This window comes from Polycladospora coralii, assembly GCF_014773435.2.
GTDB lineage: Bacteria > Bacillota > Bacilli > Thermoactinomycetales > Thermoactinomycetaceae > Polycladospora > Polycladospora coralii.
In genome coordinates, this window is the sequence record NZ_JACXAG020000001.1 from 115,344 (window position 1) to 173,014 (window position 57,671).

A 57,671-nucleotide genomic window follows, 5' to 3' on the forward strand; every position below is an offset into this window, starting at 1 on the left:
TGCTTGTGTGTTTTAATTACTACATCTATCCCATTCTTCTAGAACCAACTCCCTATTAATTTGAACACCTGCTTCATAACCGTCTGCCGCAGCTCCTAGTAATCCTGAAAAATACGCTTGTGCATCACCGATAATATACAATCCTTTGCATGTGGTTTGTCCATGTCTGTTGGTTTCATAACAACCCTTCTCATTTAAATGAACGCCTAACTGGGTAGGCAACAAACAAGCCTGTATGGCACCAGTATCTTGAATAAACCCTGCTGTTCGTGGTACAGATTGGTCACCTTCTACAATGACAGATGCTAATTTTCCGCCGATTTTAATTCGTAATTGTTTGATCGGTTTTTCAATCACCTTAATTCGCCTTTTTTCTAGAGCGGCCCATTCTATATCCGTCATACATGTAGGCCCATTGGTAAATACAATTAAATCTTTACTCCATTGATAAATCTGCTGTATATATCCATACATATGTTTCCCGTTAGCAAAAATCGCTAGCGGTTTCTCTTGTAATTCCCAACCATCACAATATGGACAAGGAAATATACTCTTCCCATAAGCTTCCTGCAATCCGGGTATAGGAGGTAACTGGTCCTTTAAGCCGCTAGCAAAAATAATCTTACGACTTCTTATTTTCTCATTTGAACGGGTTAAAGTTACAAATATATATTGATCACGTTGAACATGATCAACGTGACTGCGAATGCAAGACACATTTTTATATGCTTCTAACTGGGTATGATTCACCTTATAAAAAGCAGACTGTGTCATGCCATCCCTAGATAAGAAGCCATGTGATTGCTTTGCTACCTGGTTTCGAGGTTGTCCCTCATCAATAAGCGCAACTTTGCGTCTTGCTCTTCCTAATACTAATGCAGCGGTCAGTCCAGCTGGCCCACCTCCGACAATGACAACATCCCATAATGAATCAGACGCCATCTGTTTTCCTCCTATCTGAATCTGCCTCACTAGAATCAGTATCGACCGAAATCTTTTCTTCTACTCAGTAATCCGCTAAGTATGATACAATTTTCAGTGAAGTAAAACAGATAAATGATAAGGGGTGTGGTAAATGGAGCAGCGATCAGAATTCAACTCCAATAGACGCATAAAAGTATTGGATGAACTAATTCAACTGCTAATTCAACACTATGTATGCGCTCACAAAGCAAAAAAAATAGCGAATCATCTAACTACATATAGAGATACAGACCATTACCAGCAACTCACGACTGCAAACCAATTTTGCACACAACTCACACATGATTTACAGGAATGGAGTCAAGATTTACATCTTAAAGTATTTTACTCTTCTAAAAATGATGGTGATAAAAAAAGACGTATACAAGAAACGAATTATGGATTCTATGAAGTAAAGCTTCTAGCAGGTAACATTGGATATATGGATATACGTAGTTTCTCTGACCCTGAACATGCAGGTGACCTAGCTTGTTCAGCCATGCATTTTCTTACACATACGGAAGCCTTAATCATTGACTTACGCCATCATACCGGTGGTCATCCTGCGATGGTTCAATTATTATGCAGCTATTTTTTTCCTTCATTCCCCATCCTGCATCTAAATGATCAATATTTTCGTTCACAAAAACAAGTCGAAAGTTACTGGACTTTGCCATATGTACCAGGTAAACGTTACTTGAAAAAACCTGTTTATGTATTGATTAGTAAAGAAACTTTTTCGGGAGCAGAAGAATTTGCATACAATCTTAAACACTTAAATCGGGCTACATTGGTTGGCGAAACAACCAAAGGAGGAGCACATCCCTGTAAAATACACAAACTATCTGACTCTTTTAATGTGTTGATCCCACATGGGGAATCGATCAATCCAATTACGAAAACCAATTGGGAAGGAACAGGCGTAACACCCCATATTAAAACTCCATCCGAACGAGCATTCGATACAGCTTATCAACTTGCTGTCAAACATCTACAGCATCATTTAGAACACTTTTCCAATCACTTACAAACGGAACTCAAACAAATCTCATTAGGTAAATCAAGCTTATGATACGCAGTAAATCTTCAATGCGAAGATGAAATGTTAATGATAGATGGTGATAAAAACGATATTAATCCTGAAGCTTTTGCGAATTTTTTAGTCTAGGAAAAAAACATCTCATCTCAAAATATCGCAGAGTCATTTCCTATCTCACTGACCTTAAGTAGAGAAGAGCAAATGACTCGTTTTTTGTACATGATACAGATATCGCAGGGTTCTGGATCCTATTTTTTACATGTATCTGGAAGATATTTGGAAAAAATACTTTACGAACTATCTAATAAGGTTTATAATACAAACTAGTCTATATATAATAATTTATATAAAGAGGATGATGATTATGATCATGCCTTTTAAGGAAATGACACGCCTCAACAAGTTGATTCATGAACCGGCTAGACTAGCTGTAATGAATGCACTTTCAGCATGTACCGTTGCAGAATTTCTTTTTTTACAGGAATTAACGGGGCTTACTAAAGGGAATCTTTCCTCACATCTATCTAAGTTAGAAAAAGCAGGTTATATACATATTGATAAACAATTTGTCCGCAAGAAAATTCCACACACAACGATACAGATCACACCAAACGGACAATCTGCACTGTCAAATTATTGGCAACAATTTGATCACATACGTGAATTGACAAAGAAATGGCAAAAGAAAGCATGACCTCTCTTTTGCCATTTCTTTTTGAGGAACTTTGAATTCATGTTTGCTACCTTATAAAAGGAGACCGAATGGGTGTATCAACTAGTCGAACAAGTGCTTAATTCATATCGAGAGTTTGCTATTCTCTTAAGCATCCTAATCAATATAGGAATCAGTATTTCTGGTGTCATGCCAAGTGCTTTTATTACAGCTCTTAATATAAACCTTTTTGGTTTTGTTGGAGGGGTCGTCGTATCCATTATTGGAGAAGCATTAGGTGCCCTTGTTTCTTTCGGGCTATACAGACTGGGGTTCCAAAAATTCATTCAGAAGAAATCTATTAATCACCCTAATATACACCGTCTCTTGGAAGTTGAAGGAAGAGAAGCTTTTATTTTAATTTTTTCACTTCGCCTTCTTCCTTTCGTGCCCTCTGGTCTTGTTACGTTCTTTGCCTCATCGGGGAAAGTTTCATGGCTTGTTTTTGCTTCTGCGAGTACTTTAGGAAAAATACCCGCTCTTTTAATTGAGGCTTATTCTATATATGCCGTGTTAGAGTGGTCATTGCCTGGGAAAATCATACTCGTTGCATTAGCCATAGGTCTATTATTTAGTACTTGGAGACTGCAGCGAAAAAAGTGATTAAGATCGATATTGATCATGATTCGGTTTAAATAAGTCTTCTTCTGTGTTGCGTACAACCGCAAAATGATCCACGTTATAATGACCATGCAAGATTTCATTATGGTACGCGATCACTTTTTCAGGGGATAACGTGGTAGAGCCTAAGGTGGAGTGGCCATCACCAACCAGCGTTACATCAAACCCTGTAATCGTTGCCGTTCGCACTGCTGAGTCAATACAGTGTTGGGTCTCGCATCCCATTACAACTAGATGGCCAATCTCATGTTCAAAGAGATATGTTTTTAGTGGTGTGCCATAAAATGCATTTGTCGCTAACTTATCAAACACTTCTGCATCATTGGGCACATTTACTTTGGGGTGAATCTCAAAGCCAGGACCTTCACCGTTGGCCACATCTTTATCTCGTATAAAGATGATATCAGCCTTTGCTTCCTTTGCCTTTTGAATAACCTGATTGATATTTACTAATAATCGTTCTTTTTCGTATACATCCTCAACTAATTTTTGTTGAACATCAATAATTAATAATGCCTGTTTCAAAAAAACACCCCTTAAATTATAATTCAGCGAAAAAGCCTTGTTTCACTTGCCATGTATCTGTATGTACGACAGATAAATCAGGAAGTCCAATCGATTGCCAGTCCTTTCTACTTAAACGGCTTCCCAGAAGATAACTATACCAAGCGGTGAGGATTCGGCCATGGGAGACAATCGCCGCGGACACAATTTCACAAATGCTTTGATGAAATCGAGCGACTGCTTGGTCATAATCTTCAAAGTCAGGATCAGGGTATCCCTCTAAATAGTCCCCAACTCGTGCTATAAATTGATTGATCGGTAAGAATCCGATCCTTGCTTCTACTTCACGTAGACTTGTACGAACATACATTCGAACCCCTAATTCATTAGCAATTATTTTTGCTGTCTGCTGTGCTTTGATTTCTGGACTATGATATATAACATGGATATCCTCCCATCTCACAGAATCGATGAGCTCTAAAGTCAACTTCTTACCTACTTCAGAACACTTCCATTCCGCTGCAGGTTGATCTGGATCAACTTCTACAGGGGCATGCCGAATCACATATATCCCCTCCCAACAGAGTTCATTGATCATTATATAGAAGGATATGTTATAAGTCTATTCTTATTGATATAAATCATTTAAAATTTTAATATAGATAACGATACGCTCGACTTTCACTCCATCCATCCATCTATGCTATGAAAAGAAAATGAGTAGGGAGGGGATATCGAATCCCCCAACCTCTTACCACTATTTCTGATCGGTGAGAGTAGTTCCGCCATTATTTCTATAGCTCCTAAACAGCGCAACCGAAATGAGCAAACAAGCTAATAAGGTAATGAAGATATTACGGTATATGACTTCGTAAGCAAAGCTCAATTGCCAGTCAATTAGCATTCCAGATAAGGATACACCTAGAGCACCACCAAAAAATTGAACAAGTTGATACATCCCCATCCCAGTGCCGATTTCTTTCTCTGGTAAAATCCTTGATGTTTCATTTGCGATACTAGACGTTAAGGTAGAGAATCCGATACTCATAAATACATAAGCAACCATAATCCAATAGGGTGAAAGACTAGAGAATAATGCAAATAAGGTCGTAGATATGATGAGTAAGGTTTGTCCAGTCAAGATAATGGGAAGGTTTCCGAATCGGTCAATGACCCTACCAATAAATTGAGCTGCAACAGCAGATAATATGGCACCAGGAAAGATGATAAGTCCGATTACCGCCGCTTCTTTATTAAATACTTTTGCAAGCATTAGTGGCATCATAAATAAGGTAGAAAAATGCGTAATAAAAGCGACTTTACTAATCAATAATAATTTTATATAAGGACGCTTTTTCAAAATCGTAGGTTGAATAAACGGGATCGAAAACTTATGGATGTGCTTCCATAATATAGCCAAACTTATGATACTGATCACGAGATAATAGCTAGCAAATGTTGATAAAAATAGTAAGAAACAAGTAACGACAAGCATAGTTAACAATGCACCCATGAAATCAAAACGCACTTTATATGATTCCTCTTTTGGTAAAAGCTTATAGAAAACAGGCAGTAGAAGTACAGAGAAGCTTGTAACAATAAACAAGTAATTCCAACCGAACATCTGAGTAATGGCCCCCCCAACAACAGGACCTAATCCAAAACCAAGTGATGCTGCTGAAGACACAAATGACATTGCTTTTCCTCTTCTAGATACAGGGATATATCTACTTGCGAAAACCATTCCTAATCCCGGTATTGCTCCAGCACCCGCGGCTTGGAGTAATCTTGCCAATAACAGTACTGCGAATGAATCTGCAAACCAGCCAATAATGGAAGCTACACCAAGTAACAATAAGCCGATGAGCAGTAAACGAGAAATGGGCACAAAATCAGATAAGCGACTATAGGTTAGCGTGGCAATAGCAAATATGATCGAATACCCGGATATGATCCAAGACGCTGTCGATGAAGCTAGGGACAGATCTTGGAGTACAGCTGGTAATCCTACATTAAACATTGTGGTGTTCATCACAACAAGTATAATCGTCATGCTCAACAACAGGATGACTTTATTTTCATGTTCTATGGGACCTGCTTTTTTACTAACTGTATGCATAAGTTTCAATCAAACTCCTTGCTTCAAATTGATTGGTTTGGACCAGTAGAGTCACCGGACCAGCCGGTGATCTCATCGTTTAGGATACGCATACACCAATCATTTTTTTCAATATTTAACGCTTTTTCGGCATCTCCATGATAATAACCGAGATACACATGAAGTTCTGTAAGAACACCGTCATACATCAATTTTTTTGCGAAGTAAAGTCTCTCCCTCTTAGTTGTTCTCGTATATGCAGATCGTTTTCTTGTGTTAGATTCAAGTCCCCCATTACATCTCTGGATCATGACGATTCATCTTAATACAGTTTTAATAGATGTTTTGTAGAATCGTACGAAATGGGAGAAATATCATTCTTTATACGACTTAAATAATCTGGGTTTGCTAGCAATGGACGACCAATAGCTGCTAAATCAATCGTTCCTGCGATCAAAGCTTCTTCCGCTTTCGTCGGATTGAGCCCTCCCACACCTATAATTACTTTACTCCAGTACTTTCGTAAAAGCTGAAATATCGTTTTCCCATCTTCACGTACTTCTGAAAAATCTAAAGTAGAAAAATGGATCATTTCAACTCCGCTTTCATGAAATGCTTCAACAAAATCACGAATTGTGGCCTCAAGATCTTCCCACCTATAATGCGGTTGGTCTATTTTCCCTTCTGAAAAACGGATCACGACTCGATTAGCACCTACCACTTCAATGACAGCTCGTAAAACTTCTTTCATGAAAGTAAGACGTTGTTTTAAATTCCCACCATATTCATCCGATCGTTGATTTGAAAAATCTGAATTGAATTGGTCTATCAAGTAACCTCCTGCACCGTGTATCTCAACACCATCAAACCCTGCCTCTATAGCATTTTTAGCTGCTTGGGCATACTCCGAAATGACTTCTTTGATTTCTATTTTGCTCATTTCTTGAGGTAAATCATATGGTTTTCTGTATCTCGGCATAATGCCCTCCGCACGAATAGCTGATGCGGATTGTGGAGGAAGCCCTCCTGTTAATTCGTGATGGGAAAGTCGTCCAACGTGCCAAATTTGAGCAATAATCTTACCACCTTCCTGATGAACTGCATCAGTTACTTTTCTCCAAGCATTGATTTGTTCTTTCGTATATAGCCCTGGAACACCAGAATATCCTTTCCCGCGTGGACTAATAATCGTACCTTCCGTGATGATAAGACCGATTCCATCTGCCGCACGTTTACGATAGTACGCTACGATATCATCTCCTACTACTCCCGTTTCATCATCAGCAAAACACCGTGTCATAGGAGCCATTACAACCCGATTTTTTAGTTGCCAAGCACCAATTTCAACAGGCTCAAAAAATTTGTCTAATGTCGTTTTTGACTTCATTTCTATATTCTCCTTTTAACTGATCTCTGATCTGATCCATTCTTTTAGGTCTGCTACGTGTTGCTCCGAGCATATCCCAATTGCTTTTGTTAACATGTCCTCAAGTGATTCTTTGGCTAGTTCATCATTCCATGCTCGTTCTGCTCTTTCCATGAGACCCGTGAGTATGCACTGATCTGAATCGCATTGAATCACTCGTTGTCCAATCCCCTCTTCTTGAAAAAGAGACCCTCTTCCCTCAACTGCTTGAAACACATCTAACATCGAAATCTCAGAAGGTCGAAGAGCTAATGAAAAACCTCCATTTATCCCTGGAGTGGATTTAACAAGCCCTGCTGTAACAAGCTGTCTGATCTGCTTTTTAAAATAAGAAGTAGAAACATCTAATCGTTTACTTATCGCTTCTGCACTTAAACTCGAACGACTTGGTAACATCGAAAGAATGATGAGTGCGTATAAAGCATGCTCCATGCTAGGCTTCATTCGCATCAAATTCACCTCTCATACATATATATTAAAGATATTCATTATCCTCTTTAAACTTAATATGACAGGATCCATTTGTCAAGAGATACGCCCCCCTCAAATGAATTTTCATTTCCAAATTACATAACAGAGATCCCTTATATGTCAGGTTTCGGAACCACTTCCTTCACATCCCACAGGAATAGTTGCAATAGGTGTCCCATCTGGTGTAATGACGATGGCGGATAGTGACCCGCTATCAAGATGAATCGTGGCAGTTACGCATATCTGACATCGTGTCACGATCATCATTTTCCATTTAAACAAAAGACCTTTCATATTTGATTATAAAAAATGGTACGAATGAATCATGTTTTCGAAGTTTAAAACCCTTACATTCTAAATAAGAGCGAAATATACATAGAGATTCACCAGTTCATTTCATTCTATCCACAATTATTACGAATTTGCCCAACTTTATGAAACGGAGAATTTAGTCATGCAAAATATTGAAAATAGGAAAAAAAAACTGATCATGATGGCTCTGATGCTCGTATTGTTTTTCCAAACTTTCAACAGCACATTAATAGCCGCTGCAACGCCTAAAATTATTGCTGCCATCGGTGGATTTGAGCATTTAGAGTGGATTTTTACGATACGGATGTTTGTCGTAACCATTACGCTTCTGTTAGCCGGTAGTTTATCGGATCAATTCGGAAGACGACGATTATTGCTGATTGGAGTCATCATCTTTACGATTGGAACATTTTTATGTGGGCATGCGACAGGCCTATTTCAGTTTGTTCTTTTTAGGATCATTCAGGCAGTTGGATCGGGCATTCTTACATCGACCTATCTAACCACAATCGGTGATCTTTTCAATCCTAGAGAACGCGGTTTTTGGCAAGGTTTAATGCTTGGTATATTAGGTATTACAGGTTTATTCGGTCCTTTACTTGGAGGCTACATCGTTGATCACTATAGCTGGCAATGGACATTTTGGTTATTCTCACCATTCGGTATGATTGCTTTTGTCGTAATTCAAAAAGCATATCCCAAATGGGAAAACAAACATAAGCATAAAGCGATTGATTACGTAGGCGCATTATTACTAAGTTTATTTTTATTCCTTCTCTTACTCATTTTCACATTAGGTAAATCCACATATGCTTGGTCTTCACTACAAATGACTGTATTAACCTTAGTCGCCTTTGTTATTTTATTTCTGTTCATCAAGTGGGAAAATCAATTGAGCTTTCCGATTCTACCGCTCTATCTATTTAAAAATAGAAATTTTATAGTCGCTAATCTCACGGGGGTTTTGCTCACTGTGGGCATGGCAGGCGCACTCATTTATTCGCCTTTTTATATTCAAGGTGTATTAGGCTTATCTGCAATCCAAACCGGAATAGTAATGATGTATGCCACTTTGGCAATGGCACTATCTGGATTAATGAGTGGCTTTCTTCTATCAAAATCACTTAATTTCAAAATAATGGCGTTGATTGGGATATCCTTTATGGCGATTGGGATGTATTTACATGCCACGCTAACGCCATCTTCCTCTTATACCTATATTACAATACTCATGATTCTCATTGGATTTGGTATTGGGATGAACTATCCGGTCCTAACCATCGCTATCCAAAATTCAGTTGAACAACGATATTTGGGAGTAGCTACTGCTACGATGCAAACATTTCGTTCTCTTGGCAGCACGATTGGAGTGGCTATATTTGGAATTGTCATGAGTATATCGCTTAATAATCAACCAGCCGTTTCTTATCCAGAATTATCTGATCCGCAAATTTTATTAAAGAAGGATCAATTAGAATCCATACGAAATTCACTGTCAATTCAGCAAGTCAATGCGTTTGATACCCAAATCAATTCTCTAAAAATCACTTTCAACGACGCTTTATCCAACGTTTTTGGTCTTGGATTTATTCTCATCCTAATGGCTTTACTATGCGTCTTTCTATTACAACAAATGCCAATTGACTCTAGGAGTGGAAAACATGAAGCATAACCCTTTAACAATAGGTGTATATACCTATAATGGTATGGATTTACTAGATGCAACGGGTCCCATTGAAGTATTCACCTATGCTGCACATCAAACACCTCAAGGAAGAGAAAGAGGCATACAAATTGATACAATTGCTCATACGAAGGAGCCTATTCAAACTTACAGTGGTGTAACAATCGTCCCCACGACTTCTATCAAACATGCACCATTATATGACGTGCTTATCTTGCCTGGCGCTCCAGAATCTGAGCTCATACAGGCCGTTTCGAACAAACAAACACAAACATGGATCACGAAACAAGCACAAGGGAATCAATATACCACTTCTGTTTGTACAGGCGTTTATTTTCTGGCATATGCAGGATTACTTAATGGAAAAAAAGCAACGACACACCATAAAAGTTGTGACTTTTTAGCAACACACTTTCCAGCCATTCACGTTCAAACTCATACGCGTTTTGTTGTTGATCAAACAATCATCACCTCTGGTGGTGTCACGTCTGGAATCGATATGGCCCTCTATTTGGTGGAAACGTTCCTTGGACAAGCAGCTGCTGATCGTGTAAAAGATGGTATTGAATTCAATCCGTGAACTATTCATCCCCGAGATGGGAACTTCTCGTTTCATTGGGCGGCGCTTAGGCTCGAACCGAGCCTAAGCGCCGCCCAATCGTCACATAATAAAAGGTTTAAGGTTAATCGCCATAGGGATTACGGTCTGAGCTAAGTAAATATCCCGTCAGTGGAAGGGAGTTCCTAATAATCTCGCCAATTCATTTGTGTGCGTGTTCAATATTCAGTTACAGCCAGACTTTTTACATATATCTGCTTGATATTTGGAAGAAACACTAAATTAGATCTGCACTACAAACTAGTCTATATAAATAGCAGATCACCCATTAATAAAGCAGCTCCTATACTCATCTCTGCTTACACTAATTGGGGTGAAAAGGAACAAAAAAGGCTTCTTATCAAAGCCTTTTTGAAATTTAATCATTTTCTGCATCTGCTTTTGTTTGGTCTACAGTACCAAAAGGATGCTCAGGGGGGCCGTAAATTGCGTATAACTTCATTGGCTGATTACCCGTATTGACTACATTATGCCACGTACCTGCTGGCACCATGATCGCAAAGCCATCATAAGCTTCAGCCTTAAAATCTAATTGATCTTTTTGCTTACCCATTTGCACTAATCCTTGACCTTGTTCAATACGTAAGAATTGATCTGTGTCAGGGTGAACTTCTAGCCCAATGTCATCCCCTACATCAATACTCATCAAAGTCACTTGTAGATGTTCACCTGTCCAAATCGCAGTACGATAGGTTTGATTTTGTTTCGTTGCTTGATCAATATTGACGACATAAGGCTTTTTACCATAATCTTTTAACGCAACCTTTTCTTCTCTGTGGATCATTAATGGGTGAAATCGTTGAACATTACGTGCATGTTGATAACATGCACGTAGAAATAAATCTTGGATCGCTTTATTTTTCGTTCGCAAAAAACGATTTCGAGATTGTTCATAATCTTTTACCGCAGCTTGATACGCTTTTCGAATTCCCGCTTGATAATTTTGATCGGATAAATGACCCGCTTCATGTGTATGAGGTTCTTTCCCTATTAGTAGCGTATATATCTGTTTAAATTGATTCACTTGATCTTTTGCACCTTCTATCGCTTCACGAATTGCGTATTCGTGTTCTCCGTTAGGTGCGGACGCCGTTAAACCACGATATAAACGAAGTGCATTTTCTCCGCTTTGTATCTCTCCCGCTATCGCTTCCAGTATGTAATGATCTTCTGGTTCGTCTATATGGAAGTTTACTGGATAAGGATTCGGATTACCGTTATACATAGGATACACGCCGTACATCTCCCCCCTGTGATTTCAATGTATATTCCTATCATTTTTGTTGTACAAACCCTTTCTATCACACTTACATATTATGATCTTAAATGAAGTTCTGTAGGAGTGAGCATATGATAAAAAGCAAAAGAGGACTGCATATTAGGATTAACCAGCAAAATCTGTCATGCACAACTTACCGCGTCATTGTAGTAGATATAAATGAAAGATTATATATCCTTGAAGTAGAAACACAACAACGCTTTGTCTTAAGCGAGTCTGAAGACGAGTTACTCAGAGAACTTTTTAGCAGCTTCATCGGCACTGAGGATCAAAATTTTGCAAATGCAAACATGCTCTTGCTCGATATTTGTACTTACCAAAATCAAATCATTACCATCCTCAGGAGAGATCACTATCGGTTATTAGACGCTATCTCATCGGTGACAGCAAACCGATTTCTTTCAAATATACCGCAATGATCTTCACTAGGTGGAGTTTCTACTCCATCTAGTGCCCCTGCTTATCCGCTGTGAGCCGTACAATTTCTCTCTATATCTTCCCATTTCAAATAGAGGCGCTTAATATCTTCTTCTACAAGTTGATCACCAGATTGTACTTCAATAAATTCCAAATCTGTGCTTGCATATAAACCGTGCAAGGAGCCAACTGGTATATGCCGGATATCTGAAGGGGCAACATCATAAATCTTTCCATTAAATGCTAGCTTGCCCCTCCCTTTTGTTATGGTCCATACTTCTTCCCGATGATTATGCATCTGGTAGCTAATATTTTTACCTGCATAAAGAAATACACGTTTTACGAGTGTCTCGTGATCATGCTCAACTTGATGATCTAATACTTTATACCAACCCCACTGCCGTTCTTCATACATGGGTCGTGATAAGAAAGTGTCTTTAAAATGCTTGACATGGTTACTCATCGCTTTATCAGCTACCAATATCCCATCTTGACTTGCAGCAATGATACAATCATTCATTCCTAATGCAATAATAGGAATGTTGAGTTCGTTTACGAGATGCGTATTAATCGACTTTGAGTCAATCCTCCCTTTCCCATTTCGGTGAACGGGCATTTCTTCCGTAAGCGATTCCCAGGTTCCTAAATCCTTCCATAATCCGTGAAATGAAACTACTTTTTTATTGGGTTCATTTTCAATGATCTCATAGTCAAAACTTGTACAAGGTAATGTGTGATACGATTCAAGTAACTGATGATAAGTGTTGGGATAGCCCCCCTCATTTAATTTAGAGAGTAAATAGCCACATTTAAAAGCAAATACACCACTATTCCACATAGCACCTTCTTCGATTAGTTTTGACGCTGTAGTACGATCTGGTTTCTCAACAAACCGCTCAACAAGTCGTGCATCTTGGGTCTCTTCATTTTGAGGAACGATATATCCGTAACGCTCTGAAGGGGTATTCGCCTTAATCCCCATTAACGCGACATGAGTATCTTGAGATTGTATGATCGCATCAAGGTTGAGAAGTGATTCAAAAAAATGATCATCTACATAAAGATCTACAGGAATCACAATGATTGTCTCATCTGCTGTAACTTCTGAAAATAATTGTAAATAGGTTGTTGCTAAAGAAATGGCTGGAAAAGTATCTCGTTGAGCGGGTTCTATTACAAGTGGTACGGATGCTCCGATTTGCTGGGAAATCATACTTTTTTGCCCTTCATGGGTAGCTATGATCGCATTATCAGTCAATCCCAATTGTGTCAATTGCCGCCAGTTTCTTTGAATCATTGATTCCTTCAATCCTTGCTCATGATCTAATAGACGTAAAAACTGCTTCGAGCGAATCTGATTAGAAAGCGGCCATAATCGCTTACCCATTCCACCCGATAACAAAACGAGTCGCATAGTAAGCACCTCCTTTTTCATTTTATAAATTCTGAAAAGTTGTTTCGATTAAATTCTCCTTCGTGATTTGCAAAAGTAATTTTGCCGTACAATTTTCTGTTATCAAGATACTGTGGAATATTCTGTTTCCTTAAGCCATCACTAAAAATAACATATTCATGACGACCGCTTCCATCTAAGTACTGCACATACTCTAGTATGTCATTTCGTATAAAATACGTACAATGAACCACATCCACTTCATAAGTACCTTTGATCTTTTGATAAAAAAGTTGGTAGTATAGCTCATTCTCTTTAAAATAGCCATGCTCGTCTGTAGCAGCATGAAAGTTAGAATAAAGTAGATTAGGTTGATCAGCGTTTATCAAAAATGGAGCGATTACGGGTTTCCCAGTCTGATAAAGTTTTTCTAGTGTATCTGGCGCGATAAAATTATCACAATCGACAACGAAGTAATGGCTATCTCTTTGTAATGCCCATTTTATTGAATCTTGACGAAATCCCCCTAAAATTTTGAAGCGCAAGCCATTCCATTCATGGGGTGCAAACTTTTCGATGGGTTCTGCCACATCACTAGCATCGAAATAGATTTCACCATACCTGCCTTGTACACTTTCAATCCAATTTTCCAATGCGTGTGCCGTATGATCCGTATTATTATTAGTCCTTATGTAAAGATTGATTTGCTCAGATGGATAGGTTTGTTCTTCAATACACCGCAAGTAGTACGGTAATATATGTTCTTTATCTTTTGCTAAAATGGCGATTGTAACCTTCTCATTCATTTTATGAGACAATACGTAATCCTCCTTTCTAATCTATATATGAATATGGTCATACCCTATAAAATATGCAACCTACTACTCCCCAACAAATAAAGCGCCCTGCACTGTGCTGTTTCTCAAAGTGGGTACATAGGATGTAACATTTATATTTATGATTGCGATGGAGGGGTTTTGATGAATCAAGCTTATTTACATTGGTTAAACCACCCTAAAATAGATCAAAAAACACGACAAGAGTTAAATGAAATAACAGATATAAACGAGATTGAAGATCGATTCTATCAGTATCTACCGTTTGGTACTGGAGGTATTCGAGGTCTACTCGGTGCTGGCACCAATCGTTTAAATCAATATACCATTAGAAGAATTAGTGATGGTGTTGCAAGATATTTTCTTGATAAAAAAAAGGATCACCATAAAGATGCAATTGTAATTGCCTACGATTGTCGTCTTCATTCTCGTGATTTCGCACTTGAATCTGCCATGGTGTTCGCCCATTATGGTATTCCTGTTTATCTGTTTGCAGAATTACGTCCAACTCCATTACTCAGTTTCACAGTTCGTTATTTACGTGCCCTAGGTGGTATCGTGATCACGGCTAGTCACAATGCTGCTCCATATAATGGTTATAAGGTATACGGAGCAGATGGTGCTCAATTACTCCCAGAAGAAACCCAGCAAATTTCCCGTAAAATTGATGAAGTAAAGGATGAGATCGACCTTTCTGTCTATCCATTACAGGAGGTACACGCACAAGGGCAACTACATTGGCTCGGTAAAGAAATCGATGAACAATATTTATCTTATCTTTGTCGTGAAAATTTCGATCTCCAAAAAAACAGCCCTATTCGAGTCGTATTCACACCACTACACGGAACAGGAACCACACTTATTCCCAGCAGTTTAAAGAGATTAGGATTTCATAACCTCTATCTTGTTCCTGAGCAATCTTTTCCTGACCCTAATTTTTCTACAGTAGGCACACCCAATCCCGAAAAAGTTGAGTCGCTCAATATGGCCAAGAAGCTGGCACAAGAAGTTGGAGCTGATGTGGTTATTGGTAGTGATCCTGATGCAGATCGGGTAGGTGTGATGATTAGGTGTAATCAAGAAATTCATTCCCTCACGGGGAATCAGATAGGCGTACTATTATTATATTATCGTCTTTATCTAGCGAAGATACAGGGAACACTACCTGATGATGGTATCGCTTTGAAAACAATCGTCACCTCTGATATGGGAGAAAAAATTGCCTCTCACTATGGAGTTAAAATGATGAATGTGTTAACTGGATTTAAGTACATTGCGGCAAAAATAGAGGAAATCGAACAAGAAAATATGGGAACATTCATGATGGCCTATGAGGAGAGTTGTGGTTATCTGATGGGTAATTGGGTGCGTGATAAAGATGCCATTCAAGCATCAGCTTGGATTTGTAATATGGCTGCCCATTTTCATAGCATTGGACTTACTTTAAAACAAGTACTCCATCAATTATTTGAGCGATTTGGTTACTATCATGAAGCGCAATACGTACTACATTATCCTGGAAAAGAAGGAAAAAGACAGATGATGCAGTTCATGGCGTACCTTCGTAATCATCCACCTATTGATTTAGGCAATAAAAAAGTAATTCGTATGGAAGATTATCAATCCGGATTCAATTCATTGCCTCCTTCCAATGTCTTGAAAATTCATTTAGAAGATCAAAGCTGGGTTGCGATTCGACCTTCTGGAACAGAACCGAAATTAAAATTTTACTTGAGTGTAGTCGATGATTCACACGAACTTGCGGAGAAAAAGATGATTGAGATAAAAAAGGGAATCGAGGATATTGTTTGTATTACAAACTAGTATGCATTTTTCTACTTTTTTCACAAATAAAAAGTCTAATTTCTCAATATTACACGAGAGAAGTTAGACTTTTTTAACCTTATTCAGTCAAGCAGCTCACTTGATGCAATAAGAATCAATTCTTTGTAGTTCATTTTTATCATTGAAAGTATAGACATCACTGGCTGATACAAAAGATAACCGTTCACCATTGCGAATAAATTCAGCTGTTCCATTTACTGCTACGCAATTTTTTTCAGAAATGACATTCAATGTGGTAAATTTAGTGGTGATCGTTTCGAAATAATTTGAAACTTGCTTGCATTCTTCTATCACAGCTTCTCTACCTACTAAGGTTTTGTCCCCAACGATATTCCATTCTAGTGTTTTTGCTAGAAATGGAAATGTAGTCTCAAAATTACCATTAGAAAAAGACTCTGCTATTTGTTTTTGTGTAAGGACAGGGTCTACTGAAGTCATCGTTCAATCCCCCCTCAAAAATGAGATATATTTCATTATATAATATAAACGTACAAATGTCTTGCAGAATATGGCTATCTTTCACCTCGTTTGTCACTGTCGATCGAACACCTACGCACATCGACCGAGTGCATAGAGCTCCTTCTGAAGCGTCCATCATCTCTTTATGTTTATGCAGATGGACGCTTTGGTTGATATTGTTTGCGATACAAACTGGTATGTTTTAACCTTTTTATAACATAAGATTAGCTACTATCATTTCGATACAAATAATCAAAACCGTCCCCAATCCTATCCATCCAATTTTATTTAGTAATTCATTTTGTTTTTCTGGAATTTCACCAATCGATGCCGTGAGTAAGATCCGGGATGGATTCGCCATAATTAAGTGGGACGAGCTTGTATTTTGGGCAAATGCAACCCAATTTGGAGATAATCCCAATTGATTGGCTGTTTGTACCTGCAGATTAATAAACATCGAATTTGATCCGGTATTACTCCCAGCTAAAAACCCTCCTAATCCTCCGATAAGCGGAGAAATATAGAAAAACATACCTCCGAATAATAAAGCTGCATTTACAGAAAGAATATGAATCATGCCTGATACGGACATCACTTCAGCCATGATGACAAAAAACAAGGTCGAGATAATAACAGGTGTCCATTGCCTAAAAGTTTTATGTAAACTGATTTTAATATGATTACCTTCTATATTAAAAATGACAATCGTAAAGATACAGGCCAGAAAAAGAAAAAAACCTGGATTAAAGATAATCGGTAGTGTGTGCTGATACTCAGGTAACGCAATGACCAGATTATTAGTCGAAAAATTCTTATACCATGGGATAATACGTGAAGAGAGCAACAAAACGACAAGAAAGAGATAAGGGCTTAGCGCTTTAAATGGATGATGTGTAGCGCCGTCTCTCGTTACTGCTACTTGGCTTACAGATAACGGTTTTTTTTGGAAGAGTTGAATAAGAACAAGTTCTACTCCTAGTGCCACCATAGATCCAAATACACCAGCTAGCTCTACACTGATAAAATGTGAAAACGCCCATACAGATCCCCCTAAAGTGAGGGCGATAAAGAGAATTTCAAAAAATCTCCTTTTAATTCCCACCCATCCATCAGCAATAAAAGCAATGATGTACGAAAAATAGATAAAGGTTGGAATTGAAAGCAAAGCAGTACCTGCGCCCAATTCTTGTGCAGAAAGCCCCGCCAAATTAGCACCAATCACAGTTCCAGTTGCAAGTGAGCCCCACGGTACTGCACTTAAACTGACTAATGATATAAGAACAGCTTTATAAGGCTTGAATCCCAATGCGATTAGGATGGGCGCAATTACAATTGCAGCCAATCCAAATCCACTGGAAGACTCGATCAGTGGGGACAGAGCTACTGCCAAGATGAGTACTTGTCGTACTGGATCTTCAGTCGATTTTGCTACAAGTGCAGCAAAAGAGCGAATCACCCCTTCTTCATTCATGAGATTGAATAATAGAATACCAAATAGTAACACGTACGCAACAATTGAAGTAGTAAGTAACCCCTTAATCACTGGGTAAGGAATGTCTATTAATAATAACTCGAATTCAGGTAAAATGAACGCTATGATGATACTGGCTACACAACCTACGATACCTGCACGTACTACCGATTGCTTCAAAACAAACAGCATAAGTAACACGATTAAAATGGGTGAAATGGCTAGTATGACTTCCAAATATTTGCTCCCCCTTTTTTGGATAATCAAAAACACTGAAAAACCTTTATAACTTATCAACTTACAAGGATTAATGCTTTTTTAAAAGAATATACTTTTTTATCAAAAACTACAATACTTTTTTGATAAAAAAGTATATTCAGTGTTGACTAAATAGACAATAGATAATATATTCAATATTGAGTATACAACTAAGGGGGTTTAGCTATGTTGCTTGAATGGTATATGGAGAAAGCGCTGTTAAAAGGGGTGAAAAACAAATTAGGAAGAAAAACCGCTGAAGTCGTTAGTAGAGAGTATAAAAACATTGTGACAGAGAGCCAACATTGGGTTGTGGATCGTCCTACCCAATTTAATTTAGTATTTGTAGCCATGAGCCTAGCGCTCTACCGTGTAGTCCGTCTTCAGGAGACAAAAGAAGCGTTTGAAGACATACTCCGCTATGTCCTTTACCAACGTACACAACGCAAAAATCAAAAATGGATGCGTCTTTTCCTGAAAATAGACCCAAATCCCTTTAAGCGCATTGTCCTCATCTCCAAAAGCAAGCATGATAAGCATTATGGAAACAAACACTTTACACATGAAGTTACGGAGGATAATGCTCATTTTTTTATCCACCATGTAAAAAAATGTTTTTATTATAATTTTTTTACAGCCCATCACACCCCAGAATTAACAGCTATTTTTTGTGAAATGGACAATGTATGGGGAACGCTTATTGAAAATCACCCTAAAGTTCGATTTTCACGTCCACAGACGATTGCACAAGGAGATTCACACTGTGTTTTTATTCACGAAAATCTGACTATTTCAAAGAAACGTGCATGAAAGTGATTTTAAATGTAAAATATATCATATTAACCTTTGAAGTGGATTACAACCAGGTGGAGAAGCTGCTCCATCTGGTTCACGATATAAGAGCGAGGTGATCATTTGACGAAATTAATGGTATTAGGCTTCTTAATTCGCAATGCCATGTCGGGCTATGAAATCCAACAAATTGCTAACCATAGCGGGATGGAGAACTGGGCAAATGTCCTACCTGGTTCGATTTATCACGCCTTAAAAAAATTAGAGCAAGAGGGATTGATTCAGATCAAAGCTCATGAGCAAGTGGGCAACCGTTCCAAAGCCATTTATCAGATTACAGATAAAGGGAAAGAAACTTACCATCAACTCCTCTTGCAGACTGCATCTGAAGTAAATGTTCTCTTTTCCAGTACATTTTACACGGCCTTGCTTTTTCTAAACGATTTGCCTGACGAAGATGCGCGTGTTGCGATCTCTACACAACAAAAGCGTTTAGAAAAAAGCCTAGAAGAATTTTATCACATCCGCAAACAAAAAGAACGTCACTTACCCCCTAGAGGAGAAGCGACATTCGCACATATGGAAGCTCAACTTTTGAGCTACCAAAAATTGCTCCAACAAGTTCGTGACAGTTTAGAACAGAATAGCTAAGTTCGCTATTCTGTTCTTATTCACGAAGACAAGTGAGTACTACGCAACGAAATATATTTCGTTTCAACAAAGGCGTCTAATCCAATGCGCCCGCCTTCTCTACCTATTCCTGACTCCTTATATCCTCCAAAAGGAGCCTGGGCAGCTGAAGGGGCGCCATCATTAATGCCTACAATTCCATATTCTAATGAATCGGATACACGAATCGCACGCCCAATATCATTTGTATATAAATAAGCAGCTAATCCAAATGGTGTATCATTTGCTTTTTGAACCGCTTCCTCATCCGAAGCGATCGTCTGAATCGAAACCACAGGTCCAAATGTTTCTTCATGTTGAATAAGCATGTCATCCGTTACATTTGTGAGAACGGTAGGTTCATAAAATAGTTCCCCCAGAGAACTACGCTTCCCACCAATGGTTAAGCTAGCTCCTTTCTCACAAGCATCTTCAATATGTTTTTCCACTTTAAGCACGGCGTCTTTATTGATGAGCGGTCCAATGTCTACACCTTGATCTAAACCATTCCCTAATTTAAGTTGTGCTACTTTCTCTGTAAAAATCCTTATGAAATCAGTCGCTACTTTCTTTTGTACATAGATCCGATTCGTACAAATACAAGTTTGTCCAGCATTTCGAAACTTGTTATGTACGACCTGCTCAGCTGCATCCGCTAAATCTGCATCATCCAATATGATCGAAGGTGCATGTCCGCCCAGTTCCAGACTTAAATTCTTCATGGTATGAGAAGCTTTATTCATAATCTCTTTTCCGACTTCAGTTGATCCAGTAAATGTCACTTTTCTTATCCGTGGATCTGATAGCATCACATCACCAATACTTTTAGATTCCGTTGTGGTTACAAGGTTTATTACGCCCTTAGGAACACCTGCATCTGCAAACAGTTCCACAATGCGACAAGCTGTGAGCGGGGTTAATGCTGCTGGTTTTATGATAACGGTACATCCCACCGCTAGTGCTGGCGCAATTTTACGGGTGATCATCGCAGCCGGGAAGTTCCAAGGTGTAATAGATGCTACGACACCAACGGGTTCTTTACGGACTAAGATGCGTTTGTCGATATGAGAGGCTGGTATAGTCTCTCCATAGACGCGATAAGCTTCCTCACTATACCAACGCACAAAGTCAGCTGCATATTGGATTTCGCCACGTGCTTCTTGTAAGGATTTACCCTGTTCTTGCGTCATAATTTGAGCCAATTCATCTTTGGCAGCGATCATCTTATCATATACATTTCTTAACAGCTCAGCTCGCTCTGACGCTACTTTTTTAGACCACATCGGAAAAGCTTCATAGGCAGCTTGAATCGCTTTATGAGTATCCGCTTCATCGGCATCTGCTACTTCTGCCAAACCGTCTTGTGTAGCTGGATTATATACGGTAAAATATTTTCCACTTTCTGCTGATATCCATTCTCCATTAATATACAAGTCCTTTTTCATTTCTATTCCTTCCCTTCGATTTGGTATTGAACCGGACAATCAATTAAAACCGGCTTCTTCATCTTTATCGCTTGAAGTAACATAGGCTTTAAATCTAAGGCTTTATCAATTCTGAGTGCCTCTAACCCATATGCATGAGCTAAGTCTATGAGATCAGGGTTTTGAAAAGAAATATGATGTGCATGATGATGTTTCGTATACTGTTCCCACTCTATTAAGCCGTAACCTCCATCTCTCCATACCATGATGATAATCGGAAGTTGTAGCCGAACTGCCGTTTCCAACTCTTGCACATTCATCTGAAATCCGCCATCTCCACAAACTGCAACGATCGGTCTCGATGGATGAACCAACTGAGCGCCAATCGCTTGTGGCAATGCAGTCCCCATCGTTGCCAGTCCATTAGAAATAAAACAGGTATGCGGTTGGTGGACTGGAAACATGCGTCCAAGCCATAATTTATGAGCACCTACATCTGAAATGACAATCCCGTCTTCGGGTAAGGCATCTCGAAGCTCATATAAGATTTTGGAGGGAGTGAGTGGATATGATTGATTATGTTGAGCTTGCTCCCATTCACTACGAATTGCTTGTCGTGTTTGTTTGAATGTTTCGTCTATATTTTTTTTATTTTGATCAGTGATCAACCCGATACGCTTTAAATTTTGTTTTAGACTTCCCGTAATCGTTGCTACAACAGGATAATGCTTATCGATCGCTGGTGAGTCATGATGAATATGGACAATGGGTGTAGCCTTTTTATTCCATTTAGCAGGCGGATATTCAATGTAATCATATCCAACTGTGACAATCAAATCTGCATGTAGGAGTGCTTGATCTACGATATCTTCTCCTTTCATTCCCACACTCATGACATGTAGTGGATGTGACCACGGTACAGCTCCTTTACCCATAAATGTTTCCACAACAGGTGCCTGAAAAGCTTCTGCAAATGTAATCATTTCCTGATGTGCATGATCTCGAATTACGCCATTGCCCACAAGCACAAGCGGACGTTCCGCCTTATTTATCTGTTCTACCACGCTTTGGATTGTATGATCATCTGCTTGTACCGTTGCTTGAATGGGTGGCCTATCTTCTGCCATACGCGTCACTTCCAATTCAGCTACATTTTCTGGTAATTCAAGAAATACCGCTCCTGGTTTTTCGGCTTTTGCCGTTTGTATAGCAGATTGTACAATCTCTTGTGCGGTTTCTGGTTCTCTAATCGTTTCACTCTTCTTCGTGACCGGCTTAAAAAGTGAAACTAAGTCAATATATTGATGTGCCTCTTGGTGCATTTTATTTGTATGTGTTTGCCCACTTATCGCAATTAAAGGAAAGGCATCGGCAGTTGCATTTGCAACCCCAGTCAACATATTGGTTGCTCCTGGCCCTAAAGTGGATAGACAAACTCCTACGGTGCCTGATAATTTCCCTACCATACCAGCCATCATAGCAGCTGTTTGTTCATGCTTGGCGACGATAAATTCAATACTAGAGCGCTCTACTGCTTCTAAAAAATCAATATTTTCTTCACCTGGAACTCCAAAGATCCAGCGAACGCCCTCTTTCTCTAATTGTGAAATGATGACATCAGATACATTCATATGATTACCCCTTTTTACAATTACGTTAGTTTATTTTTACCCCACTCCAATCGAGTTAAACTTCTGATACCATCACAGGACATGCAGTTATTATTTATTATAATATTTTTTATATTCATACATACAAATTTACGAGGAGGTGATATGATGCCGATTATACTATTTCAGATCGCATTAATTATCATTATTATTCATGCTGGCTATGTAGCATTTAAAAGCATTGAAAGTAAAGATTGGGTAACGTTTGCCTATCAAATTGCGGTCGGATTCGCTGCTATATGGTTCTTTTTATATAACACCTAACACAAGCAAGAGCCTCCTTCGATTTAGAGGAGGCTCTTGCTTGTTATAGATCACCAAAATCGAGTGAGCTCGCTTTGGTATAGTTGGTTACTTTTTGTTCAAAAAAATCGGTTTTAGTCGCATTTAAGTTTGAAAATGACTCTACCCATTTCATAGGATGTGTCGTTACTTCAGGATATAAGATCTCTAATCCCAAACGACTTAATCGCTCATTTGCAATAAATTTAATATACTTCTCCAAAATTTCATTAGTAATACCTTGAATTTGGTTGTTTGTAATGTATTGTCCCCATTCGATCTCATGTTCCACTGCCGTGCGTGTCATTTCACGCAATTCTTCGGTCATTTCCGCAGTAAACATGGCGGGATTTTCATTTCTTAACTCTTTAATCATATTTTGGAAAAGCACAACATGCGTCAATTCATCTCTTTGAATATATTTAATGATCGTTGCAGTTGCCGTCATTTTTCCTAAGCGCGCAAGCGCATAAAAGAAAGAGAAACCACTATAAAAATAAAGAGACTCTAATAAGAAGTTAGCCATACACGATTTCACAAAGTTCACATCGTTTGGCTCATCCACAAACTGTTGATACAGATCTGCAATAAATCGATTACGCTTTAAAAGGTGTGTATCATGACGCCATTCATCATAGATATTTTCCCTAGTTTCGGGGGAACAAACACTATCTAAAATGTAACTGTACGACTGCGCATGGATTTCCTCTTGAAAAGTTTGGATGTTTAGTAAAGAATTCACCTCAGGTGCAGTCACATACTCATTGATATTAGGCAAATTTTCACCTTGTATGGAGTCAAGAAAATTTAAAAATGAGATCGTTTTATCAAATGCTCGTCTCTCTTCTGCAGACAGATTTTGAAATTCCTTGGCATCGGATGCCAATGGAATTTCTTCTGGAATCCAAAAGTTATTTAACATGGTTCGATAAAGCTTATGGGCCCAATCATACTTAATACGATTCCATTCACGCAAATTAGTCGTGTTCCCATTAATTAAACGTTGTGTTCCACGTTGTCCATGTTCATTAAAAATCTTTTTTCTCTCTAGCTTAGCCATGTTAGATCTCCTTTAGCAAAAATTAAGATGAACAACTAGCACAGTCTTCTACATCTACAGATTGATTTCTTACGTAATACAATGTTTTCAATCCGTTTTCCCATGATTCTATATATAAATCCAAAAATTCACGTGCACTGGTCTCTGGTGTAATGTACAGATTGAGAGATTGCGCTTGATCGATGTGATGCTGCCTTCTACCTCCTGCACGAATGCTGTAGCTTTGGTCAATTAGATGCGCTTCTTTATAGTACCATGTGGTCTCTTGATTGAGATTGGGTGCAGTTTGTGGGATAACAGCTGAACGTTTTTCTTCCACAAAATACTTGGCATACACAGGATCAATTCCTGCTGTAGAACCTGCAATGAGCGAAGTAGATCCTGTAGGAGCAACCGCAAACACCCATGCGTTTCGCATACCATTTTGAGCCACGTCCATTTGTAGTTCGTTCCAGCGCTCACTGGTATAACCGCGAGACTCAAAATATGCGCCAGTTTGCCATTCACTTCCTTCAAATACTTTGTAGCTTCCCTTCTCTTTTGCAATTTGCATGGATGCACGAATCGTGTGATACGCAATTTCCTCATACAAACGGTCTGCTTCTATAATGTGTTCTTCTGATTCCCACATAATCTTATTTTGTGCTAGATATTGATGATATCCGCTTGTTCCAAGACCAATTGCACGATATTTTTTATTTGTGATTTCAGCTTGACGTACAGGATAGATATTCAAATCAATTACGTTATCTAACATTCTTACTTGAGTCGAAACAATGCGTTTGATATCTTCATACGATTGTATACGACCCAAATTGATGGAAGAAAGGTTACACACAACAAAATCTCCTGGTTTTGTCTTCGTCACAATCACACCATCTTCAATTTCTTCTTGCAGAAGCTGTGTTGGAGACATGTTCTGGCAGATCTCCGTACACAAGTTAGAAGAGTAAATCATCCCCTCATGCTTGTTCGGATTAGCGCGATTTACAGTATCACGAAAGAATACAAAAGGAGTGCCCGTTTCAAATGCACTTACCATAATCCGCTTCATGATATCAATTGCCGCAATCTCAGTTTTATGAATCCCAGGATGGGCCACACATTCGTGATAGCGCTTTTCAAACGCTTCGCCCCAGTAATCTTCTATGGAATAACCCATCACTTCACGAACTTCGTGTGGATCAAATAAATACCACGTACCTCTCTCTTTTACTGTTTCCATAAATAGATCTGGAATACAAACACCTGGAAAAATATCATGTGCTTTTAAACGGTCATCACCATTGTTTGTTTTTAAGTTTAAGAAATCAAGAATATCATTGTGCCAAATATCTAGATAGATGGCAAATGCGCCACGACGCACGCCGAGTTGATCTACAGCCACTGCTGTATTGTTATAATTACGAATCCATGGTATTACGCCACCTGAAGCTCCTTTATGACCCCGTATTTTGGAACCTTTAGAGCGTACTTTTCCGAGATAAATTCCGACGCCACCGCCATGCTTAGAAACTTGTGCCGTTGAGGTATTCGTATTGTAGATTGACCATAACGAATCATCAACGGTATCAATAAAGCAAGATGATAGTTGATGCAGTGGTTTACCCGCGTTAGATAAAGTAGGTGTCGCAACAGTCATTTCTAATTTAGATAAGACATCATAAAATTGTTTAGCCCACCTTACTTTTTCTTTTTCGTTTTGTGCTAAATGCATGGCGATGACCATAAACCGTTCTTGGGGTAATTCCATCACCTTTGCTTCAAAATCCCGTACAAGATACCGATCTGCTAACACTTTTAACCCAATGTAATTAAATAATAAATCCCGTTCTGGACTGATGTATGCTTGTAATTCGTTGATATCCTCACGTGTGTAGTGTTCAAGCAAATATGCACCGTATAAACCTTGTTCAGTTAATTTATGTAGCAAGGTATACAGATTACCATACTTATCATCTACTTTATAATTGCGGTTTGTTGCCGCTTCGCGATATAATTGAAAGGTTAAAAACTGAGAAGCAACAAACTGCCAATCAGGTTCCTCTACACTCGTCTTTTCAACCGCAGTTTGGATAATGGTTGCAAGAACTTCTTCGTCGTCCATCGTTTCCTTTAATTGTAAAGTCACTTCATCTATCATAACTTCTTTGCTGAGATGATCAAACCTTGTAAATACCGTATCGATCATTTGAGTAAAAGGAGTAAGTTTCTCATTCATTACTGCACTTAGCATCTTCCATCACATCCGATCCCCATATATAGTAACTATTGTAGTATAACGAATACTAGATGTTGTGTAAACTGAAAATATGAGGGAAATTCAACCTCTCATTAGTCAATAATTAGCTGGCTATCATTTCGTCATTTTTTCTCTCTTATACGAACTGCTCTAGTAGTTGACGACTACAAAAACAATAGTATACCAGATTATGAATATCATTTTCATTAGGATCACAAGAAAGTTTATAATCATACACAGGAAAATGATGTAAAATTATAGGAGGGTAAATATGAAAATTCGGAAAACAGCACGTATCCTGCTACTTAATGAGCAAAATCAGTTGCTTCTATTCCATATGATAAATGGGATCAATCAAAGTGGAACCGTCTGGTTTTCTCCAGGTGGAGGCGTGGAGGATAACGAAACCTACGAAGAGGCCGCCCAGCGTGAGCTAAAAGAAGAAACAGGTATTACCACTCAGGTAGAATGGGGGCCAGTCGTCTGGATTCGGGAAATCGATTTGATATGGAAAGGGACCAAGAACCGCTTTATTGAACACTATTACCTCGCCTATGTGCGTCACATCTCCATCAGCTTAGCACACATGACCACGCTTGAAAAAGAAAACTACCTCTCACATCATTGGTGGACCTTACAAGAGTTAGAAGAAACAGCAGAAAATATCTTTCCCATCCATATCGCCACACATCTACGTCCGATCATAAATGGGCATATTCCAAAAAAACCTATTTCTATTTTGTGAAATCGGACGCCCTTATAGAGACGTCCGATTCCTCTCTGCTAATTTAATCTTCTATTTTAAATGACGAAGAAGCACCTTGATAATTTTTCATTTTGCCGTTTACTTTTTTATAGGTTCCCTCATGTACAATCCGGTACGTGCCCTTCTTTACATTCTCCGGAATATTCCAAGTGATGGTCACATATGAAGTTGCTGCCAGAGTAGACTGGCGCGTCCATTTAAATTGCGTCTCCCAATCCCCATCATCAGCTACTGTGACCCAATCTCCATTTTTATAGTTCTGTATTTTTAAATAGGTAGACGCTGTCTTGAAGTTATTATTGGGATGCCCTGACCAAAACTTAACTTTTACCTGATCACCTGCTTGATATGATTTTTTTACATTCTCTTTCACGTCCCCAAAATCTTTAAAAAGAGGAGCAGCATCAAAAACAACTCCTGGCAATAGGTATAGTTGTTCCTCACTTAAGTCTTTAGGTAATCGCCCTGGATCTATATCACGATGGGTAATAATCGCATCGGTTAACGCATCGAACTTCTGTAAATAGGCACCTAATGTCCATTTGCCAAAGTGTGTCGATGCACCTTCATAGTGTTGGGCATGATATTCTTCTGGCGTCGTTACATAGCCACTATAGGAATTAGCTAAACCAGCAATCACAACAGTTTGTTCTTTCCCTCCCTGGGTTTGAAATTGTTGTTGTATTTGCTCTTTCAAACGTCTCCCTGCCATAGAAGTGAATTCTGCTGGTACTGATGCGATGGAAAACTGCCCAATATTGACAAGTTGGAGCGGAATTTCTTGTGGTGTCCATGCATCAGGCTTCACCTTGGAAGGAGCAAATAAAATGGGCTTTGGATAGTGCTGTTCCCATAATTCAGGATATTGTGATCCGCTCATTTCACCTACTTGCGGCACTATTCTTATTATTTTTTGTAGATAGGGAATAATGTTGTCATAATCATCAATGTCATATTCTGGCTGCGTCATACCTTCATAGAAGAAATCTAGCGGACCTTTTCCATCTTCTGCACCAGCAGCAAATGAATGACCAAGTGCACCCGGGTATGTGCGTCGATCTTGACCATCTGCAAACTGTTTATCTACTTTGATGTTTGAGAAATCGATAAACTGATGCTTGTAAGCGATACCTCCTTGTATACGTTCTGAAGCATTGTGACTGAGTGATTTAGCAGCCAGATACTGAATCTCCCCAGCTTTTTCGGTGTTTTCATAATCGTTCTCACCAAGCCCTTCCCCATTCCCCCGCACATTTGGTGTGATGTCACCTTCATTGGATTGCGCGAATGCTGCCACAAATGAGCTCCCGAATTCCTTTTCATATCGATAGGCGGCATATCCTTTATTATCTCCTGAAATGAGATGGTTTTCTTTCCCCATAGATACCCCATGAACTGGGAACCAGTTGATAATACCACGCAAATGGCCTTTTTCATCGCGTAAATTTAATTGTGTCATCGTTTCATCTACAGTTGATGCATACTGGGATCGTTCACTTTGTGGATTTAAATCATATGCATCTAGTGATCGATTGGCACTCACTCCACTAATATTTGTTTTGGCCATGTCTATATATCCCGGTGCTAAGCTCTGATGTGCTTTTACAATGGATTGATATATACCCTCTACAATCGTTTTATAGTTTTGCTTATGAAAACCATAGGTAGAAAAGTTATATAAGCCATCATGTGCATATCCACCTGGACCACTGTGCGTATGTGTCGCACTCATCACCACATTTTCATATCGGTATAAATGACCTAGTCCATTTTCTGATAATTTATCCATAACACCTTGTTTAACAGAGTGAAAGATCTGACCTAAGTCAGCACTTACAAATACGACACGATCATCTGAATTTTTTTCTTGGATCACAAATGCACGTGATTGTAAACGCATATGAATACCTTCAGTCTTTTGATTAGAGTCTGCATATCCCATCATGACAACTTCTGCGGGGGGACCCGTAATATCATATTTCCCAGTACCAATATAATAATCAAATGCATTTCCATTCACATTGTAAGCGCTTACAGAAAAGAGCGGTAAAAAAATGAGGGTACACATAAATAAGAATAATATCATTTGTCGAATGGATATTTTAAAGTTCATTAAATCCTCTCCTTTTTATTGTTGAAATATTATATATACTAGTATAGCATTTAGCACAATACGATGCGCTACAATTGTTTTCACATATTTGTATCTTCATCTTAAAGCGATCATTTCTTAATCGAATGACATAAACTAATACATAAAGGAGGCTAACTGTTGAAAATACTTAATCAACTGCAAATTGGCGACTTCGATCTTCATTTGCATACAACGGCTTCCGATGGTATATACAGCCCAACAGAAGTTGTTCAAAAGGCATATGACGCAGGTTTATCAACGATTGCGATTACAGATCATGATACACTCGCAGGACTCCCTGAAGCGCAAAAAGCGACCGATCATTACAATATGCATCTCATTCCAGGTGTTGAATTGAGTACCAAATGGCGAAAACAGGCTGTCGATATATTAGGATATAATATACAACATGTAGATCAGTTACATGAACAATTAGCAGTGTTTCGTGACTATCGTTACAAAAGAGCAGAAACGATCATTCGTCTTTTAAACCAGATGAATATTACCATTTCAATGGAAGATGTACGACAAATTAGTGGAGAAGCATCCATCGCACGACCGCACATTGCACAAGCTGTTGTTTCTAAAGGATATTTCGCTACGACACAAGAAGTATTTGATCGTCTTCTGGCAGATGGGAAACCGGCATCGATCGAAAAAAAAGTGCTATCTGTTACTGAAGGCATTCAAATGATTCGACAAGCTGGCGGCATAGCTGTACTTGCCCATCCTGTTTATATTGGACACCTGAATAAAGTGAATGAACTATTGCAGTTGGGATTTGATGGGATTGAAGTGTGGCATCGTAATCATCAAGCGAGCGATACGAAACACTTTATCCGTTTCGCTCAGAAGTATCAACTTATCCTAACCGGTGGTTCAGACTTTCATCATGATCAACATCAAATTGGGTCATTTATGTAAAAAAGAGAAGGTGCCATTTTAAAACGGTACCTTCTCCTATTAGATTATTGTTCAATGTGTTCCTTGTATAAGTTACATACTTGTCGGTGAAATGCCTCCTGATCACAATAACCAGCTCTTTCTTCTGCCATTAAACATAACTGATAAGTTTCTTTGACATAAGTGGGTACATCTTCATCATTTATTAAGTTCTCACTGTCTACTTTAAAATGGCGCAGATTAGGCTCTGTAAAATCAACAATTGATTGTTCTATTTCTGATAAATTTAGAGGTTCGGTAAATGGAAGTCCCTCATAAATTTTACGAGCATATAAAAGGGGGTCTTCTAAAAATCGATCATAGGAGAGGATAACCCTTTGTTTTTGATATGTATGCATAAAAGCAGACAAGACATAGTTGGCCCACATCTTGATTACCTCTGGTTTAGGAACACGATACTGTCGTGTTACGGATTGCGCAACCGCCAGCGGATTTCGAAATGGATGTACAAAAGCACAATTCATCTTTAATTCCTGCATCAATTCTTCCCAAAATGGGTATGTAAGGCAAAATCTTGGATCTTTACAAACCCATACTTCTTTGTTTAAAAAATGATTTTTGATGATATTCATGCCATTTTCTTTAAGAGCAGAAACGTTTTCTCGTTGTGTCCAATTTTCTGGAAGTGATGAAGTCATTCTCCAATCTACATTCAAACGTCCCAAAATACCATCATTTAAATGCATAATTTCAATTTGCTCCCAATACCCTTTCTGATTAGCTGTATAAGGAGCTAATAATTTTTGTTTGTTGCCAATGTCTGCTCCTAAAATATTGATCACGCGCGTGGTCATTGATGTACCACTACGATGCATACCTAATACAAAAATAGCTAGCAAATTTTCTCCCCCCATTCCATGCCATCATGAAACCCGTATTACCATGCTATTCTTAGACTACTTATCCTATAACCACATCATTTTATACACAAAAAAACAAGTAACTCCTATCATCATATAGGAGTTACTTGACTTTTTGCTTTTTAGCTAAGACAAAGCGTTCCAAACAATTCGTTAATTGATGAAGACGCACTAAATAGGTATGAGCTGATAACGTTTTTCGATACGCATGCATCGCCATTTCTTCTCTTTCCTGTTGATTATTTAAATAGTATTTGATCTTTTCTTTTAACCCTTTTAAAGTTTGAAAGGCTGCAATTTCTTGACCTACCTGATAAAAACGATGTAAATCTTGACGCCAGGTCGTGAGTTGAAAGGATTTACACGCAGAAATTTCAAATGTTCGATTATTAGGTGTGTGTGCAGGAATCATGTAGGGATTGTCATCACGATCATTTTTCGTGCGATGGATGTTTAGCACGATCTTAGCTCCATTGTAATACTTGGTCACTTCATTAGGTGGGATGGGTTCGTTATAAATCATATGCTTTAATTTATCATAATGTTTTAAGCGCCCCCACCATTGACCGATAATAATCGTTCGGTGTTGTAAGAGAAGGGGTGCTAAAGCATCAAAGTAATGTACGCGAATCGGAAAAGCACTGCCAATAAAACAAATATCCGACTTGTACTTGGGTGGTACCCTGACCGGTTTGTATTTTTGTGGATTTGAAGCTAAAGGCATGTGAAAACTCATTTTGCCACGTTTTCGATAAAAAGAAACGCTATTACTATCTTGAGTCACTACAAAGTGATATGGTTTTACAAGTGCTTCATGTGTTTTTAATCGATAAGGATCATCCACAACCCAAATCCCGATGGGCACTCGAAATTGAGAACGCAATTTATATACAATAGGAGAGGGTAGACTAAATCCACGAAAGGATAATATGACATCAGGGCGGAATGCTTTTATTTTTCTGAACAATTGACTTTGTGCTTCTCTTTTAAGTAGAAACTTATCAAAAGCGAAATTCGGCTTGGTGTTTGCCATTTGTTGAAATGCTTCTAAGATATTCTGGTCTTCATCAGAAAGGTTATTCTGAAAAGAAAAGCCACCTCCTGAAGAAATGTAAAAAAGGCGCATCTCTTCTTCGATCCCTTCTCTATGATCTTTGATGCGGGTTGATACCCCCGAGCATTAATGAGGTAGAGACGCTACTCCACCTGATTCCCCTATGTTTCAGCCTTGACTGAAACGAGTTCACTCTGATTCATTCTAATCTATACTATTGAGGGATCATCATTCTGTTCATACACGTACCAAAAATGAGTAAGCGTCTATATCGACACCTAATAGAGCCTAAGCTCATATGCTAATGTAGGTTTTTGAACTAGCGTAAGGTAGGTGAAATCGTGAAAATCATTTTTATCGCAATTGATACCCTTCGTACCGATCGACTCCATTGTTATGGTGCACCACAGAAAACCATTAGTCCCAATATTGATGCATTAGCTGAAAACGGCGTTCTTTTTGAAAACATGTTTGCAGATAATAATGTCACTCAATTTACATGCAATCCATATCCGTATATAAAAAAACGAGGGTTGCCCTCGTTTTAGCATTCGTCTGCACGTTTTAAGCCTTTATCAATCGCATCTTGTTCTGTTCGGTGATAAACACGTTCCTCTGCTTTAATCTCATTCACTTTGGCACAACCAACTGAGTAGTATACATCCCCATCTTTTTGAGAAACCACTTTTTCCTGTGTTGCAGCAATCTCCTCTTTGTTTTCAGGTTGCGCTTCTTTCATAGTAGCAGCATCTCCTTCCGAACTTGAACTGCATCCCGTAAATAGCAGGGTAATGGATAGTAGTGTAGCCCCTATAGCAAATAATTTTTTCATTAGATGTTCCCTCCTGTCGTTTTGTATTAGACCCGTATTGTACTAAAAATGTTGCAGACAAATAGACATTTTTCATTATGACATAAATAATTATGCAATTGCAAAATATTACATCTCATAAGTGAAGTGTATCTTTCGTATAAATACTGCAAACCCATCATGATTTCCGTGATGTCTCTTCTTGACTGATCGTCAAAATAAACCTTTTCAGTTCTTGTAATCGTTTCTCTCGTTCTTTCTCTGACAAGTCGGGCTCAATCACATAGATTTTGGTTTTACCCATTAAAATTTCTTTTGTATACGTCTCTTGCTTCATTTATTCACCTCCTCAAAATGAAAGATATGCAGCCTACACAAAAGAATGGAGGAAATGAAATGCAAAATGTAGCCATGTATTTAAGAAAATCACGTGCAGATATCGAGTCAGAAAAACGTGGTGAAGGAGAAACACTTGCGAAGCACTACCAAATATTAAGTCAAGTTGCCCATAATCAATCTCTAAACATCACCAAAGTAAGACGCGAAATTGCATCAGGTGAAAATTTATTTAATCGTTATCAAATGATGAAACTACTGAAAGAAATAGAAAAGAATGATTATGACGCGATCCTGGTGATGGATCTAGACCGTCTCGGACGGGGTACAATGCAAGAACAAGGACTGATCCTAGAGACACTCCAAAAAACAAACACCCATATTATCACGCCCCGAAAAACCTATAACCTAAATGATGAGTTTGATGAAGAATATAGTGCGTTTGAAGCTTTTATGGCACGAAAAGAATTAAAGATGATTACGCGCCGCTTGCAAAGTGGGATTAGAAGAGCAGTTGAAGATGGAAATTACTTAGGATCTAAGCCGCCTTATGGTTATCTGATTCATAAAGAAAATATGAATCGGACCCTCATTCCCCACCCTGAACAAATGCAGGTCGTAAAAAAGATATTTGAATGGTACACACACCCGTTGGAACATTACCGTCTAGGCACCACAAAAATCGCACATGAACTTAATCGCTTAGAAATAAGAAACTACCATAATAAGAAATGGAAAGCAGCGTCTGTTCTGGCTATTCTTAAAAATGAGATTTATACGGGTCATATTGTGTGGGGGAAAGTGCAACGACGTAAAGCCAATCAGATCTTACAGACTTATCGCGTCAAAAAAAGACCCTTAAACGAACAGATGAAAGTAGTAGGCAAGCATCCCCCTCTCATATCAAAAGATCTCTTTCAAGCTGCGCAGCAAATTTTACGGACCCGTGCCCATTCTATTCCTTCCACATCAATTGTAAATCCGTTGGCAGGGTTAATACGATGCCATCTTTGTCGATCGATTATGATGCGACAACCTGGTTATCGGGGCGCGCGCTCACAATTAAAATGCATCACAGATGACTGTTCTTGCAAAAGTGTTATCTTAGAAATCATCGAACAGCGCATCCTAACTTTCTTGCGTGCACGTTTACATTTCCTTTCCACTGAGATGTCGATAGAAGAGGAACAGCTAAAACGAGAAAACAAGCATTCCTCTTTCAATACCACACTACAACGTCGTTTACAGATGGCTCAACAACAAAAGCAGCGATTATACGATCACATCGAACAAAAAAAAGAGCCTGCACGCCGCTTACAAAAACAACTTGATCTTTGTAATAAGCAGATACAGACTCTGCAAGCACAACTACATGTTACACGCCCTCCGCAACAGGAGTTGACGAATCGTACAAATTTAAATCCAATTAACCTATATGAAAAACTACCCGATCCGAGTAAAAAAAATGAAATGCTCAAATATATGATTAAAGTTTGCTTTTATGAAAAGCGTCCGATCCAAAAAGCAGATGATTTTCAACTTTATATTTATCCAAAGCTATAAAGCCCAAAATCATGGAAATTGATCGCCCTGGAGCTGTACAAATGTTTCCGTACAGCTATTCCTTTTTTAACTGTAAAAGGATCCAACGCTCATATCCCCGTACTTCGCGATAAATTTCATTATAATTAAACACACGGCTTAGATCATGTAAAATATCATAATCGTCAAAGTGATGGATTAAAATAAGCATTTCTTTACTCGCATATTGATACAAGAGAGGAAAAGCAAGTGAACGCCCATTGCCATAGGGGCCCGCCAAAATCAATACATCCACCTTTTCTTCATCAGGAAGACTTTGCTTTAGGTCAGCATAAAAAGCATTGCGGATGGTGTACAGGGCATAATCACTCGGGGCTACATCTTTTCCTAACTGATTAAATAAATCCCAGGTATCCACTTGCGATGCATGAGTGAACAGCTTCTCCCACTCTTGATCATCAATTTGTTTCAGCTTGCTACATCGCAACTCAATCCCTTCTACTCCCTTAAGTTGCTTTTGAAAAGCGGCTACTGCATGTTGATCATGATGAACAGAAATCAATTGAATCGGAAGTATTTCCCGCTGTATGATCGTTTGCCAACAAGGTGTTGTGGCCCCAGTTCCAAGTTCCAAGATATGATATGGCTTATCACGTGGTTCTAATCGACGCATCAAATGGACAAAAGCAGCAATATCCATCTGCATGCGATTTGCTTTCCATTTTTCTATTTCATCCAAAGTTAAAAAGGGTTCAATCTCTTTGATTAACATATTAGAGGCTCCTTTGCATCAGCATATTAAGACATTCCCGCTTTTCAATAATTTCATCATTTTGCGGATGGTAAGCAAACGCTTCATCATAGTGATACTTTGCTTTTGTATACTCTTTCAAATGCTCATAACACTCACCCAGCTTCAGGTGTGGATACCAAGTGCATAAACTAATTTCCACGTTACCATAGTGATGCTCCGGTTTCTCTAATGTTAAAACAAGCTCAAACCAATAAATCGCTTCTTGGTATTTTTGATTGGCAAAAAAGTAAAATCCGATGCGACTACACGCTTCTGCTCGCGGTGTATCATAATGCAGACTTTTTAATGCACTAGCCAATGCTTTTTCGGGTTCTTGCATTTTAAAATACCCTTCAGCCATTCTAAGACAAGCATATACACAATTTTCAGGGTCTCCCTGCTTACTATTAATGTACTTCTCATAATGAATAATAGCCTCTTCAAACCGTTTATGATCTCGCAACTCATTCGCATAAAAAAATAAATCACGCAGTTCTAATTCTTCACCCCGATCAAGATGATTTTGATAAATTTTCAGATTTCTCCCCGGAGTCGATTTTATCTTTCTGTGCTTTACACGGATATCAGTATGCAAAATATGTCCAGCTACTTCAAGATTTTCATGCAAGTATCCATGCCATTTAAAATTACGAGATCTTCTTACCATGCGATTCCTACGTATGAGGGCTAGTGGTGATTCCGTATCATCTGATGCCACTTCGTACTCCATACTTACAGCATCATAAGCACGATTAAAGGTTGCTTTTATCGTACGCAACTTATCCAAATCCGTTTTTGATAGGACATCATCCGCATCGAGCCAAAATAAATATTCTTTCGTAGCTTGTTGAAAAGCGTAATTGCGTGCTGCTGCAAAATCATCAATCCACTTAAAATCATACAAACGACTTGTAAATTTTTTAGCGATTTCTTTTGTTTGATCAACTGAACCCGTATCAACGATAACGATTTCATCTACAATATCTGCTAAAGGTGATAAGCAACGCTCTAGAACTGCTTCTTCATCCCGTACAATCATACATAAGCTAATTGTAACCGGTTGCTGAGAAGCCATTTGATCCCTACATCTTTTCTTAAATGTTTGGACCCCTGGAAGGTCAGCCACTTCTAAAATAGGATAGACCTCTAAATTTGTATCGACATACATCATATGATCATGACAGAGAAATTCTTGATCTTTTATACTTGATGGCATGATATCCGATTCTAATGCTGTCTTTGATAGAAGTATACAACTACTGATAGCACGAACTTGATAAACCCCTGCCCTTTTTAATTGTTCATTAAACTTAATATCATTTAGCTTTAATCCATGTCCCATTACATTTGGTTGTTTTGGCTCCAATTTGTTTTTCCATATAATAGGTCCGATGGCGTCTTTTCCAACACGCATCAATTGTTTTAAGGTAGTGGGATGAAAGGTCAGATTTGGCTCCACTAAAAATAGTTGATCATATTTTTTTTCTCGTGCATATTGCAAAATTTGTTCATGAAGTTGTTGTCTACGTTTATCACTCACATCATATTTCATAATATAAACATTTTTCAATGTATGATAAATACTTCCTAATAAACGATCGATTTGTATATCTTGAGCCTCATTGATAAATAAATATTCAATTTCTATGCCCTCAGTCTCTAATTCGATCAAGGATAGAATCGATTCTTTAATTAATTCAAGGTGTCCTTTTATCACACTCGCTATTAGTAGACGTGGCTTTTTCACCCAATCTCCTCCTTGCTTAAAATCATCTGTTATTGCTATGGGTATGTATGGACCAGAAAATGTAGTACAGAAAACAGATAGGATATTCATGTGATTCAAAGCTCATTTGTAACGATGATGACGGGTAAACACCCTTACCATCATGGTATTGTAAATATGAAGCCCCTTAAGATCCCAAATAAACTTATCCCCTTGCCCCTCTATTTGCAAAAGACCGGTTATAAAACAGCTGCTGTTGATTGTAATCATCGGATCACTGGAAAATATAATCCTTGGTTTAAAAGAGGCTATGATACCTACCTTGATCCTTCTGAAAAGAAAAAAACACATCTCAATTTAACTGCACAAGAAATCAATCAATGTGCAATACCTTGGATCAGAAAACATCGAAATGAAAAAAACACTTTCTTATTTCTCCATTATTGGGATCCTCACTTTCCATATATAACAGAAGAAGAATTCACTAAATGGTCTGAACAGAACGCCTTACCAACAAATAACCATGAAGAAGACATTCCGATGAAAGTTGTGTCACGGGAACCCTTGTACAGTTTTATCAAAAAATATAATGGAGATAAGCATTCACCGCAAAAAATTAGACAAAATTACGACGGCACAGTAAAGCAAGTTGATCAAGCAATTGGTGAATTGGTCAATACGTTAAAAGAAACAAACCAGTACGAAGATACCTTGATCCTATTGGTATCCGACCATGGTGAGAGCTTAGGTGAACATAAGATCTACTTTGATCATCACGGTCTATATGATCAAACCTTGCACGTTCCCTTTATTCTTTCCTGTCCAGCAAAACTACCCAAGAAAAAAAGAATCACTGAAATTTGCCAACACGAAGATATTTTTCCTACCATCTGTCAGCTCGCCAATGTAAAATCGATACCCCAGCTTGGTAAAATAGATGGAAAGTCCATGATGTCCATCATCGAAGGGAAACAAAAAAAGTTTCGTTCATTTGCAGTGTCTTGTGAGGCAAATTGGCAATTAAAACGTTCGATCAGGACGAAAAATTGGAAATTAATACAATCTCTTGAACAAGATGTCTATGGTAATCCCAAATGGGAACTCTACAATCTCCAACAAGATCCAAAAGAAACAAAAAATGTTGTGAATAACCATCCTAAGATTTTTGCCTCTCTTAAGCGCACCCTATTAAAGTGGGTGCAACACAATCTCAGTCAATACAAATTGCGGGATCCCCTTCGGATAGGCATAAAAGTTCGGTTACATCGTGCAACCGTCGCTGAAGAAGAAAAAGTTAAAAAGCGGCTTAGTGAATTAGGGTACTAAAAGTAAACGTGTGATGTGCATGCTTATATAAAAAAAAGAGAGCCGCTTTACGGCCCTCTTTTTTTTATGCGTGCATATAAAGATGGTTCATTAAATATATTAACACCTCTCATTTTTTTCCTTTTCCCAATTTTAAATAAGCTTAGAAGTGTAGGCGCCATATCCATCAAATGTAAACGCCCTATATCTGCGTCTTTCGCATAAACAGGTCGAGTATTAGAAATGAAAATCCCATGATAGTCATGATTAGCACCATCTGGCCCGGTATCGTTTTCGTACACATACATCGTATTGTTTCCAACTGACCCAACAGAGCGCCAATACAAATCACCAAAGTATACGATTAAATCAGGGGGTATTCTTTTCACATCTTTATATCTTTTTTGTGGTTTAAACACTTTCGTTTCTAAAAGATTGCCTTGTTCATCCTTGATTTGCTTCAGCTTTGATATTAATTCATTGCGAATACTTTCAAAATGTCGTTTAGGTATAATCCCTTTTGGTTCTCTCCCTTTCACATTTAGACACAACCGTCCATAGTAACCGCCAAATCCCCATGCCATGGTCTTATTCCAGTCGATCATATCTGATGTCAGGGGGACTGGCTCATCCACCTTATTTTTCAACTTCAAATAACCCTCACGCATTAACCATTCATTAATACATAATCCGCCATCCATTCTTTTTGCACCGTGATCAGAAACAATAAATATATGTGCATCTTCAGGAATACATGCAAGTAATTCCCCAATTCTGCCATCTACATATTGATAATATTTACGAATTGCTTCTTTATAAGTAGAATCTGTATATAATACATGTTTTTCATCCATATAGTGCCAAAATGCATGGTGAATACGATCGATCCCCATCTCCACCATCATAAAGAAATCCCATGGTTTATGTTGTAGCAAATACTCAGCTGTCTCAAACCGTATCTGCGTCATTTGGTAGATATCATCCAACAATTCATTTACTTGTTCAGTTCGAAAATTTTTGACATCAAATTGATATGTGCCCACACGGTCCGTTATTTCCTCTTTTAACTCCGGTGGATGGGTGTAGGAAACGGAATGATCAGGCGTTAAAAAGCAAGAAATCAAATTTCCTTTTATGGGTTTAGGAGGATAGGAAGGCGGTACCCCCAAGATAATCGACTGATATCCCCGCTTTCCTAATATATCCCATACAGTAGGTTCTACTAGTGATGTACTATCTGTTAAGCGCATATCTTCATAATCATAACTATTTCGATTGCGAAAACCATAAAAGCCTAACTGTCCGGGGTCCTTTCCAGTCATCATGGAAGCCCATGCAGGTACTGTTATCGGTGGATCACTACTCCTCATCCGACCATAAGATCCCGTATCCATGATTTTTTTGATATGTGGCAGTTCATCGATCCATTCCTCAAAAACTAGTGTAGGTTCTGCACAATCAAGTCCGATCACCACAACTTTCGCCTGATTAGACACGAGCATCAGCCTTTCTTAAGAAATATAGCCTTGTTTTCGAATGAATTGAAATAGTTTTTCTGCACTTACTTCAGGAACTTCAGTTGCGGTTTCAATCATCATATCGGGTTGAAGCGGTGTTTCATAGGGATCACTAATTCCAGTAAATTGTGTGATTTCACCATCAATTGCTTTCTTGTATAATCCCTTCACATCACGTTCAATACATGCTTCGAGTGGACATTTCACATAAATCTCGTGGAACTGATCAATACGTTGTCGACAGTAATCCCTCATAAAACGATAAGGCGTAATAAAAGAGCAAAGCACCAGTACACCTTGTTTCATCAATAATTGCGCGATAAATGCACCTCTTTGAATCTGCTTAAATCGGTCTTCTTTCGTAAACCCCAAGTCCGAATTAATCACATCTCGTAAAATATCTCCATCCAACAGCTGAACGCGAACATCCGGAAGTTCATTCAGTTTTTCTTCCACAAGCTTCGCGATCGTAGTCTTCCCTGCACCCGACAATCCAGTCAACCAAAAAACAGCACCTTTATTCAATCTGTCCTCACCTCCAGTATAGAGGTAATATATGTGTGATTAACCCGTTTGGAAACACCATCTGCCTACTTGTCATCACTTACCTGTTCGCCATACTAGCAATCACCTAACACGCTCTCATTACAAATTTCATAATATACAGCAAGCTCTTCACATAAAAAATGCGAGGTGAGTTACTTGTACCCTATTAACCTCGGAAAATTAACCTACGTCGTAGGTGGAAAATTAGTACGTGGTAATCCTCATCAAACCATACATGGCGCCACCTATCTAGGCACCAGAGAAATTAAACCGGGAACTGTTTTGTTTGCACCAACGAAATATATGGGAAAAGGATTTACTTTTTCCATATTAAGAACACGTAGCAGCTCTGGTGTCATTACAACGAAAACGTATGCCAACAGTATCCCTAAACATCATCCATTAATTATTGTCCCTCATGCAGAAATGGCTTTATGGCGACTCGCTTATTACCAACGTGCATTATCTAAAGCTATTTTTATCGGCATTACAGGCAGCTCTGGTAAAACGACAACCAAAGAAATGTTAGCGTCCATATTGATGAAAAAATATTACACGTACAAATCATATTCAAATAGTAATGTGGCTGGTTATACGCCTTTTCACATGTGTAGACTCCACCAAAAGATACAGGTTGCTGTGCTTGAGATGGGGATGTCTAACTTAGGAAATATCGCTAAACAATGTCAGTGTGCAAAACCAAACATTGGAATTGTAACCAACGTAGCAGAAGCACATTGCGGAAGCTTAAGAGACTCGATTCACAACGTTGCGAGGGCCAAACAAGAATTAATCGACGGACTTACTCCAGGGGGGCTATTAGTTTTAAATGCAGATGATCCTGGTAGTAAAAATTTAAATATAGCGCGCTATCAGGGAAAAATCTTAAGAGTAAGTACCCAATCACCTAGCTCTTTCCAAGCAAAACAGATCGAATATACCAAATATGGTATGAAATTTGTTTGCAATCAAATCCCATTTCACTTTAATACGTGGGGAAAACACAACGTCTCAAATGCACTTGCAGCGATCGCTGTAGCAAGATATTTAAATGTATCTTGGTCTGCTATTCAACAAGGCTTAGCTCATTATCAAACACCGAATAGCCGCCTACAACCTGTATCTGGCACTAATGGCCATTTACTCATTAACGATTCTTATAACGCAAACCCATCTTCAATGATTGAAGGTTTAAAAGTCTTAAAAAAAGTAGCTCAAGGTAGAACAGCCGTAGCCATTTTAGGTGATATGAGTGAGCTAGGTTCCTATAGTCAAATTGGTCATCAAAAAGTAGGTACGTTTTTAGGACAACAAACTAAACCACACTTTTTAATAACAATTGGACGACTGGCTACCCTTATTGCAAGTAGTGCAATCAAAAGTGGTATGAAGCCAAAGAGTGTCCACTCTTTCCCTAATCAACATAAAGCGATTCGTTTCATACGACGTCATATCCCTCTAAACGCCGTCCTATATTTTAAAGCTTCTCACAATATGTACTTCGGAAGAATCGTCAAAAAATTACGTTCATAATTTTGATTTATTCTGCTCTGCTACGGGCAGCTGATTCCATTTGCAAATATAATATTTGCGATTTTGCTCCAAGATCCACTTAAATTCGCGATATCCTCGCTTACGAAAACTCCTACTTCCAAAGTGATGAAGATAGGTATCTCCCGCAATGATACAATCGTAACCCGCTTCTATAACGCGATAACAATAATCGTCATCTTCATATGTCCCTAATCCAAAACGTTCATCCAGAAATCCTACTCTTTCAAACACTTCTCTAGTTAAAGCGATGCAAAACCCTGATAAACGCCTACTTTTCTTCCATTTATTCGGATTGGACTGATTAAAGTGTTGACTAAATCGATGGATTTGCGAGACACTTTGCATATTGATCTTAATTTTTTGCTCAGGAATAACGCAATTGGAAAGCGGCCCTACAAGTCCTGCTTTCGGTCTCGTGTTAAGCACTTTAATCAGTTGCTCCAACCAGCGATGAGAGGGAAGTGTATCATTATTTAACCAAACTAGAAATTCTCCGCGTGCACTTGCTAAGCCTTGATTCATCGCCCCTGCGAACCCTTTATTCCAATCATTTTGAATTAGTGTCAAATCGTTGATCTCTCTCAAACGCGCTGGCATACGTTCAGTTGATCCATTGTCGATCAAGATGATTTCATAAGGATGATCGGTATAAGTTCGTATCGAACGAATACAAAGCTGCGTAAATTTCCATCCATTGTGTGCTGGAATAATAATACTTGTAAGTTGCTTCTCATTCATGTTACTCCCCCCACATTATGTTTAAATACAGCTGTTTTCAACTGAGACGTATTTTGCTTCAGTTGCTGCCTAAAAGAGCGATTTTGTATAAATTGTGGGATAAATCGTAACATGCCTTCTTTTTCACAGCTTGTTTTTAACACGATGCCATTATAGAGATGTCTTACCCATTCATCATGATCACCACCGCGACTCGTCAAAATTGGAATTTGGTGCTCCAACAAATTGACATGCAATGCACTATATGAATGGCGTAAATTTCCAAACGTGATGAATAAATCTGCGGCGATCCAACTCTTCTTGAGCGCTACTTTTTGTAAACGCTCCACTTTCACCTGTGACATCGTGCTTGGTAAGGTATCGCTAACCCAACTGACTCGTAAACGTTTATGATTTCGCTTTAGCGTAGGTACCGTTTCATGAAGAAGCGTTTGTTGTTTAGGTGTAAGAAAACGATCATCAATCCATAGTAAGCTATCTTCATCATCTATATCATGTTGTTTTCGGTAGTCCGTGCGTATCAGTTTACTCTTTTCTTCGCGAATCGGAACGGGTAGTTGAACTTGCGCTTCAATCCCACGCTTACGCATTTGATAACGAAAAGCCAGAGAAGGCACCTTCACCGGAAGCTTTTTTATAAATTCTGTCCCTGTACGTGTAGGCAAGCGATCATAATAAAGCATTGTGTTTGTAAAAATATGAAGCTCGCTTAGGATAACGGATGGTGGATTAATGAGTACGAGCGCATCATTTCGTAACGGCTCTAATTCACGCATGATCTCTTCTTTTGTTAGGTTTTTAGAAATGATTATATTAGAAGTGCATTCCTGATTAAATCGTTTGGCCTGCATCCCATTCACTTGCCAACCTGGAAATTGTACGAACACAAATCCATTTCCATCCATATCGATTCACCCTAACGAAATTTAGTTTCCCATTGAAAGGCAATTTGCGGATCATCATAAGGAATTCGATATTCATCTGGTTCCTCAGGTTGATACGATCGCGTCGTAAAATATACAATCATAGCCGATTTTTCACCCAACACCCGATAACCATGTGCTACTCTTTTAGGGATTAACAATGTTGAGGGATTTTCTTCTCCCATATAGTAGACATTGGTTTCCTGAAAGGTAGGCGATTCTTCTCTTAAATCATACAATACGACTTGAGCATTACCATAAGGAAAATACCACACATCATCTTGCTCCTTATGATAATGAAAAGCTTTAATTACACCTGGATAAGTCATTGATGCTGAAGCCTGCCCAAAATGTGTTAATATTTCCTCATCATCACGTACAATCTCCATAAACGTTCCGCGATCATCACAAAATTTCTTCAGTTGCTTGTAAATTACACCTTCAATCATGATTTACACCCTCTCGTATCACATCAAAGTATGCTTCTACACCTATTTTCCAATGGGGTAACAAAGGTAAATTAGCATTTAGTGAACGCTTCGGTATTAAAATAGAATAAGCGGGTCGCTTTGCTGCACGTGTAAGGTCATCTGAGGTTATCGCGTGGATACGTACATCTAAATTTGCTTGTTCTAAAATATATGTGGCAAATTGAAACCATGAACAAGAACCCTCTCCCGCTGTATGAAAAACGCCTTTCTCTTCTGTCTTTAGTAAATCGCTTATTTTTTCAGCTAAATGGACCGTATAGGTAGGACTACCAACTTGATCATCAACAACGGATAAGGGTTCACCCATTTTGGCTTTCTGTAAGATTGCTCGCACAAAATGATTTCCTTGATTGCCATATAACCATGAAGTTCGTAAGATTAGAAAGTGAGGACAAATTCGCTCTACATACTCCTCTCCCATCCTTTTACTCAATCCATAGCAATTAATTGGATTTACTTCATCATATTCTGTATATCCTGTAGCCTTTTTTCCATCAAATACATAATCCGTACTTATATAGACAAGTCGAATATCGTAATCTGCACAAAGGCTCGCGAGCATCTTGGTTGCTTCACTATTTATCTGGCATGCAAGTTCAAAATCTTGTTCTGCTTGATCTACTTTGGTATACGCTGCGCAATGAATAATCACATCGGGATTAGATTGCTTTACGATGTCGGTCGTTCGTATCGGATCCGTCACATCCCACTGTAGTCGATCAAACCCGATTACATCATGAGTCTGTTCCCGTCCCAACACCTTTAATACATCTCTGCCTAACATGCCCTTTGCACCTGTGACCAAGATTTTCATCCTACTTCTCCTCCACCTGATAAGGATTTCGGACTGTATCCCACCAATCTTCATGTTCCAAATACCAGTACACTGTATCTTTTAGCCCTTCGGCAAAAGAAATAGAAGGTTGAAACTGAAGTTCTTTACGAATTTTTTGGGTATCTAATGCATAGCGAACGTCATGCCCCAGTCGATCTTGGACATGGTCAATCAGTGTATTTGGTTTATCCATGATGTCCAGTAATTTAAGTGCAATTTCAAGATTTGTTACTGTATTTTCAGCACCGATATGATAGATTTCACCCTCTCTACCACCTTGTCTGATCAAATCTAAACCACGGCAGTGGTCGTACACATGAATCCAATCACGTTGTTGTTTTCCATCGCCATAAATTGGAATGGGTTTATCGCATAGTAAATTTTTAATACTAAAAGGAATTAATTTCTCTGGATACTGATTTGGCCCATAATTATTGGTACAACGAGAGATTACAACAGGCATTCCGTACGTATGCTGATAAGATAAACAAAGTAAATCTGAAGAAGCTTTACTGGCAGAATACGGATTTTTAGGTGCTAGTAAGGTATCTTCAACTGCCATCCCAACGGGAAAGCTCCCATACACTTCATCTGTAGAAACATGAACAAATTTTTGTACATCTGCTTTTAAGCTCGCCTCTAACAAATGAAAGGTTCCTTTTATATTTGTTTCGATAAAAGGGGTTGCACCATAGATGCTACGATCCACATGAGATTCGGCAGCAAAGTGGACCACTTCGTCAATTTTCTGGTGCTCAAATAAAGCTGAAACATCTTCCTGTTTACACAAATTAGCATGAATAAAATGATAGCGCTCATCTTTCTCCACATCTTTTAGGTTGTAAAGATTACCAGAATACGTTAATGCATCCAAATTCCATATTTCAATATCTGGGTATTGACGTAATAAATAACGAATGTAGTGACTCCCAATAAACCCCGCTCCACCCGTTACTAAAATAGATTTACTCATAAAGACTCTCCTTGTAACATATTCTCAAATTCTGTGTGAACCGCATATTGATTCGCTCGCATCAGCGATGCGATCGTTCCAGCATCTGTCCACCATCCTTTTAAGGTATTAAATGACATTTCTTTATTTTTTATATACATATTATTTACATCTGTAATCTCATACTCACCACGTACAGAGGGAGCAAGTTGATTAATAAAAGAGAATACTTTGGAATCAAACATATATATTCCTGTTACACATAAGGAACTTCGAGGAAACTTAGGTTTTTCTTCAATAGATACAATTTGATTCCCACTTACTTCAGCAACACCAAACCGCTCAGGATTATCCACACTTTTCAATAAAATCTTTGCCCCTTCTCCTTGTTGGATAAATTCATTCACATATTGATTGAGGGAATCTTCAAAAATATTATCTCCTAATAATACAATGGATAAATCGTCTTGCACATAACTTTCAGCCAGTGATAGCGCTTGGGCAATTCCACCTGGTTTATCTTGCACTTTATATGTAAAATTCGCTGAAAATTCCTGACCACTCCCTAATAAGCGAACAACATCTCCCATATGCTCGACGCCAGTTACGATTAATATATCGTGAATACCGCATTCAACAAGTTTATTGATCGGATGATAAATCATCGGATATTTTCCAATCGGCAATAGATGTTTATTGGTAATTTTCGTTAATGGATATAAACGCGAGCCTGTTCCACCTGCTAAGATCACACCTTTCATAACCACAATCCCCCTAATCACATTTCTTTATTCCATCCTATTCACACAGGGATCAAAATAATCATCAAACGCTCAATTATTGCTCAAAAAACAACAAAAAAAGAAGAACCGATTATAAAAGGTTCTCCTTATTTGTTTTCACTCAACCATTTGGCAAGCTTTTGCTGATGTTCTTTGTCCACATAATTTTGTGCTGGCATACTACCTTTACCATTCGTGATGATGCTTAATATTTCCTGTTCACTGTATTTCGCGCCTGTACCTTTTAAAGGTGGACCAAAGCTTCCTTGTAAGTTGCCCCCATGACAGCTGGCACAATTCCTAGCATAAATTTGCTCTGGTGTTTGCTCAACGGTGTCATTGTTAGTAGGCGTTTGGGAAGTATTTTGTCCTCCACATCCTAATACAGCCATCGTAACTGCCACAACCGCTAGTATAACTAAACCTAATTTCTTCTTCATAAAAGATCCCTTTCTCTATGAAGGGGTAGGATTCCCTTCTTTATAGGCTTGTAATTCTGCATCATCTTTAGCTCGTTCAGTTCTGACCCAACGAAAGAATACAATTGCGATGGCACCGATATATACGATTTCTTGCATGATTTTCATGATTACTCCGCCCAATTGCTGGTCATGGATTGGCGTCATAATAGGTGCAATTGTTGACATCGTTTGATATTGATCGTACAGCAACAGATCCGTAAATGTAATGATGGCACATGCAGGTGTTAATAAAATCCCATTAACAAAAATGAGAACCAACTTATGCAGTGATTTCATACGATCCCATTCTGGTACCGGACAGAAAATCGGGAACCACATACAAAAAGCAGCAAACAATAATCCATAATGCGTCACAATGTGTAACCATTCATTATTCATCGACGCATCGAAAATATAGGGAACATGATAAAAAGTGAAAAAGCCATTAAAGAAAAAAATGGTAACCAAAGGTTTGGTTAAAAAATGACCTATTTTTCGTACACCAGGCAGTTTAGCCAATGCACGATACATGTATGCTGGAATCCCCGTCAATAACAACGGTGGTGCTAATAAAAAAGTGAGTGACATCTGTAACATGTGCATACTGAATAATTCATGCCCAAGGATATTTAAGGGACTACCATTTGCAATGTAATAGATTAGTAATCCACTTAAAAATTTGATACGAGCTGATCCCTTGGCTGGTTCTGCATTTGGAAATAAATGTCTCATAGGCCCCGTAAGAACCAGATATAATCCAGCGATGCACAACATGATTACATTTAATTTTAAGTCCCAATTACTTACATAGAAAAAGATCTGAAAAAACTCAGCTGAAGTCATGGGAACCCTCCATTCCCAGTTATTTTCAAGTAACGAAGCTATCATACCATAGGATTGACCAATACGACTTAAAATAAAATGAAAGGGATGTGAATGTTTCATTTCTAGGTATCTACCCAGTCCAAATTGGAACCAGTCGAATAAGATAAGGAGACTTACAACATGGGCTCTTGCAGGGGAGGAAAACCATGAGAACCATTTCACTCGAAACCATGGCACGTTTACTAAAAGGTGTCCTCAAAAGGGGATACCCCCAAAAAACATTAAATGCGATTAACTTTGGTAAACCAAAATATTTACACGCCTCACAAGCATACTTTTATTCTCGCTCACTCGATTGGAACAAACAACTGTCTGCCATCATGCAACAAAAACCAGTTGCTGTCATTCTTCCTCCAAACATAGCAACCGCTTATATTCCCAAAAGTACAGCCATCATTCAAGTCCAAGATACGTACCAATCTTTCTGGAAGATCGCTTTATGGAACTGGGGGTATGTATCACCGATTGTCGTTGGCATTACGGGCAGTGCTGGTAAATCAACAACAACGGAGATGGTTTCATCTATACTCAAGCATCGCTACAATATGGTCAAGACACAGGGTAACTTAAATACTTACTCTTTCTTACCCTCTTATCTTTCTCGTCTTACTCCTAAGCATCAAGTACTATTACTTGAAATGGGCATGAAATCATTAAATAATATAGGCAAACAATGCGCGATTGTAAAACCGCAATACGGTGCCATTACAAACATTGGTGAGGCACACTCGGGCTCATTAGGTGGATTAGATCTTGTCGTAAAAGCGAAACAAGAACTGGCAGATGGCATAAAAGCTGGTGGAATCCTATGGGTAAATGCCGACGATACGCGTTCACGCAAACTAAATCTCAAACGATGTAAAGGGACGATTAAGAAATTTGGCATCTATAATCAAGCAAATATTCGTGCACATCGTGTAAGATATAGTGCGAAAGGGATGACATTTGACTTGCATGTTGGCACCCAAAAGGAATCCATGTTCATCCCTACCTATGGTATTCACAATGTATATAATGCGTTGGCTGCATGTGGGATTACGCTTTCCATGGGATCAACGCTATCCGATATAAAAAAGGGTTTAGCGTCATTTCAGATGCCTCATATGCGTCTCCAATTTTTCAAAGACCGTAGTGGACGTACCCTCATTAATGACGCATGGAACGCCAATCCAACAGCGATGAATGCTGGATTAGATGTTTTAAAGGCAATCGCTCCCACACAGCAAGGAGTTGCGGTTTTAGGAGATATGCAAGAGCTTGGGGATTACACGACAACTGCTCACTATTTAGTAGGGAAACATGCAGCCAAAGCCGGTCTAAAGCAACTCGTTACGATCGGAAAATACGGGAGATTAATTGCAACGAGTGCCATTCAAAATGGCATGAAAAAAGAGCGTGTCTTTTCCTACTACAGACACGACCAAGTCATCCAACATCTTCGTAAATTAAGTGCTCAGTCGGTTGTTTATTTTAAAGCTTCTCGTAGTCTCTATCTAGAAAAGATTGTGCAAGCTTTACGCTCTTAGGATCATGTATTCAGGCGTGGATCAACACGCCTGAATTTGCATTACAAACTTGTTTATATATCAATTGCGTGTTTCTTTACTGTTTTTTGAAAGAAAGAATCTAATTTGTTTGTGATGTCTACAGGTTCACTGTTTATTTTTTTTACACTGTTTTCGTAATGATGAATGCGTTCTTCTATAAATGCATTTAATAGCGAAATGCGCGCTTCCACATCTAGCTTTTCTCCTGCGTGCTTCCGTATTAAGAGCTGCTCTATTTTTTCTTTTAGTTCCCCTTGCGGTAATAACTGCTCTACTAAAAATGGAAATTCAAGCGGGGGAAACTGACGATATTGTTCAATATACTGACAGGCAAGTAATGGACGCAGCACATAAAAGTATTTTTTGACACGCACCTTTTCTTGTTTTAAATAGTCACGATAATTTCCTTTGGCCATATGTAAATAATGATGGATACACGATATAGGAGAAAAAGCAGTATGAGCCATCTCTTTTATTTCTTTGACAAATGTCTCATCAAATTCATAAACCATGCTGGAATGTAACCACTCCATAAGCGGTGGATTTGATTTACGAAAAAGTTGTAGGGTTTTCCGAAGTTCCCATCCATTGATATCTAGCCATTCATCTATCGGGAGTTCAATTACATCTCGCTTCATATCAATCGATAAATACCATTCTGGTTGGTGAACATAGATAAAACGCACATCAAAGTCACTATTCTGAGAAGGAAACCCCCATGCCCGACTCCCTGATTCACATGCATACAATACTTTAACACCAAAATCTCGCTCAATCTGTCTTAACTTTTCAGTGATCTTCTTTTTCACTTGGTCGGTTCTCCATTCTTTTTCTATGAAAATGATGACCAAAAAGCCCTTATTATTATAGCTAAGGGGCTTTAGGTCAATACATATTTAGTTATTCACTACTTGTTTAGAGACACGTTCGATCTGATCTTGTTCATCCGGTGTTAATTGAAAAGTTAAAGCACCTACATTATCTTTAGCATGTTGTACTTTTGTAGCCCCGGGAATGGCCACGACTGTATCTCCATTGTGCGTGATAAGCCAGTTCAGCGCTACTTGACTAGCTGAGGCTCGATATTGATCTGCTATTTGTTCCAATAAGTCCACAAGTGGCTTCGTTTGTGAAAGATTGTTGTGTTTTTTACGATTGGTAAACTGACGAACACGTGACGTAGACTGCAATAGTTCCGGATTTTTATGAAACTTTCCGGTTAAGAGTCCTTGCTCTAATGGAGAGTACGCAATAATCGTAACGCCCAATTCCTTTGCGGTTTCTAAGACACCGTTTTGTTCGATTACCCGATCTAATAAACTGTACTTCATTTGATTCGATACTAGTGGAATATCATATTCTGCCAGTACTTGATGGGCTTCTCGCATCTGTTTTGCATTAAAATTACTAACCCCTACAGTAACAATTTTACCCTGCTGTACCAGCTCTGCCATTGCCTTCATCTGCTTTTTGATCGAAGAAAAGGAATAAGGTTGATGAATTTGATAGAGGTGAATCGTACGACTGTTTAGACAAGCCAAACGTTCTTCTATACTACTTGTAATGGAAGTCGCGCGACGAAGAACTGGCCACCACTTCGTAGCAATAAGCGCGTGCTCCTCTTGTGGATCTAACTCATTTAAAACGCGTGCCAGCACTTTTTCGGATTCTCCCCGGCCATAAGCTTCAGCTGTATCAAACCAATTGATTCCACCTGCTAGAGAAATGCGAATAATGTCCTTAATCTGTTCATCATCAATCTCTGACCAATATTTTCCGACTACACCACTTCCTTTACTAAATTGCCAACACCCTAATCCTAACGCTGAAATTTCTAAATTTGATTTGCCTAATTTTCTTTTTGCTAACATATCATTCTCTACTACGCACGGTGGTAGTAGATGTACACCTACCTTCTACTTAATGATCAGACTAGAATCACGATGGTGTTACTTGAACGATGATTTTCCCTCGTGTGCATCCCGACTTACGAATCGCATACGCTCAATTCATTTTATTCAGTGTAAATACTTGTTCGATATGGGTTAAGCTTACCCTAGTTTGGTCATCGTTTGCATCATTTTCCAATTCGATGGATTTAAACCAGTTACATGTACACGAACGAGCAACAACCAATTGCTTATTCTTATCTACATAAGCTGATTTCACCATCAAGACTTCCTCTCTTTCTTAATTGTGTAAGGTTCATTTAAATAAAGATGCACATCTCATTATGTAATGCTTTTAAGTAGATAAACTTAAACTTATTTACTGATTGAAATGTAACATGCATTTAGTTGTGAGTCAAGCTTTGATTACAATTGATTTGGGGATTAAACACAATAATAGTGCTACGAACGCCGCTCAGTTGTGAAATTTTAGCAATACCTAAATATACTGCTTTAGCAAGTACCGAAACGGTAGTCACCTCTTCCGATTGTAAGTACTCCCTTATAGAAATGGAATCGAGAGAATACGTACAGCAAGAAGGCAGTCCAAACACCACACTGCTACTGGTTTCTCATGCAGACAAAGAGCCAACAATATGGAGCACAAGGCATACAAATTCAGCCGATTTTTTCTATGTAAACTTATTTGTCCATATCGAGTTACAAAAGATAACTATGAATAATTTATATTCATTACGCCCAAGTATAACTACTTTAATATGTGAACTGCTATAATGATATATAGACCCCTTAGTAGGAGGAATAAAATGCAACTACTTCTTCTATTCGGTGGTTTGGGTGCACATCGATTTTATATGGGAGAAATCCCCATGGGGATTCTCTATTTATTTAAATTCGGTCTTTTTTTTGTAGGACGCTTTTACGATTTATTTAATTTGTCGACCAAAGTAGATAATCATAATTTACGTGTAGCGTTATATCGGAATCAAGCCAAATAAAAAATCATCTACTCATGTATAGCAGTCACTTAGTAATAAATTGTTAAAATATTCCCTCTAATTGTATCAACGCTAAGAAGTGAGGATTCTTAGGAACCCTTCCTAATCATTAAGACTTTGAAAACGAAAGCGCTTAGATTCCTTTATGCCATGTAAAATGTTACGATATTGAGGATAATAAACAAAATAATGGAGGTAACTATGTCTCAACGAATTCAATGGCCTAGCCCGACGATAAAAACGGATGACTATTTCCGTTTTGTCAAATCTTTTTATTTAGAGTTAGCGCCGTCTCTCAGTCTGGAAAAACGGAATATCATTAACTTTATGCAACTCTTAGATGAGTATGAACAATTACTTCAACAATTTAACCATGCTTACAGTACCCAAACTGCGGGAGAAAACTTTTGTACACCCATTCATATTGGTGATCCAGCTAAGCAAAATTACTATTCGGTCGCTTGGGATATCCAAAAGGCGAACGATCTGTTTGCTGAAAAGAAAATTCCAGCCCTTATCCCTCCGGCAAAGATCCAAAATACAAGATCCATCGATGTAACAGAAGCCATGATTGCCCAAATGGGAGACAAACTAGATCAACCCATTTACATTACAATCTACCCGCCATCCAATACACTGGTAGTGATAGATGGGAATCAACGGTTAGCGATACATACTGCACGAGGTACCGCTGAAATCAAAGCTTTTTTATTTGACCCTGTCGAACATCTCCAGTTTATGACGGATGACCTAAGCCGAGTTCGTTATTATATTCACCATAATATTACGGTATTAATGAGTTATTATGCCGGACTTATAGAACAAGTTTATACAGACGAAGACCATAGTTATTGGAATCTAGATGATCAGATAAGATGGTCACAATACCTTTTTATAAATCGAGTTGCCGATCTAAAACAAAAAAAATGAACGCATTTTAAGATAGGTTGAAGGTTGAAACACAAAAAATCAGGTGGAAATTCTACCCACCTGATTGAATTTCATTGCGTGCATAAGGGGTTTAGTTTGTATAGCAAACTTGTTTACATATTATATTTGGTTTTCCTTTTCGCTAGCTCGCATAATGAGGCTCATTTGAGCGTGTTATGTTATCCTATAATTATTCAACCCTACTTTTGAATGGAGTTTTGCTATGCGCAACGATATCCACTATCACACGATCTTAGAAGCACACGAACGTATCCAAAGCGTGATTCATCACACACCAATCATTACCTCACACATACTTGATGAGATTACGAATCACGCTGTTTTTTTGAAATGCGAAAACTTTCAACGGGGCGGCGCCTTTAAGATTCGCGGTGCTACAAATGCCATTTCACAACTTACGAAAGACCAAAAACAGCGAGGCGTTGTGGCCTGCTCATCGGGTAATCACGCCCAAGCTGTGGCACTCGCGAGTCGCCAACTTGGTGTACATGCCATTAATTGTATGCCTCATGATGCACCACTAGTGAAGAAAGAAGCTGTACTGCAATATGGTGGAGAACAAATCTTTTTTGACCGCCATACGGAAAACCGAGATACTATCATTGAGGAAATTGCCGCTACACAAGGTCGTACCATCATACATCCTTTTGATGATGTCGCAACTATTGCCGGGCAAGGTACAGTAGCGCTGGAAATGATGCAAGATATTGAAAACTTGGATGTCATCGTAGGCCCAGTTGGGGGCGGAGGCTTACTGGCAGGTACCTGCCTCGCTGTACATGGAAACAACCCTCGCTTACACGTGATTGGTGCCGAACCTGAGCTTGCTGATGATACATTTCAGTCCTTTCAAGCAGGGAAACGTATCGAAATAAATCCGTCAACAACTTGTGCTGATGGTTTGCGCGCGACTTCACCAGGAAAGATTACTTTTCCGATCATTCAAGAACATGTCGAACAACTGGTCACGGTTTCAGAAGAAGAAATAAAAAAGGCACTCTTTTTTGCCATAACGCGGCTTAAAGTGGTGCTTGAACCATCCGGTGCCGTATCACTGGCTGCGGTTTTAAGTGGAAAAATCCCCGCAAAATATCAACGCGTCGGGGTTATCTTAAGCGGTGGCAATGTTGACCCTAATCAGCTAGCCGATTTACTCAAATGATGAAAAAGTATTTCTTAATGGTTGGCTAACATTATGAACTGCACCTATATTATGATGAAAATATGTCTCCTGTTTCATTTTGAAAAGGTTTGCCTCTATATACCCGTCACTGCAGGCATACATCATGTGCGAAAAAAGAGGATACATCCCTTGATAATGGGCATTGTATCCTCTTTAACATCTTCAATTTAAACGACCGTACCGTGAACCTCTTCTCCAAGTAGCATTTCAATTTGATTATCACCGTTCATCACAGCTACCCGTGGTTCATGAACACGTGCTGTGGCATCATCCATCATCGCATAAGAGATAATAATCACTTTATCTCCAGGCTGAACGAGCCGTGCTGCCGCACCATTGAGACAAATCGTACCACTACCTCGCTCCCCTACGATGACATAAGTTTCAAGTCTGGCGCCATTATTATTATTAACAATTTGTACCTTTTCATTGGGTAAGATATCGAGCTGATCTAAGATTTCCTCATCGATCGTCACACTACCTACATAGTTTAAATTGGCTTCCGTTACCGTTGCACCGTGTATTTTCGCTTTCATCATCATTCTAAACATATGTTTCCCCTCCCTTAAATCGAATCAGATGATTATCTATTAATCGTGTACGACCAAAAAAGACCGCAACGGCAAGCAAAATATCCTCTTGCTCCCATTGATGAAAGGTTTCGAAGCGTGGATAAGTCAATGCTTCAACGTAATCTATGTGAGCAAGCGGTTGCGATTTTATCTTCTCTGTTACATAAGTGACCATTTCAGATGCTGTTTGGAGCGCTCCTGTTCGCACCCTCTGCTCTACTTCAGTAAGACTTTGATGTAATATCGTAGCTTGTACACGTTCTACTTGATTGAGATATACATTTCGAGAACTTTTAGCTAATCCATCCGCTTCTCTTATGGTTGGACAAGGTACGATTGTAGTCGGAAAATGTAGATCTTTTACCATTTGTGTAATAACAGCTACCTGCTGTACATCTTTCATACCAAAGTAAGCACGATCTGGCTGAACCATATGAAATAGTTTCGTGACTACCGTCGCCACACCATCAAAATGACCGGGTCGCTTTGCACCACACAAACGTTCTGTTACTTGACGAACATTTACGCGTGTTAAGGATTCCTCAGGATACATTTCCTCAACACCAGGAACAAAAACGAGATCGATTCCTATTTTTTTAGCTATAGCCAGATCACGTGCTTCATCACATGGATACAATGTAAAATCCTCATTGGGACCAAATTGTAACGGATTGACAAATATCGATAGCACAACCCAATCACATTCCATTTTCGCCTTTTCCAGCAAGCTGATATGGCCTTCGTGTAAATATCCCATTGTGGGTACAAATCCAATAGTTTTATGCGTCTGCTTCATACGCTCATCGCGTAAATCAGCAACTGATTTTATGATTTTCATCCAGTTCCTTCTTCCTGACCACCATATAACTCAGAAATAAAATCAGCAGACAAATGAGCACTATGCTTTTCTTCAGGGAATATCCCCTTTTTTACCTCATCAACAAATGAAGCAATCCCTTCTGTCATGGTTTTGCCTGCCTCTTGATATACTTTAACAAATGATGGATGCCAGTCTCCACCGATTGCAAGCAAATCATGATACACCAATACTTGGCCATCACAAAAACGTCCGGCACCAATTCCGATAACTGGTATATTTACGGTTTCACTAATTAACTGCGATAATTCTTCAGGAACACATTCTAACACTAATGAAAATGCACCTGCAAGTTCTAATTTTTGGGCGTCCTCGAGGAGCTGTTTGGCTGTAGCAGTATCTCGACCTTGAATAAGATATCCTCCCAATTGATTGACCGACTGCGGTGTAAGACCAATATGCCCCATAACAGGGATTCCTGCTTTTGTGAGCTTAGATATTTTCCCTACCATGTCTGAGCCGCCTTCAATTTTTATGCCGTAGGCTCCAGCTTCCTGCATCAATCGTGCTGCTGCTTTTAACACTTCATCTTCTGATAAATGTGCGGTCATAAAGGGTAAGTCAGCAATCACCATTGCTGTTTTGCTACCTCGTGTAACCGCTTTCGTATGATGAATCATGTCAGCAAGTGTTACCGGAATTGTGGATTCATATCCCAGAACGACCATGCCGAGCGAGTCGCCAACGAGTAAAATTTCAGAACCTGCCTCTTCCGCTATTTTTGCAGATGGATAATCATAAGCGGTCATCATCGCAATCCGCTCTTTTTCTGATTTCATTTTCAGTAGTGTACGTGTTGTCACTTTCTTTCGCATTCGGAACCCTCCAATTGGTTAGGGCCCTTGGTCAGAGAAAAAGAAATACCCTCATATTTTGGCAACATGAAGGTTGGGTAGGTTTTATGCACCATTCCTTCTGTCCCCGTCCCAATGGCTCGAAGCAGAATTAATTCAAAAAGTAAGCGTTCACATTTATATTGGTGTAGCTCTCACACTAAGATACCACCCAACATAACTTTATCGTAACGAAAATTCAACAAAATTTCAATGGTTATCTGCACGATAGCCATATTTATCCCTTGACATCAAACTTCGATTTCAGCTGAATATATCG

61 protein-coding genes (1 of these 61 only partly in view) are annotated in these 57,671 nt (G+C 38.7%); 20 read left to right on the forward strand and 41 right to left on the reverse strand.

Going from position 1 to position 57,671, the window contains the following annotated elements; translation table 11 throughout:
• Positions 1-12: 12 nt before the first annotated feature.
• Positions 13-942, reverse strand: coding sequence for an NAD(P)/FAD-dependent oxidoreductase (locus IC619_RS00640; RefSeq protein WP_191138180.1), 930 nt, complete (start codon positions 940-942; stop codon positions 13-15).
• A gap of 133 nt (positions 943-1,075) precedes the next feature.
• Here IC619_RS00640 and IC619_RS00645 point away from each other — a divergent pair, with 133 nt between their 5' ends.
• The 3 genes from IC619_RS00645 (at position 1,076) to IC619_RS00655 (ending at position 3,317) form a co-directional block, all read left to right on the forward strand.
• A complete protein-coding gene (locus tag IC619_RS00645) occupies positions 1,076-2,035 on the forward strand; it encodes a S41 family peptidase (protein ID WP_191138181.1) in 960 nt (319 codons plus the stop codon).
• A 337-nt stretch (positions 2,036-2,372) separates the two neighbouring features.
• The gene (locus IC619_RS00650; protein WP_249669660.1) at positions 2,373-2,696 is read left to right on the forward strand and encodes a transcriptional regulator; all 324 of its coding nucleotides are present in this window, start codon (positions 2,373-2,375) and stop codon (positions 2,694-2,696) included.
• A 72-nt stretch (positions 2,697-2,768) separates the two neighbouring features.
• Complete coding sequence (locus IC619_RS00655) at positions 2,769-3,317, forward strand: TVP38/TMEM64 family protein (RefSeq protein WP_347239740.1); 549 nt, start codon at positions 2,769-2,771, stop codon at positions 3,315-3,317.
• Here IC619_RS00655 and IC619_RS00660 read toward each other — a convergent pair whose 3' ends face one another.
• The 7 genes from IC619_RS00660 to IC619_RS00690 all read right to left on the reverse strand — a co-directional run bounded on the left by IC619_RS00660 (position 3,318) and on the right by IC619_RS00690 (position 8,116).
• Positions 3,318-3,860, reverse strand: a complete 543-nt coding sequence (locus IC619_RS00660; RefSeq protein WP_191138183.1) for an isochorismatase family protein — start codon at positions 3,858-3,860, stop codon at positions 3,318-3,320.
• A gap of 16 nt (positions 3,861-3,876) precedes the next feature.
• Entirely contained in the window at positions 3,877-4,404 is a 528-nt protein-coding gene (locus tag IC619_RS00665) for a histidine phosphatase family protein (RefSeq protein WP_191138184.1), read from the reverse strand.
• Positions 4,405-4,596: 192 nt separating this feature from the next.
• Complete coding sequence (locus tag IC619_RS00670) at positions 4,597-5,958, reverse strand: MFS transporter (protein WP_191138185.1); 1,362 nt, start codon at positions 5,956-5,958, stop codon at positions 4,597-4,599.
• A gap of 23 nt (positions 5,959-5,981) precedes the next feature.
• Positions 5,982-6,248, reverse strand: a complete 267-nt coding sequence (locus IC619_RS00675; protein WP_191138186.1) for a hypothetical protein — start codon at positions 6,246-6,248, stop codon at positions 5,982-5,984.
• 11 nt (positions 6,249-6,259) lie between these two features.
• Positions 6,260-7,324 (reverse strand): oxidoreductase, encoded by a 1,065-nt coding sequence (locus IC619_RS00680; protein ID WP_191138187.1) that lies wholly within the window; start codon positions 7,322-7,324, stop codon positions 6,260-6,262.
• Positions 7,325-7,339: 15 nt separating this feature from the next.
• Positions 7,340-7,813, reverse strand: a complete 474-nt coding sequence (locus IC619_RS00685; RefSeq protein ID WP_191138188.1) for an RrF2 family transcriptional regulator — start codon at positions 7,811-7,813, stop codon at positions 7,340-7,342.
• Positions 7,814-7,954: 141 nt separating this feature from the next.
• Positions 7,955-8,116, reverse strand: coding sequence for a hypothetical protein (locus IC619_RS00690; RefSeq protein ID WP_191138189.1), 162 nt, complete (start codon positions 8,114-8,116; stop codon positions 7,955-7,957).
• Positions 8,117-8,288: 172 nt separating this feature from the next.
• Here IC619_RS00690 and IC619_RS00695 point away from each other — a divergent pair, with 172 nt between their 5' ends.
• Both IC619_RS00695 and IC619_RS00700 read left to right on the forward strand, forming a co-directional pair.
• Positions 8,289-9,818, forward strand: a complete 1,530-nt coding sequence (locus IC619_RS00695) for a DHA2 family efflux MFS transporter permease subunit (protein ID WP_191138190.1) — start codon at positions 8,289-8,291, stop codon at positions 9,816-9,818.
• Positions 9,808-10,410 (forward strand): DJ-1/PfpI family protein, encoded by a 603-nt coding sequence (locus IC619_RS00700; RefSeq protein WP_191138191.1) that lies wholly within the window; start codon positions 9,808-9,810, stop codon positions 10,408-10,410. The genes IC619_RS00695 and IC619_RS00700 overlap by 11 nt, the downstream gene beginning before the upstream one ends.
• Positions 10,411-10,807: 397 nt before the next feature.
• On the opposite strand, the gene IC619_RS00705 is transcribed toward IC619_RS00700, so the two are convergent.
• Complete coding sequence (locus IC619_RS00705) at positions 10,808-11,674, reverse strand: cupin domain-containing protein (RefSeq protein WP_249669682.1); 867 nt, start codon at positions 11,672-11,674, stop codon at positions 10,808-10,810.
• Positions 11,675-11,799: 125 nt separating this feature from the next.
• Between IC619_RS00705 and IC619_RS00710 the strand changes: the two genes are divergently transcribed.
• On the forward strand, positions 11,800-12,147 hold the full coding sequence (locus IC619_RS00710) for a hypothetical protein (RefSeq protein WP_191138202.1): 348 nt from the start codon (positions 11,800-11,802) through the stop codon (positions 12,145-12,147).
• Between the two features lie 41 nt (positions 12,148-12,188).
• On the opposite strand, the gene IC619_RS00715 is transcribed toward IC619_RS00710, so the two are convergent.
• Together IC619_RS00715 and IC619_RS00720 are read right to left on the reverse strand one after the other, a co-directional pair.
• Complete coding sequence (locus tag IC619_RS00715; RefSeq protein WP_191138203.1) at positions 12,189-13,559, reverse strand: sugar phosphate nucleotidyltransferase; 1,371 nt, start codon at positions 13,557-13,559, stop codon at positions 12,189-12,191.
• 17 nt (positions 13,560-13,576) lie between these two features.
• Positions 13,577-14,356 carry a glycosyltransferase family 2 protein gene (locus IC619_RS00720; RefSeq protein ID WP_249669663.1) on the reverse strand — a complete coding sequence of 260 codons (780 nt, stop codon included), beginning with the start codon at positions 14,354-14,356 and terminating at the stop codon, positions 13,577-13,579.
• A 162-nt stretch (positions 14,357-14,518) separates the two neighbouring features.
• On the opposite strand from IC619_RS00720, the gene IC619_RS00725 reads away from it, so the two are divergent.
• On the forward strand, positions 14,519-16,198 hold the full coding sequence (locus IC619_RS00725) for a phospho-sugar mutase (RefSeq protein WP_191138204.1): 1,680 nt from the start codon (positions 14,519-14,521) through the stop codon (positions 16,196-16,198).
• A gap of 96 nt (positions 16,199-16,294) precedes the next feature.
• Here the strand turns inward: IC619_RS00725 and IC619_RS00730 are convergent, their stop codons facing one another.
• Positions 16,295-16,657: a nuclear transport factor 2-like protein gene (locus tag IC619_RS00730; protein WP_191138205.1), complete on the reverse strand. Its 363-nt coding sequence runs from the start codon at positions 16,655-16,657 to the stop codon at positions 16,295-16,297.
• 232 nt (positions 16,658-16,889) lie between these two features.
• Entirely contained in the window at positions 16,890-18,386 is a 1,497-nt protein-coding gene (locus IC619_RS00735) for an L-lactate permease (RefSeq protein WP_191138206.1), read from the reverse strand.
• A gap of 207 nt (positions 18,387-18,593) precedes the next feature.
• On the opposite strand from IC619_RS00735, the gene IC619_RS00740 reads away from it, so the two are divergent.
• Both IC619_RS00740 and IC619_RS00745 read left to right on the forward strand, forming a co-directional pair.
• Entirely contained in the window at positions 18,594-19,217 is a 624-nt protein-coding gene (locus IC619_RS00740; RefSeq protein ID WP_191138207.1) for an L-2-amino-thiazoline-4-carboxylic acid hydrolase, read from the forward strand.
• 105 nt (positions 19,218-19,322) lie between these two features.
• Positions 19,323-19,850: a PadR family transcriptional regulator gene (locus IC619_RS00745; RefSeq protein ID WP_191138208.1), complete on the forward strand. Its 528-nt coding sequence runs from the start codon at positions 19,323-19,325 to the stop codon at positions 19,848-19,850.
• Between the two features lie 20 nt (positions 19,851-19,870).
• Here IC619_RS00745 and IC619_RS00750 read toward each other — a convergent pair whose 3' ends face one another.
• Complete coding sequence (locus IC619_RS00750; protein WP_191138209.1) at positions 19,871-21,313, reverse strand: NAD-dependent succinate-semialdehyde dehydrogenase; 1,443 nt, start codon at positions 21,311-21,313, stop codon at positions 19,871-19,873.
• 2 nt (positions 21,314-21,315) lie between these two features.
• Positions 21,316-22,923, reverse strand: coding sequence for an acetolactate synthase large subunit (locus tag IC619_RS00755; protein WP_191138210.1), 1,608 nt, complete (start codon positions 22,921-22,923; stop codon positions 21,316-21,318).
• Positions 22,924-23,070: 147 nt separating this feature from the next.
• Here IC619_RS00755 and IC619_RS00760 point away from each other — a divergent pair, with 147 nt between their 5' ends.
• On the forward strand, positions 23,071-23,226 hold the full coding sequence (locus tag IC619_RS00760) for a hypothetical protein (RefSeq protein ID WP_191138211.1): 156 nt from the start codon (positions 23,071-23,073) through the stop codon (positions 23,224-23,226).
• A gap of 43 nt (positions 23,227-23,269) precedes the next feature.
• On the opposite strand, the gene IC619_RS00765 is transcribed toward IC619_RS00760, so the two are convergent.
• Positions 23,270-24,304 (reverse strand): ribonucleotide-diphosphate reductase subunit beta, encoded by a 1,035-nt coding sequence (locus tag IC619_RS00765; protein WP_191138212.1) that lies wholly within the window; start codon positions 24,302-24,304, stop codon positions 23,270-23,272.
• A 22-nt stretch (positions 24,305-24,326) separates the two neighbouring features.
• On the reverse strand, positions 24,327-26,540 hold the full coding sequence (locus IC619_RS00770) for a ribonucleoside-diphosphate reductase subunit alpha (RefSeq protein ID WP_191138213.1): 2,214 nt from the start codon (positions 26,538-26,540) through the stop codon (positions 24,327-24,329).
• A gap of 277 nt (positions 26,541-26,817) precedes the next feature.
• Here IC619_RS00770 and IC619_RS00775 point away from each other — a divergent pair, with 277 nt between their 5' ends.
• The gene (locus IC619_RS00775; protein ID WP_191138214.1) at positions 26,818-27,291 is read left to right on the forward strand and encodes an NUDIX hydrolase; all 474 of its coding nucleotides are present in this window, start codon (positions 26,818-26,820) and stop codon (positions 27,289-27,291) included.
• 43 nt (positions 27,292-27,334) lie between these two features.
• Here IC619_RS00775 and IC619_RS00780 read toward each other — a convergent pair whose 3' ends face one another.
• A complete protein-coding gene (locus IC619_RS00780) occupies positions 27,335-29,425 on the reverse strand; it encodes a neutral/alkaline ceramidase (protein WP_191138215.1) in 2,091 nt (696 codons plus the stop codon).
• A 159-nt stretch (positions 29,426-29,584) separates the two neighbouring features.
• On the opposite strand from IC619_RS00780, the gene IC619_RS00785 reads away from it, so the two are divergent.
• Positions 29,585-30,370, forward strand: coding sequence for a PHP domain-containing protein (locus IC619_RS00785; protein ID WP_191138216.1), 786 nt, complete (start codon positions 29,585-29,587; stop codon positions 30,368-30,370).
• 44 nt (positions 30,371-30,414) lie between these two features.
• On the opposite strand, the gene IC619_RS00790 is transcribed toward IC619_RS00785, so the two are convergent.
• Both IC619_RS00790 and IC619_RS00795 read right to left on the reverse strand, forming a co-directional pair.
• Complete coding sequence (locus IC619_RS00790) at positions 30,415-31,248, reverse strand: sulfotransferase family protein (RefSeq protein WP_191138217.1); 834 nt, start codon at positions 31,246-31,248, stop codon at positions 30,415-30,417.
• Between the two features lie 124 nt (positions 31,249-31,372).
• Positions 31,373-32,395: a CgeB family protein gene (locus tag IC619_RS00795; protein ID WP_191138218.1), complete on the reverse strand. Its 1,023-nt coding sequence runs from the start codon at positions 32,393-32,395 to the stop codon at positions 31,373-31,375.
• 269 nt (positions 32,396-32,664) lie between these two features.
• Here IC619_RS00795 and IC619_RS00800 point away from each other — a divergent pair, with 269 nt between their 5' ends.
• A complete protein-coding gene (locus tag IC619_RS00800; protein ID WP_213260786.1) occupies positions 32,665-32,871 on the forward strand; it encodes a sulfatase-like hydrolase/transferase in 207 nt (68 codons plus the stop codon).
• Here IC619_RS00800 and IC619_RS00805 read toward each other — a convergent pair.
• Both IC619_RS00805 and IC619_RS00810 read right to left on the reverse strand, forming a co-directional pair.
• Complete coding sequence (locus IC619_RS00805; protein ID WP_191138219.1) at positions 32,868-33,155, reverse strand: hypothetical protein; 288 nt, start codon at positions 33,153-33,155, stop codon at positions 32,868-32,870. The two genes, IC619_RS00800 and IC619_RS00805, sit on opposite strands and share 4 nt — an antisense overlap.
• A 157-nt stretch (positions 33,156-33,312) precedes the next feature.
• A complete protein-coding gene (locus IC619_RS00810) occupies positions 33,313-33,471 on the reverse strand; it encodes a hypothetical protein (RefSeq protein ID WP_191138220.1) in 159 nt (52 codons plus the stop codon).
• Positions 33,472-33,530: 59 nt separating this feature from the next.
• Between IC619_RS00810 and IC619_RS00815 the strand changes: the two genes are divergently transcribed.
• Positions 33,531-35,033 (forward strand): recombinase family protein, encoded by a 1,503-nt coding sequence (locus tag IC619_RS00815; protein ID WP_191138221.1) that lies wholly within the window; start codon positions 33,531-33,533, stop codon positions 35,031-35,033.
• Positions 35,034-35,088: 55 nt separating this feature from the next.
• Here the strand turns inward: IC619_RS00815 and IC619_RS00820 are convergent, their stop codons facing one another.
• Both IC619_RS00820 and IC619_RS17155 read right to left on the reverse strand, forming a co-directional pair.
• Positions 35,089-35,784, reverse strand: a complete 696-nt coding sequence (locus IC619_RS00820) for a hypothetical protein (RefSeq protein WP_191138222.1) — start codon at positions 35,782-35,784, stop codon at positions 35,089-35,091.
• A 1-nt stretch (position 35,785) separates the two neighbouring features.
• Positions 35,786-37,552 carry a glycosyltransferase gene (locus IC619_RS17155; RefSeq protein ID WP_191138223.1) on the reverse strand — a complete coding sequence of 589 codons (1,767 nt, stop codon included), beginning with the start codon at positions 37,550-37,552 and terminating at the stop codon, positions 35,786-35,788.
• A 90-nt stretch (positions 37,553-37,642) separates the two neighbouring features.
• Between IC619_RS17155 and IC619_RS00830 the strand changes: the two genes are divergently transcribed.
• On the forward strand, positions 37,643-38,857 hold the full coding sequence (locus IC619_RS00830) for a sulfatase-like hydrolase/transferase (protein WP_191138224.1): 1,215 nt from the start codon (positions 37,643-37,645) through the stop codon (positions 38,855-38,857).
• Positions 38,858-38,904: 47 nt separating this feature from the next.
• On the opposite strand, the gene IC619_RS00835 is transcribed toward IC619_RS00830, so the two are convergent.
• Both IC619_RS00835 and cysC read right to left on the reverse strand, forming a co-directional pair.
• Entirely contained in the window at positions 38,905-40,332 is a 1,428-nt protein-coding gene (locus tag IC619_RS00835; RefSeq protein WP_213260788.1) for an alkaline phosphatase family protein, read from the reverse strand.
• A gap of 15 nt (positions 40,333-40,347) precedes the next feature.
• Positions 40,348-40,878: an adenylyl-sulfate kinase gene (cysC, locus tag IC619_RS00840; RefSeq protein WP_191138226.1), complete on the reverse strand. Its 531-nt coding sequence runs from the start codon at positions 40,876-40,878 to the stop codon at positions 40,348-40,350.
• 177 nt (positions 40,879-41,055) lie between these two features.
• Between cysC and IC619_RS00845 the strand changes: the two genes are divergently transcribed.
• Positions 41,056-42,432, forward strand: a complete 1,377-nt coding sequence (locus tag IC619_RS00845; RefSeq protein WP_191138227.1) for a UDP-N-acetylmuramoyl-tripeptide--D-alanyl-D-alanine ligase — start codon at positions 41,056-41,058, stop codon at positions 42,430-42,432.
• Here IC619_RS00845 and IC619_RS00850 read toward each other — a convergent pair.
• The 8 genes from IC619_RS00850 to IC619_RS00885 all read right to left on the reverse strand — a co-directional run bounded on the left by IC619_RS00850 (position 42,427) and on the right by IC619_RS00885 (position 48,478).
• Positions 42,427-43,191, reverse strand: coding sequence for a glycosyltransferase family 2 protein (locus IC619_RS00850; protein ID WP_191138228.1), 765 nt, complete (start codon positions 43,189-43,191; stop codon positions 42,427-42,429). The two genes, IC619_RS00845 and IC619_RS00850, sit on opposite strands and share 6 nt — an antisense overlap.
• A complete protein-coding gene (locus IC619_RS00855) occupies positions 43,188-44,096 on the reverse strand; it encodes a hypothetical protein (RefSeq protein ID WP_191138229.1) in 909 nt (302 codons plus the stop codon). Before IC619_RS00855 ends, IC619_RS00850 begins: the two co-directional genes overlap by 4 nt.
• Positions 44,097-44,107: 11 nt before the next feature.
• Positions 44,108-44,563, reverse strand: a complete 456-nt coding sequence (locus tag IC619_RS00860) for a dTDP-4-dehydrorhamnose 3,5-epimerase family protein (RefSeq protein ID WP_191138230.1) — start codon at positions 44,561-44,563, stop codon at positions 44,108-44,110.
• Positions 44,556-45,419, reverse strand: a complete 864-nt coding sequence (rfbD, locus tag IC619_RS00865; protein WP_191138231.1) for a dTDP-4-dehydrorhamnose reductase — start codon at positions 45,417-45,419, stop codon at positions 44,556-44,558. The genes IC619_RS00860 and rfbD overlap by 8 nt, the downstream gene beginning before the upstream one ends.
• A gap of 1 nt (position 45,420) precedes the next feature.
• A complete protein-coding gene (rfbB, locus tag IC619_RS00870; RefSeq protein WP_191138232.1) occupies positions 45,421-46,413 on the reverse strand; it encodes a dTDP-glucose 4,6-dehydratase in 993 nt (330 codons plus the stop codon).
• The gene (locus tag IC619_RS00875; protein ID WP_191138233.1) at positions 46,410-47,153 is read right to left on the reverse strand and encodes a sugar phosphate nucleotidyltransferase; all 744 of its coding nucleotides are present in this window, start codon (positions 47,151-47,153) and stop codon (positions 46,410-46,412) included. The genes rfbB and IC619_RS00875 overlap by 4 nt, the downstream gene beginning before the upstream one ends.
• A gap of 128 nt (positions 47,154-47,281) precedes the next feature.
• Entirely contained in the window at positions 47,282-47,614 is a 333-nt protein-coding gene (locus tag IC619_RS00880; RefSeq protein WP_191138234.1) for a c-type cytochrome, read from the reverse strand.
• Between the two features lie 15 nt (positions 47,615-47,629).
• The gene (locus IC619_RS00885; RefSeq protein ID WP_191138235.1) at positions 47,630-48,478 is read right to left on the reverse strand and encodes a cytochrome c oxidase assembly protein; all 849 of its coding nucleotides are present in this window, start codon (positions 48,476-48,478) and stop codon (positions 47,630-47,632) included.
• 188 nt (positions 48,479-48,666) lie between these two features.
• Between IC619_RS00885 and IC619_RS00890 the strand changes: the two genes are divergently transcribed.
• Complete coding sequence (locus IC619_RS00890) at positions 48,667-50,046, forward strand: UDP-N-acetylmuramoyl-tripeptide--D-alanyl-D-alanine ligase (RefSeq protein ID WP_191138236.1); 1,380 nt, start codon at positions 48,667-48,669, stop codon at positions 50,044-50,046.
• A 53-nt stretch (positions 50,047-50,099) separates the two neighbouring features.
• Here IC619_RS00890 and IC619_RS00895 read toward each other — a convergent pair whose 3' ends face one another.
• The 3 genes from IC619_RS00895 to IC619_RS00905 all read right to left on the reverse strand — a co-directional run bounded on the left by IC619_RS00895 (position 50,100) and on the right by IC619_RS00905 (position 52,236).
• Complete coding sequence (locus tag IC619_RS00895; protein WP_191138237.1) at positions 50,100-50,876, reverse strand: DNA polymerase beta superfamily protein; 777 nt, start codon at positions 50,874-50,876, stop codon at positions 50,100-50,102.
• Positions 50,877-50,963: 87 nt separating this feature from the next.
• Entirely contained in the window at positions 50,964-51,938 is a 975-nt protein-coding gene (locus tag IC619_RS00900) for an aldo/keto reductase (RefSeq protein WP_191138238.1), read from the reverse strand.
• Positions 51,939-52,071: 133 nt separating this feature from the next.
• The gene (locus IC619_RS00905; RefSeq protein WP_191138239.1) at positions 52,072-52,236 is read right to left on the reverse strand and encodes a hypothetical protein; all 165 of its coding nucleotides are present in this window, start codon (positions 52,234-52,236) and stop codon (positions 52,072-52,074) included.
• A 547-nt stretch (positions 52,237-52,783) separates the two neighbouring features.
• Between IC619_RS00905 and IC619_RS00910 the strand changes: the two genes are divergently transcribed.
• The 3 genes from IC619_RS00910 (at position 52,784) to IC619_RS00920 (ending at position 55,088) form a co-directional block, all read left to right on the forward strand.
• Positions 52,784-52,975: an NINE protein gene (locus tag IC619_RS00910; RefSeq protein ID WP_191138240.1), complete on the forward strand. Its 192-nt coding sequence runs from the start codon at positions 52,784-52,786 to the stop codon at positions 52,973-52,975.
• Between the two features lie 201 nt (positions 52,976-53,176).
• Positions 53,177-53,905 carry a hypothetical protein gene (locus IC619_RS00915; protein WP_191138241.1) on the forward strand — a complete coding sequence of 243 codons (729 nt, stop codon included), beginning with the start codon at positions 53,177-53,179 and terminating at the stop codon, positions 53,903-53,905.
• Positions 53,906-54,128: 223 nt separating this feature from the next.
• Positions 54,129-55,088: a threonine ammonia-lyase gene (locus tag IC619_RS00920; RefSeq protein WP_191138242.1), complete on the forward strand. Its 960-nt coding sequence runs from the start codon at positions 54,129-54,131 to the stop codon at positions 55,086-55,088.
• 188 nt (positions 55,089-55,276) lie between these two features.
• Here IC619_RS00920 and panD read toward each other — a convergent pair whose 3' ends face one another.
• The 4 genes from panD to IC619_RS00940 all read right to left on the reverse strand — a co-directional run.
• Entirely contained in the window at positions 55,277-55,660 is a 384-nt protein-coding gene (panD, locus tag IC619_RS00925; protein ID WP_191138243.1) for an aspartate 1-decarboxylase, read from the reverse strand.
• Complete coding sequence (panC, locus tag IC619_RS00930) at positions 55,653-56,519, reverse strand: pantoate--beta-alanine ligase (RefSeq protein WP_191138244.1); 867 nt, start codon at positions 56,517-56,519, stop codon at positions 55,653-55,655. The genes panD and panC overlap by 8 nt, the downstream gene beginning before the upstream one ends.
• Positions 56,516-57,373, reverse strand: coding sequence for a 3-methyl-2-oxobutanoate hydroxymethyltransferase (gene panB / locus IC619_RS00935; RefSeq protein ID WP_191138245.1), 858 nt, complete (start codon positions 57,371-57,373; stop codon positions 56,516-56,518). The genes panC and panB overlap by 4 nt, the downstream gene beginning before the upstream one ends.
• A gap of 269 nt (positions 57,374-57,642) precedes the next feature.
• A protein-coding gene (locus IC619_RS00940) for a biotin--[acetyl-CoA-carboxylase] ligase (protein WP_191138246.1) crosses the window boundary here: on the reverse strand, positions 57,643-57,671 show its 3' portion. It continues 952 nt past the right edge of the window; only the last 29 of its 981 coding nucleotides appear in the window; the start codon falls outside the window, past its right edge — the gene reads right to left on this strand; the stop codon is at positions 57,643-57,645.

What these genes read in the sequence shown, in the direction of transcription:
- IC619_RS00810 (WP_191138220.1), bottom strand. Translation starts at nt 33,471, where the DNA reads ATGAAGCAAGAGACGTATACAAAAGAAATTTTAATGGGTAAAACCAAA.
- IC619_RS00765 (WP_191138212.1), bottom strand. Translation starts at nt 24,304, where the DNA reads ATGGCTAAGCTAGAGAGAAAAAAGATTTTTAATGAACATGGACAACGT.
- IC619_RS00675 (WP_191138186.1), bottom strand. Translation starts at nt 6,248, where the DNA reads ATGATCCAGAGATGTAATGGGGGACTTGAATCTAACACAAGAAAACGA.
- IC619_RS00860 (WP_191138230.1), bottom strand. Translation starts at nt 44,563, where the DNA reads ATGATTGAAGGTGTAATTTACAAGCAACTGAAGAAATTTTGTGATGAT.
- IC619_RS00770 (WP_191138213.1), bottom strand. Translation starts at nt 26,540, where the DNA reads ATGCTAAGTGCAGTAATGAATGAGAAACTTACTCCTTTTACTCAAATG.
- IC619_RS00855 (WP_191138229.1), bottom strand. Translation starts at nt 44,096, where the DNA reads ATGGATGGAAATGGATTTGTGTTCGTACAATTTCCAGGTTGGCAAGTG.
- panD (WP_191138243.1), bottom strand. Translation starts at nt 55,660, where the DNA reads ATGTTTAGAATGATGATGAAAGCGAAAATACACGGTGCAACGGTAACG.
- IC619_RS00725 (WP_191138204.1), top strand. Translation starts at nt 14,519, where the DNA reads ATGAATCAAGCTTATTTACATTGGTTAAACCACCCTAAAATAGATCAA.
- IC619_RS00850 (WP_191138228.1), bottom strand. Translation starts at nt 43,191, where the DNA reads ATGAATGAGAAGCAACTTACAAGTATTATTATTCCAGCACACAATGGA.
- IC619_RS00900 (WP_191138238.1), bottom strand. Translation starts at nt 51,938, where the DNA reads ATGTTAGCAAAAAGAAAATTAGGCAAATCAAATTTAGAAATTTCAGCG.
- IC619_RS00695 (WP_191138190.1), top strand. Translation starts at nt 8,289, where the DNA reads ATGCAAAATATTGAAAATAGGAAAAAAAAACTGATCATGATGGCTCTG.
- IC619_RS00700 (WP_191138191.1), top strand. Translation starts at nt 9,808, where the DNA reads ATGAAGCATAACCCTTTAACAATAGGTGTATATACCTATAATGGTATG.
- IC619_RS00715 (WP_191138203.1), bottom strand. Translation starts at nt 13,559, where the DNA reads ATGCGACTCGTTTTGTTATCGGGTGGAATGGGTAAGCGATTATGGCCG.
- IC619_RS00680 (WP_191138187.1), bottom strand. Translation starts at nt 7,324, where the DNA reads ATGAAGTCAAAAACGACATTAGACAAATTTTTTGAGCCTGTTGAAATT.
- IC619_RS00760 (WP_191138211.1), top strand. Translation starts at nt 23,071, where the DNA reads ATGCCGATTATACTATTTCAGATCGCATTAATTATCATTATTATTCAT.
- IC619_RS00670 (WP_191138185.1), bottom strand. Translation starts at nt 5,958, where the DNA reads ATGCATACAGTTAGTAAAAAAGCAGGTCCCATAGAACATGAAAATAAA.
- IC619_RS00820 (WP_191138222.1), bottom strand. Translation starts at nt 35,784, where the DNA reads ATGTTAATCAAAGAGATTGAACCCTTTTTAACTTTGGATGAAATAGAA.
- IC619_RS00875 (WP_191138233.1), bottom strand. Translation starts at nt 47,153, where the DNA reads ATGAAAGGTGTGATCTTAGCAGGTGGAACAGGCTCGCGTTTATATCCA.
- IC619_RS00795 (WP_191138218.1), bottom strand. Translation starts at nt 32,395, where the DNA reads ATGCGCCTTTTTTACATTTCTTCAGGAGGTGGCTTTTCTTTTCAGAAT.
- IC619_RS00640 (WP_191138180.1), bottom strand. Translation starts at nt 942, where the DNA reads ATGGCGTCTGATTCATTATGGGATGTTGTCATTGTCGGAGGTGGGCCA.
- IC619_RS00780 (WP_191138215.1), bottom strand. Translation starts at nt 29,425, where the DNA reads ATGAACTTTAAAATATCCATTCGACAAATGATATTATTCTTATTTATG.
- panB (WP_191138245.1), bottom strand. Translation starts at nt 57,373, where the DNA reads ATGCGAAAGAAAGTGACAACACGTACACTACTGAAAATGAAATCAGAA.
- rfbD (WP_191138231.1), bottom strand. Translation starts at nt 45,419, where the DNA reads ATGAAAATCTTGGTCACAGGTGCAAAGGGCATGTTAGGCAGAGATGTA.
- panC (WP_191138244.1), bottom strand. Translation starts at nt 56,519, where the DNA reads ATGAAAATCATAAAATCAGTTGCTGATTTACGCGATGAGCGTATGAAG.
- IC619_RS00645 (WP_191138181.1), top strand. Translation starts at nt 1,076, where the DNA reads ATGGAGCAGCGATCAGAATTCAACTCCAATAGACGCATAAAAGTATTG.
- IC619_RS00815 (WP_191138221.1), top strand. Translation starts at nt 33,531, where the DNA reads ATGCAAAATGTAGCCATGTATTTAAGAAAATCACGTGCAGATATCGAG.
- IC619_RS00880 (WP_191138234.1), bottom strand. Translation starts at nt 47,614, where the DNA reads ATGAAGAAGAAATTAGGTTTAGTTATACTAGCGGTTGTGGCAGTTACG.
- IC619_RS00775 (WP_191138214.1), top strand. Translation starts at nt 26,818, where the DNA reads ATGAAAATTCGGAAAACAGCACGTATCCTGCTACTTAATGAGCAAAAT.
- IC619_RS00805 (WP_191138219.1), bottom strand. Translation starts at nt 33,155, where the DNA reads ATGAAAAAATTATTTGCTATAGGGGCTACACTACTATCCATTACCCTG.
- IC619_RS00910 (WP_191138240.1), top strand. Translation starts at nt 52,784, where the DNA reads ATGCAACTACTTCTTCTATTCGGTGGTTTGGGTGCACATCGATTTTAT.
- IC619_RS00730 (WP_191138205.1), bottom strand. Translation starts at nt 16,657, where the DNA reads ATGACTTCAGTAGACCCTGTCCTTACACAAAAACAAATAGCAGAGTCT.
- IC619_RS00920 (WP_191138242.1), top strand. Translation starts at nt 54,129, where the DNA reads ATGCGCAACGATATCCACTATCACACGATCTTAGAAGCACACGAACGT.
- IC619_RS00750 (WP_191138209.1), bottom strand. Translation starts at nt 21,313, where the DNA reads ATGAAAAAGGACTTGTATATTAATGGAGAATGGATATCAGCAGAAAGT.
- IC619_RS00740 (WP_191138207.1), top strand. Translation starts at nt 18,594, where the DNA reads ATGTTGCTTGAATGGTATATGGAGAAAGCGCTGTTAAAAGGGGTGAAA.
- IC619_RS00710 (WP_191138202.1), top strand. Translation starts at nt 11,800, where the DNA reads ATGATAAAAAGCAAAAGAGGACTGCATATTAGGATTAACCAGCAAAAT.
- IC619_RS00650 (WP_249669660.1), top strand. Translation starts at nt 2,373, where the DNA reads ATGCCTTTTAAGGAAATGACACGCCTCAACAAGTTGATTCATGAACCG.
- IC619_RS00705 (WP_249669682.1), bottom strand. Translation starts at nt 11,674, where the DNA reads ATGTATAACGGTAATCCGAATCCTTATCCAGTAAACTTCCATATAGAC.
- rfbB (WP_191138232.1), bottom strand. Translation starts at nt 46,413, where the DNA reads ATGAGTAAATCTATTTTAGTAACGGGTGGAGCGGGGTTTATTGGGAGT.
- IC619_RS00915 (WP_191138241.1), top strand. Translation starts at nt 53,177, where the DNA reads ATGTCTCAACGAATTCAATGGCCTAGCCCGACGATAAAAACGGATGAC.
- IC619_RS00890 (WP_191138236.1), top strand. Translation starts at nt 48,667, where the DNA reads ATGAGAACCATTTCACTCGAAACCATGGCACGTTTACTAAAAGGTGTC.
- IC619_RS00685 (WP_191138188.1), bottom strand. Translation starts at nt 7,813, where the DNA reads ATGCGAATGAAGCCTAGCATGGAGCATGCTTTATACGCACTCATCATT.
- IC619_RS00885 (WP_191138235.1), bottom strand. Translation starts at nt 48,478, where the DNA reads ATGACTTCAGCTGAGTTTTTTCAGATCTTTTTCTATGTAAGTAATTGG.
- IC619_RS00755 (WP_191138210.1), bottom strand. Translation starts at nt 22,923, where the DNA reads ATGAATGTATCTGATGTCATCATTTCACAATTAGAGAAAGAGGGCGTT.